At 62.1% G+C, this 46,973-nt stretch carries 38 protein-coding genes and 1 pseudogene (1 of these 39 only partly in view); 13 read left to right on the top strand and 26 right to left on the bottom strand.

Annotated features, from left to right (window positions below; all coding sequences use genetic code 11):
- Positions 1-518: 518 nt before the first annotated feature.
- The 7 genes from FFS45_RS14510 to FFS45_RS14480 all read right to left on the bottom strand — a co-directional run bounded on the left by FFS45_RS14510 (position 519) and on the right by FFS45_RS14480 (position 6,895).
- On the bottom strand, positions 519-887 hold the full coding sequence (locus FFS45_RS14510) for a VOC family protein (protein ID WP_137955334.1): 369 nt from the start codon (positions 885-887) through the stop codon (positions 519-521).
- A gap of 184 nt (positions 888-1,071) precedes the next feature.
- Positions 1,072-1,530 (bottom strand): DUF2846 domain-containing protein, encoded by a 459-nt coding sequence (locus FFS45_RS14505; RefSeq protein ID WP_249362781.1) that lies wholly within the window; start codon positions 1,528-1,530, stop codon positions 1,072-1,074.
- A 205-nt stretch (positions 1,531-1,735) separates the two neighbouring features.
- Complete coding sequence (locus FFS45_RS14500; protein WP_137955333.1) at positions 1,736-2,611, bottom strand: class I SAM-dependent methyltransferase; 876 nt, start codon at positions 2,609-2,611, stop codon at positions 1,736-1,738.
- Positions 2,612-2,671: 60 nt separating this feature from the next.
- Entirely contained in the window at positions 2,672-3,184 is a 513-nt protein-coding gene (locus tag FFS45_RS14495; protein ID WP_171029654.1) for a GNAT family N-acetyltransferase, read from the bottom strand.
- 20 nt (positions 3,185-3,204) lie between these two features.
- Positions 3,205-5,127, bottom strand: coding sequence for an aspartyl protease family protein (locus tag FFS45_RS14490; protein WP_137955331.1), 1,923 nt, complete (start codon positions 5,125-5,127; stop codon positions 3,205-3,207).
- Positions 5,128-5,222: 95 nt separating this feature from the next.
- A complete protein-coding gene (locus FFS45_RS14485; RefSeq protein WP_137955330.1) occupies positions 5,223-5,735 on the bottom strand; it encodes an N-acetyltransferase in 513 nt (170 codons plus the stop codon).
- 146 nt (positions 5,736-5,881) lie between these two features.
- Positions 5,882-6,895, bottom strand: coding sequence for a serine hydrolase domain-containing protein (locus FFS45_RS14480; protein ID WP_137955329.1), 1,014 nt, complete (start codon positions 6,893-6,895; stop codon positions 5,882-5,884).
- Positions 6,896-7,239: 344 nt separating this feature from the next.
- Between FFS45_RS14480 and FFS45_RS14475 the strand changes: the two genes are divergently transcribed.
- Complete coding sequence (locus FFS45_RS14475) at positions 7,240-8,352, top strand: NADH:flavin oxidoreductase (RefSeq protein ID WP_137955328.1); 1,113 nt, start codon at positions 7,240-7,242, stop codon at positions 8,350-8,352.
- Between the two features lie 62 nt (positions 8,353-8,414).
- Here the strand turns inward: FFS45_RS14475 and argG are convergent, their stop codons facing one another.
- From argG to FFS45_RS14440, 7 genes are all read right to left on the bottom strand, one after another.
- Positions 8,415-9,749, bottom strand: a complete 1,335-nt coding sequence (gene argG, locus FFS45_RS14470; RefSeq protein WP_137955327.1) for an argininosuccinate synthase — start codon at positions 9,747-9,749, stop codon at positions 8,415-8,417.
- Positions 9,750-9,890: 141 nt separating this feature from the next.
- Positions 9,891-10,448 (bottom strand): GNAT family N-acetyltransferase, encoded by a 558-nt coding sequence (locus FFS45_RS14465; protein ID WP_137955326.1) that lies wholly within the window; start codon positions 10,446-10,448, stop codon positions 9,891-9,893.
- Positions 10,449-10,486: 38 nt separating this feature from the next.
- On the bottom strand, positions 10,487-11,527 hold the full coding sequence (locus FFS45_RS14460) for an LLM class flavin-dependent oxidoreductase (protein WP_137955325.1): 1,041 nt from the start codon (positions 11,525-11,527) through the stop codon (positions 10,487-10,489).
- Positions 11,528-11,622: 95 nt separating this feature from the next.
- On the bottom strand, positions 11,623-12,600 hold the full coding sequence (locus tag FFS45_RS14455; protein ID WP_137955324.1) for an ABC transporter substrate-binding protein: 978 nt from the start codon (positions 12,598-12,600) through the stop codon (positions 11,623-11,625).
- Between the two features lie 4 nt (positions 12,601-12,604).
- Positions 12,605-14,482, bottom strand: coding sequence for an amino acid ABC transporter permease/ATP-binding protein (locus FFS45_RS42740; protein ID WP_137955323.1), 1,878 nt, complete (start codon positions 14,480-14,482; stop codon positions 12,605-12,607).
- Between the two features lie 31 nt (positions 14,483-14,513).
- Positions 14,514-15,836, bottom strand: a complete 1,323-nt coding sequence (locus FFS45_RS14445) for an LLM class flavin-dependent oxidoreductase (RefSeq protein WP_137955322.1) — start codon at positions 15,834-15,836, stop codon at positions 14,514-14,516.
- Between the two features lie 33 nt (positions 15,837-15,869).
- A complete protein-coding gene (locus tag FFS45_RS14440) occupies positions 15,870-16,871 on the bottom strand; it encodes an LLM class flavin-dependent oxidoreductase (RefSeq protein ID WP_137955347.1) in 1,002 nt (333 codons plus the stop codon).
- Positions 16,872-17,373: 502 nt separating this feature from the next.
- On the opposite strand from FFS45_RS14440, the gene FFS45_RS14435 reads away from it, so the two are divergent.
- From FFS45_RS14435 to FFS45_RS14405, 7 genes and pseudogenes are all read left to right on the top strand, one after another.
- The gene (locus tag FFS45_RS14435; RefSeq protein ID WP_137955321.1) at positions 17,374-17,964 is read left to right on the top strand and encodes a GNAT family N-acetyltransferase; all 591 of its coding nucleotides are present in this window, start codon (positions 17,374-17,376) and stop codon (positions 17,962-17,964) included.
- 60 nt (positions 17,965-18,024) lie between these two features.
- Positions 18,025-18,945, top strand: a complete 921-nt coding sequence (locus FFS45_RS14430) for an ABC transporter substrate-binding protein (protein ID WP_137955346.1) — start codon at positions 18,025-18,027, stop codon at positions 18,943-18,945.
- 141 nt (positions 18,946-19,086) lie between these two features.
- Positions 19,087-21,555, top strand: coding sequence for a TonB-dependent receptor (locus FFS45_RS14425; protein WP_249362780.1), 2,469 nt, complete (start codon positions 19,087-19,089; stop codon positions 21,553-21,555).
- Between the two features lie 54 nt (positions 21,556-21,609).
- Positions 21,610-21,729 (top strand): annotated as a pseudogene (locus tag FFS45_RS14420) (energy transducer TonB); the annotation flags it as partial.
- Between the two features lie 57 nt (positions 21,730-21,786).
- The gene (locus FFS45_RS14415) at positions 21,787-22,140 is read left to right on the top strand and encodes a DOPA 4,5-dioxygenase family protein (RefSeq protein ID WP_137955319.1); all 354 of its coding nucleotides are present in this window, start codon (positions 21,787-21,789) and stop codon (positions 22,138-22,140) included.
- A 101-nt stretch (positions 22,141-22,241) separates the two neighbouring features.
- Positions 22,242-23,567, top strand: coding sequence for an LLM class flavin-dependent oxidoreductase (locus tag FFS45_RS14410; RefSeq protein ID WP_137955318.1), 1,326 nt, complete (start codon positions 22,242-22,244; stop codon positions 23,565-23,567).
- Between the two features lie 12 nt (positions 23,568-23,579).
- Positions 23,580-24,140, top strand: coding sequence for a glutathione peroxidase (locus FFS45_RS14405; protein ID WP_137955317.1), 561 nt, complete (start codon positions 23,580-23,582; stop codon positions 24,138-24,140).
- Positions 24,141-24,229: 89 nt separating this feature from the next.
- Here the strand turns inward: FFS45_RS14405 and FFS45_RS14400 are convergent, their stop codons facing one another.
- From FFS45_RS14400 to FFS45_RS14385, 4 genes are all read right to left on the bottom strand, one after another.
- Positions 24,230-25,903 (bottom strand): FAD-dependent oxidoreductase, encoded by a 1,674-nt coding sequence (locus FFS45_RS14400; protein WP_137955316.1) that lies wholly within the window; start codon positions 25,901-25,903, stop codon positions 24,230-24,232.
- 115 nt (positions 25,904-26,018) lie between these two features.
- Complete coding sequence (locus FFS45_RS14395; protein WP_137955315.1) at positions 26,019-27,272, bottom strand: patatin-like phospholipase family protein; 1,254 nt, start codon at positions 27,270-27,272, stop codon at positions 26,019-26,021.
- A 10-nt stretch (positions 27,273-27,282) separates the two neighbouring features.
- The gene (locus FFS45_RS14390; RefSeq protein WP_137955314.1) at positions 27,283-28,065 is read right to left on the bottom strand and encodes a 3-hydroxybutyrate dehydrogenase; all 783 of its coding nucleotides are present in this window, start codon (positions 28,063-28,065) and stop codon (positions 27,283-27,285) included.
- A 32-nt stretch (positions 28,066-28,097) separates the two neighbouring features.
- Positions 28,098-28,892, bottom strand: a complete 795-nt coding sequence (locus tag FFS45_RS14385; RefSeq protein ID WP_137955313.1) for an acetoacetate decarboxylase — start codon at positions 28,890-28,892, stop codon at positions 28,098-28,100.
- A 368-nt stretch (positions 28,893-29,260) separates the two neighbouring features.
- Between FFS45_RS14385 and FFS45_RS14380 the strand changes: the two genes are divergently transcribed.
- Together FFS45_RS14380 and FFS45_RS14375 are read left to right on the top strand one after the other, a co-directional pair.
- Positions 29,261-30,193, top strand: coding sequence for a LysR family transcriptional regulator (locus FFS45_RS14380; RefSeq protein ID WP_137955312.1), 933 nt, complete (start codon positions 29,261-29,263; stop codon positions 30,191-30,193).
- 14 nt (positions 30,194-30,207) lie between these two features.
- Entirely contained in the window at positions 30,208-31,017 is an 810-nt protein-coding gene (locus tag FFS45_RS14375; protein WP_137955311.1) for a helix-turn-helix transcriptional regulator, read from the top strand.
- A 91-nt stretch (positions 31,018-31,108) separates the two neighbouring features.
- Here FFS45_RS14375 and FFS45_RS14370 read toward each other — a convergent pair whose 3' ends face one another.
- The 6 genes from FFS45_RS14370 to FFS45_RS14345 form a co-directional block, all read right to left on the bottom strand.
- Entirely contained in the window at positions 31,109-32,581 is a 1,473-nt protein-coding gene (locus tag FFS45_RS14370) for an efflux transporter outer membrane subunit (protein WP_137955310.1), read from the bottom strand.
- A gap of 9 nt (positions 32,582-32,590) precedes the next feature.
- Complete coding sequence (locus FFS45_RS14365) at positions 32,591-33,778, bottom strand: efflux RND transporter periplasmic adaptor subunit (RefSeq protein ID WP_137955309.1); 1,188 nt, start codon at positions 33,776-33,778, stop codon at positions 32,591-32,593.
- Between the two features lie 2 nt (positions 33,779-33,780).
- Complete coding sequence (locus tag FFS45_RS14360; protein WP_137955308.1) at positions 33,781-36,948, bottom strand: efflux RND transporter permease subunit; 3,168 nt, start codon at positions 36,946-36,948, stop codon at positions 33,781-33,783.
- A 338-nt stretch (positions 36,949-37,286) separates the two neighbouring features.
- Positions 37,287-38,687, bottom strand: a complete 1,401-nt coding sequence (locus tag FFS45_RS14355; RefSeq protein WP_137955307.1) for a HAMP domain-containing sensor histidine kinase — start codon at positions 38,685-38,687, stop codon at positions 37,287-37,289.
- Between the two features lie 436 nt (positions 38,688-39,123).
- Positions 39,124-40,170 carry a lipase secretion chaperone gene (locus tag FFS45_RS14350; RefSeq protein WP_137955306.1) on the bottom strand — a complete coding sequence of 349 codons (1,047 nt, stop codon included), beginning with the start codon at positions 40,168-40,170 and terminating at the stop codon, positions 39,124-39,126.
- A gap of 3 nt (positions 40,171-40,173) precedes the next feature.
- Complete coding sequence (locus FFS45_RS14345; RefSeq protein ID WP_137955305.1) at positions 40,174-41,265, bottom strand: triacylglycerol lipase; 1,092 nt, start codon at positions 41,263-41,265, stop codon at positions 40,174-40,176.
- Positions 41,266-41,934: 669 nt separating this feature from the next.
- On the opposite strand from FFS45_RS14345, the gene FFS45_RS14340 reads away from it, so the two are divergent.
- The gene (locus FFS45_RS14340; protein ID WP_137955304.1) at positions 41,935-43,137 is read left to right on the top strand and encodes an EAL domain-containing protein; all 1,203 of its coding nucleotides are present in this window, start codon (positions 41,935-41,937) and stop codon (positions 43,135-43,137) included.
- A gap of 23 nt (positions 43,138-43,160) precedes the next feature.
- On the opposite strand, the gene FFS45_RS14335 is transcribed toward FFS45_RS14340, so the two are convergent.
- Positions 43,161-43,634, bottom strand: coding sequence for a nuclear transport factor 2 family protein (locus FFS45_RS14335; protein WP_137955345.1), 474 nt, complete (start codon positions 43,632-43,634; stop codon positions 43,161-43,163).
- 106 nt (positions 43,635-43,740) lie between these two features.
- Entirely contained in the window at positions 43,741-45,762 is a 2,022-nt protein-coding gene (locus FFS45_RS14330; RefSeq protein ID WP_137955303.1) for an NADPH-dependent 2,4-dienoyl-CoA reductase, read from the bottom strand.
- A gap of 154 nt (positions 45,763-45,916) precedes the next feature.
- Here FFS45_RS14330 and FFS45_RS14325 point away from each other — a divergent pair, with 154 nt between their 5' ends.
- The gene (locus tag FFS45_RS14325) at positions 45,917-46,456 is read left to right on the top strand and encodes a PadR family transcriptional regulator (RefSeq protein WP_137955302.1); all 540 of its coding nucleotides are present in this window, start codon (positions 45,917-45,919) and stop codon (positions 46,454-46,456) included.
- Between the two features lie 511 nt (positions 46,457-46,967).
- Positions 46,968-46,973, top strand: partial view of a VOC family protein gene (locus FFS45_RS14320; RefSeq protein ID WP_137955301.1) — the start only. The gene runs 408 nt beyond the window's last position; only the first 6 of its 414 coding nucleotides appear in the window; it begins with the start codon at positions 46,968-46,970; its stop codon lies beyond the right edge, outside the window.

Below are 46,973 nucleotides of genomic sequence, written 5' to 3'. Positions count from 1 at the left end.
CGAAACTCCCAGAATCTTTATCAGATCGATATTCGTTCTGGGAGTTCTATTACCCGCCAACTAACCGCATCGCCAGGCTAGGCAGCGCCTTACGAACTTCTGCAAGGCAGACTCTGTAAGGTCATGGCACGGCGATCTACACATCACCCGCTGCAAGGGCAAGGCACACAATTATCGATGATCTGTCTGCCGGTTCCGAAGATCGGCTTCTGGCCGCACTGCGACCTATGGCTGGATCGCGCGAGTTAGCGATGGGTGAATCTATGCGAAAGGCATAAAACGACCCGAAGCGGCCGGTCGCCTTTCTCACGAGCAGGCGCTAACCTTGCCTGATGACTCACCGGGTATGGATCGTTGCCCTCCCCGTCGGCCGCCCGGCAGGGCGACCGCTATCGACCGTTTGAATCCGCAACCCAAAACGGGCGCTCAAAACGCCCAACCGACCACCAAATGACGGACGCTCAACGTTTGACATGAGAGGAGGCTGCTTGGCCTCGCGGCTCCGCTCGACTGAAGGCTTAGGCCTCGGGTTGATGGCAAACCACTTCGATGTTGTGTCCGTCGGGACCAATGACAAAAGCTGCATAGTAGTTCGCGTGGTAGCGCGGGCGCAGACCCGGCGCACCATTGTCCTGGCCACCCGCCTCCAGAGCCGCGCGATAGAAAGCGTCGACTTGCTGGCGGTTCTCGGCCACGAACGCCAGGTGAAGATGCGCCGGCTTCTCATCGGTCTGGAGCAGGCACAACGAAGTCTTACCATCGGAGCTAAGCTCGATACCACCCTGCCTCTCCATGACAACAGCTAGGCCCAGCGGTTCCAGTGCCTTGAGGAAGAACGCTTTGCTCGCTGCATAGTCGCTGACTCCGAATACGACGTGGTCAAACATGAGTCCTCCTGAAGTGCGCAGGCCTGTGCATGGCCTAATTTGATTTATAGATTACCGGAATCTTGTCATGCGTAGCCACAGATCCCGCGAAGAGGCGGGATGTCCGGCAATGGCCCGACAGGTTGCGCAGACCATGAAAGATCTGCGCTGTGTGACCGGATGACCGCGAAAACTCTAGCAGATCTTACTGTGCAGGCGTCGCCAGCACAGTCAGCTTCGACTCCTTCACGCCAGCTTGCCCGGTTTGGTCGTCGACCAGTTGGAGTTTGTTACGCGCATACATGATGCCCATCTTGACCTCCTGCCAGACGTAATAGCTCTTGCCGGCAACCACGTCGAAGTCCAGTGTGGAGTTGTTCTCAGCCGCGGAGATCAGCTGATGGTGTCCCGGTGCGACCTCTTCATAAAGATAAGTCTTGGCAGCCGTCTCACCGATCGGCTTGCCATCGAGCGAGACGTCCATCTTGACGCCCGCTCCCATGCTCTCATTGCGATACACGTAGACCGCGGCCTTGTCCTGCGGCGCGTTAAACGTCTTCAGCGTGGCATCCCGCTGCGAATCTCCCATCGGTACGGACGCGCAGCCGCCCATAACGAGAAGTGATGCAAACGACATAGCGATGAAAGTACGCTTGAACTGCATGTGTGGCTCCTCTTTTGAATTGGAACGGCGCAACCGTGTAGCTTCGGAGAACGGTTGCGGAATCTGAGCCTTCTACGGCGCGTAGCGGCGTCCTCGATTTAACGGCAGATCTTTCTGAACCTTGAGCTACCTTGAGGCACCCCTAGCCGCCACAGCGTTAGGTGAACGACCTTCATCAAAAGAATCGACAGCGTGAATCGAACGTTCAGGCGAGCTTCGTCGCTGCGAACAACACGTGTCCACCGCCTGAACGTGACGCGCCACCTTCCCCGGTTGATCGTGCGGCCGTCGTTGTCTGTTCAACGTAGCGGGAAAGCAAGCTGCGACCGATAACATCATCGATCTCGATGAAGCCCAGCTTGCGTAGCTTTTCGTGCAACGCCGGAGGATCGAAATAGCTGAGAAATGGTTCGCCGGCGGCAGCCACACGCGCCGCTCTTGCCTGGTGCAACGCCAATAGCTCCGTGGAAAACGAAGCCGGAGGATCGCTGTAGTCGAACACCACTTCGGCGCCGCCAGCGAGACTGGCAATTGCGCCCAGCGTCTGGTCAATCGCTTTCTGCGTCAAATAAGGAACGACGCCGAGCCAGATGAAAAACGTTCGCTGCGTTGGGTCGAAGCCGACCGCATCGAGCCCATTCAAGAGCGTATCCGTTTCGAAATCGACGGGCGCGTAGATCAGTGAATCCGGGCGCTCTATGCCGGCTTGCTCAAGCCGTCTTTGTTTCCATGCTTGTGTGGCCGGATGATCGACTTCGAAAATACGAGCATTGCTGGGGAGTCGGCTACGATACGCAAACGTATCCAGGCCCGCACCGAGTATCACGATCTGCCGCACACCGCGCTGGTCAACGGCGCGCCCGAGGGCCGCTTCGGCGTAGCTTGACCGGGCCGCGATGAACAATCGGATTGCGCGTCTGGACGTTTGCAATTCGTCGTCATGCTGCACGTCCTCGGCCTTCATTCCTACTATCGCGAGGGCGAGCGGGTCGCTGAAAATTTTTCCCTCTTCCACCACCTGATGGACGGCTCGATGGATAGCCGCAGCAAATGCTGTACGGCTCGGTTCCTGTTCTCTCATTTCATTCCCGATGCATATCGTGTATCACAGGTTCGGAAGGTAAAGCCGCTTGCCCGCGGCCTATCGGCCGGCAGCTTCAGGCGAGAAACCGCGGCTTTCGAATAGCCGCTCCGATGCGTCGTTCCCAACGGTAATCATCGCACAGCATTCCAGATAGCCGAGCGCCACGAGCGATAACAGCGCTGCGTCCACCAGGCTTCCACCCTCACCCGCTCGCTTGTGTGAAGGTGTAGTGGCTACCACGGCAATGACTGGGCAACCATACGGTTTGTAGTCGCAAACGAGGCATGCGGATCGAAGACCGCCCGCTTCTTCAATCGCCCACGATGCCGCGGGAATCCATTCGCCGTATCGACCGGCGACGATTGCTGTTGCCTTTGATTCGTATTGGGTCGCAGCCTGACCGGCATCGTCGATCGTTCCAAAGAACGCGTCAAAAAAGAGCGCACCCAGTGCAGTTACGTCCTCCGGCGTCACGTTGCGGAGATTGGCAGGTCTCACGCCCGCGTCAGAATTGGCCAGCAGCGTCCGCTTCCAGAGTCGGGAGTTACGCTCGTGTGTCTCATCTGACATGGTGCGTTTGTCCACGAAGGTCATTGAACATAAGGTCGCGGCCGGATCTCAACATCGAATTGACGTTTGTCACGTACTACCGACAAAGTGACCGGCGTGTCGGCACTCGAAGCAACCTGGCTGTGAAGCCTACCCAGCACGCTATCAGACACCTGCTCGCCATTGATCGCGAAGACCTTGTCGTCAACCGACAGTCCCGCCTCTGCGGCCGGCGAATCCGGACGCACGTATTTGACCACGGCGATGTTTCCAGCCCAGGATGTGAAACCAAATCCAGCGTGATTATAAAAAGGCGAAAACGGTTGATCGCGCCGGGAAGGAGCCGATGCCCAGATCTTTCGTTGCGAATAATCAATCGTCAATTGGCCGCCCGAAAACAGCGGCGTACCGGCATTCGCTCCGGTGTCGCTATTGGTGTCTGGACCAGTCCTTTGATTCGTGAAGATACCGACCACATCGGTCGAGTCGCGAGTACCGATAGACAAACGCCGGACTACCCCAAGCAATGCAGGACTTCCGGCATCGCCTATTCCTCCAACCCGCATTCCCACGTCATAGAGACGGGTTGCCATCGCGCTCGGGTGATTCTTCGTAAAGGCTGCAGCCACGAACAACGGTGCGCCGTTACCCGTATCGATCCAGATGCTGGTTGGAACACCGTTGAGCTGGCCCTGCACGCCAGGAACGGTATTGTCCAACGTAAAGGGGATCGGGTCGGCGGCGTCGCCGGCCGCATCGTGGTCCGACGCGAGCGTGAATCGGCCGCCTTCAAAATCGAACGTGGACCGGAACCGCGACAATACCTCGTATCCGATCGTTCCGCCTATAGCCGATTTACCGATGTCGTCTGGCCCATCGAGGACCTGCGCAAACTGATTCTCGATGTGCGCGGACCCAATCCGAAGATCGTCGACATGGACGAACTGAATCGAAGCTGCCGCGCCGGTCACACCGGTTTGATAGCCGTGCCCGGCACGTTTCAGCTTTGCAAGTGCAGCGACCCTGGCTGTCAGCATTAACGAACCGCCCGTGTCGACGATCATCTTGATCGGGCCATGTCCATTGACGAAAACATCCACCATAGGCTGACCCTCGACGGTCATTGGCACGGTGGTTTGCCGCTGCCCGTTCTCGATCCAATGGTCTTGCACGGACTCGCCTGGCCAGGCTGCGAGCGCGGCGATCCGGGTCGAACTGACGCCACGCTTGATGTGCTCAGTGACAAACACCCATCTGTTTCCGTCGCGATCGATCCGCGTCTGCCGGCACGCAAATTCACGAAGGGTATCGTCCCGACAATACGTCAAGCTCGTCGTAGCAAGGTCGGGCTCGTCTCGACGTGTCCACTTGACGACATGACGTGTCGCTCTCGACACCCAGACATGCATCACTTTCCCGCCGGCTGGCACCACCGCAAGCTCATCCAGTGTGTCGTGTGCGGTGGATAAGGTCTGGACGTAAGCCACGTCTGCCGGCCAGCATCGATTGGCCAATCCTCCGCCTGCCCAGTAGGCGTCGTCGACAAGTCCTTGGCGAAATCCAATGAAGTCGGCTTTTCTTGGCGCACGATCCCGATCCGAGATCCACGCGATTTCGTTTGCCACGCCGACACTGAAATTTTCGGGCCCAACGCCGAAAACGCGAATGGCCGCCGTACGAGAGGCGGGATCCGCAACAACCTGAAAGCGCCCTTTCATATCGTTTGCCAGCACCGTGCCTTCGATCTCAACGGTTTGACACAGGTCGGATTGATGTTTGACGAGCTGCCGCACGATTGAGAGATCGTCAGTGGTTGGTTTCGACTCCTGCAGGGCTTGAGCAGAGGCCGCCCAGGAGTACGTAAGCAGCGTAAGCACAAATGCCGCAGCGAGCGTCTTGAACACTGCGTGGCTTGACGTCCATGTACGCCGCGTCAGCACCAATCCGGTCACCTTTTGCGACATCAGCCACTCCTCAATAGCGTTCTGCAGATCAGAGTACGCGTCGCCGCGACGAAAAGGCGTGCAAACACAAGAGCCTCCCGACTGCAAGATCTGCGTCAGTACCTTGCGACCATCACCTTGTTCTCGTGCCTGATACCGTCGAGTTCAAAGTACGCTATCCCTTCCTGCGTCATCCCACGGGAATGATAGAAAGAGATTGCCTTTTCGTTTCGCGAGTTAACCATGAGCCAGAATGCACGATTTCCGGTTCTTGCCTCTGCAATGCCTTTTGCATGATTCATCAAGGCCGATCCGATTCCACGACCGGAAAAAGAATCCTGGACATAGAGTGTTTCAATCTCGATGGGAACGTCCGCATGGTGCGAGTCAAAGCGTATGACTATATATCCGGCAAGATTTCCTCCTGTCTCTGCAACCAACAGAACGACGCCCGGATCGTTCACTAGAGTCAGGATTCTTTCGGTCGTAAATGTTTTCAGAACATATTGCGCGATGGGCTCAGATACGCCCGCCTCTGCATAGGTCTGTACCCACACATGAGCTCCGAGCACCGCAAGACGCGCAGCGTCTTCCGGCCTGGCTGTTCTTGTCGAATACGTAGTTTTCATTTTTGTTCTTTTTTCGGAGTTCGTTGGCAAAGGTGGGTTTGATGAGCCGACACGCTGATGAATGTAGCGTCTGTCCAACGATTCGGGAGCCCGTTCACTAGAAGTCCGAGCGCCTATCCGTTCGCCCGTTGGTTGTACGTCGGACCTCACTCCCCGACATTATCAGCAAGCCAGCGAATCGCCGCATGCTTGCCGGGCAACACGTCACGGCTAATGTCATCCATCAACCGCAGCCCCCTATTGCTGTTAGTGAGCAACACCACCCCCGCCTGGTGCTCGAGGCTCCCCATTACAAAGGCTCGCACACCTGACATTTTGCCCCACTGAAAAAACGTTCTTCGGCTTGGCTCGACTCCCCAACCCAGCCCCCAGCCTATGTCCGCCTCGGTTGCCGATGGCTCGCCGTCCAGGTGAACGATCGCCCCCTTGGGTACCATGACATTCGCGCTCAAGAACTGCTCCCAGGTGGATGCCTTCAGACGTTCGCCGCGCAGTATCGCCGCCACGAACGCGCCGTAATCGCCAGCGGTCGTATGGAGCGTATAGGATGCGTTGGCCGATGGAGGACGATGCATCTCGATCTGCTTTTCCGCTTCATGCGGGCTGGCCATGTTGCCGAGAAATCGATCACACCACTCGAGACTCGACGAGTCCATCGCCAGCGGCGCGAATACAAGGCGCCGTACGGTTGCTTCCAGTCGTTCGCCGGTCCGGGTTTCAATGGCAGACTGCATCAGCGAAAAACCCAAACTGGAGTAGCTGAACCAGGAACCCGGTCGAAAATACATGCGCACGGGCTCCTTCCCGCGAATGTTTTGCAGACCACAGGTGTGCGTCAGCACGTGGCGGAAGGTGACAAGAGCTGACATCGGATCGTCAGGCACGATTGCCGGGATCGAGCGCGAAAGAGGCTCGTCGAGATCCAGCACGCCGGAATCGGCAAGCTGGAGCACGGCGTATGACACGAGTGGCTTGGTGAGGGATGCCGCGGGAAACACGGTATTCACATCGACGGGAACGGCCGTGTTCTGATCCCTTAGACCCGCGGCGGCTACCTCTATTGATCCGTTTCGCAAGACTGCTACAGACGCGCCCGTCACCGATCTGTCGGCCAGCAAGGGCTGAAGTCGGAGATCGAACGGCGATTTCGATTGATCCATTTGTCCTCTCGTGGTTCGAGATCAAACAGGGCGGTGAGTTTATTGATTGTCACCAGCGGGGCATCGCAGCGGATTGTCGACGATTTTCAGAGGTGTGTCGAACGACCGAGCGGTTGAACAAGTTCATCCAGTGATGCAGCGAGGTCGAGAGACCCATTACCCCCTCATCCCCCTCATCCCCCTCATTTACCCCATTCTCTTGAAGAATAGGCCTTATGAGCAATCGGGTGGTTATCGTTCCTGGCAGCGGCAGCTACGATGAACCTTCTGTTCACGGTCATGCACGAGACCCGCCTGAATCGACGCGCTCCGATCAACTACCTTTCGCACCGCGAAGACATCCGATGCCCAATCTCGACGTCCTCTTCAATTCCTACCGGCTAAACGCCCTCACCTTGCCGAACCGCGTCGTCATGGCGCCGATGACTCGCTCCATGTCGCCGGGCGGCGTGCCGACCACCGAGGTCGCCAGCTACTATCGCCGCCGCGCGGAGAATGGCGTCGGTCTCATCATCACAGAGGCGGCCGGGATCGGCCGTCCGGCGGCGCTCAATGAGCCTGACATGCCCCGCTTTCATGGCGAAGCGGCGCTCGCAGGCTGGCGGAAGGTCGTGGACGAGGTTCACGCGGCGGGTGGGCTCATCGCGCCGCAACTGGTTCATGTGGGACATAAGCGCTCTAACCTGACACCGGACTGGATACCGCCGGCGCCCTATGAAAGCCCCTCAGGGCTTTCAGTGACAGGCGAACGCGTCAGTCAGCCGATGAGCGAAGCTGATGTGGCCAATGCCATCGACGCCTTCGCGCGCGCGGCGTCGGACGCCGAACGGCTCGGGTTCGATGCCGTAGAGCTGATGGGCGCGCATGGCTACCTCATCAATCAGTTCTTCTACGATCATCTCAACTTGCGCAACGACGGATATGGCGGCTCGACGCTCGTCGAACGCTCGCGCTTCGTGGTCGAAATTCTGAAGGCTGTGCGGATGGTGGTCAGCCCCGGTTTCCCGGTGATTCTTCGCCTTTCGCAATGGAAGCCAAAAGACTTCAGCGCACGGCTCGCCGAGACGCCGAAGGCGCTGGAACAGTGGCTTAGCGTGCTCGTCGAAGCCGGCGTGGACGCCTTCCATCTCTCGCAGCCGAAATTCTGGCAGCCCGCCTTCCCTGAGATCGATGCGGAACTGAACCTTGCCGGCTGTGCGAAGAAGCTAACGGGCGTCACCGCAATAACCGTGGGCGCCGTCGGCCTGTCTGGTGACGTCTATGAATCTCTTGGAGGCAAGATCGCCCAACCGACGCCGCTGAACGGACTGCTCGCGCGGCTGGAGCGCGGCGAGTTCGATCTGGTGGCGGTCGGACGCGCTTTGCTGCAGGACCCTGCCTGGCTCGAGAAGGTACGGCAAAAGCGCATCGACCAGCTTGCCGACTTCACGCCGGCCGCATTTGCCACCCTGCGTTAGTCACGGCGGGAACCGCTGACCGGATGAAGAAGGACCTCCATCCGATCCTGAACCGCTTCGATTTACTTGCTATCGTCCTTGATCTGCGGCAGCGCCAACGCCTCACCCGGCGCGAGCAAGCCGACGTCGGAATAGATCACCAGCTTCGCACGCGTATCCGTGATATCCAGATTCCGCATCGTCAACTGGCCGATCCGGTCGCGCGGCGAGAACGTCGATGCGACCTTCTCCATCGAAAGCCGCTCCGGCTGGTACGTCAGGTTCGGCGACTTCGTGCTGAGGATCGAGTAGTCGTTCCCGCGGCGCAGTTCGACCGTGACTTCGCCCGTGATCGCGCGCGCCACCCAGCGCTGTGCCGTTTCGCGCAGCATGATGGCCTGCGGGTCGAACCAGCGGCCCTGATACAGCAGCCGGCCCAGGCGCCGGCCGTTTTCGCGGTACTGCTCGATGGTGTCTTCGTTGTGGATGCCCGTGACAAGACGCTCATAAGCGATGTACAGCAGCGCGAGTCCCGGTGCTTCGTAGATGCCGCGGCTCTTCGCCTCGATGATCCGGTTCTCGATCTGGTCGCTCATGCCGAGACCGTGGCGGCCGCCGATGCGGTTCGCCTCCAGCAGCAGTTCGACGGCATCCGTGTACTGAACGCCGTTAAGCGCAACCGGATGGCCTTCTTCGAAGCGGATCGTGACTTCTTCCTTGGCGATCTGCACGTCATCGCGCCAGAAGGCGACGCCCATGATCGGATTGACGATCCGAATGCCGCTTTCGAGGCTTTCGAGGTCCTTCGCTTCGTGCGTCGCGCCGAGCAGGTTCGAGTCGGTGGAGTACGCTTTTTCCGCCGACATCTTGTATTCGAAGCCCGACTGGCGCATGAACTCGGACATTTCCGCGCGGCCACCCAGTTCGTCGATGAAGGCCTGGTCGAGCCACGGCTTGTAGATCTTCAGTTCCGGATTGACGAGCAGGCCGTAGCGGTAGAAGCGCTCGATGTCGTTACCCTTGTACGTGCTGCCGTCGCCCCAGATGTTGACGCCGTCTTCCTTCATGGCGGCGACCAGCATCGTGCCGGTCACCGCGCGGCCGATCGGCGTCGTGTTGAAGTAGGTCACGCCGGCGGTCGAGATGTGGAACGCGCCCGACTGGAGGGCCGCGATGCCCTCGGCCACCAGTTGGGCACGGCAGTCGATCAGTCGCGCGCCTTCCGCACCGTACTGGATCGCGCGGCGCGGAATCGACTCGTAGTCGTCCTCGTCGGGCTGGCCGAGGTTGGCCGTGTAGGCGTACGGGACGGCGCCCTTGAGTCGCATCCAGTGCAGCGCGGCGCTGGTGTCGAGGCCGCCGGAGAAGGCGATGCCGACTTTCTGGCCGGCCGGGAGACTTTCGAGAATTGTACTCATGTGGAAAACCGCTAGATCGAGGTAGGGAGAATGACGTGCGACCTGAAAGTATCGGCTTTGCCCGGCTTTCAGGCAAGTCCGGCGTAGAGGCGTGGCCCCGCGAACCCTAGATCATAGCTGAATTGCGCCGCGGCGCCGCCGTTAGCCCTCCCGCTGCGGCACCAGGTGCTTCTCGAACAGGACGCCAGGCGGCTCATCCTCGCCGAAATCGTGTGACGACAGCAAGGTGTAGCCGCTTGTCTGGTACAGCCCGACGGCTTCGGGCTGGCGCGGGCCCGTGCCGAGGTACACGCGCGTGTAGCCCTGGCGGAGCGCCTGCGCCTCCAGTTCGGCCAGCACACGGCGGGCAAGGCCCTGCCGGCGGTGGTTGCGGCTTGCCCAGATGCGCTTGAACTCGGTCGTGCCGGGGTCGGCATGGGGCATGAAGGCGCCGCCCGCGATGGCCTGCCCGTCGCGCAGCAGCAGCACGAAGGCGCCCTGCGGCGGCGCGAACGCCTCGGCAGGATAGCGCTGCATTTCTTTCGCGATCTCGTCCTTGTCGACGAGGCCGGCGTAGCGGCTGCTGTACTCATAGGCCAGTTCCTCGAGCAGAGGCTGGGCCAATGGGTCGTGAACCGACACGTAAACAAAGCGGTCGTCCGGCACGGTTGGACTCTGCGGCGAGGCAGCGGCTGTGGAAGTCAAGGTGGCGTCGGTCATAAGGTCAATCACTCGATCCGGCAAGATGCCCAGCACGGCTAGGCGGCAACGGACTGGCCCGCGGCGGCGGGCCGCCAGCCCAGTTCGGGGGCGACGCGCGTGACGAAGTCCTCGAGAATCTGCTGATAGTTTTCGAACGGCAGATCATACGGCAGTTCGAGACGCAATTCGCTGACCTGCGCGACGACCGGATCGTCAAGCAAGCGGTCAACGATTTCGTCGGCCGTACCGACCAGATCCGGCGCAAATAGCGTGCGCCGCTCGCCGTGCGGCGTCAGCGTGCGCGCGTGGCGTCCCTCGGCGAACTCGCGGTAGCGCTGCCGCGTCTGGGCGTCGGCGCCGTCGATCGGCACGATCACGCGCCCCAATGCGATCCGCGGGGCCCGCGCTTCGCTCCAGTGCGAGCGGAACAGGTCGAGCTGGCTTAGCTGCGCCGTGCGGTAGTCGTCGGTGCCCTCGCCCGTCGTGATGTTGCCGATCAGCAGATTGAAGCCGTTGCGGCCGGCCCATTCGATCGAGCGCCGCGAGCCGCCGCCATACCAGAGCCGCTCGGTCAGCCCCGGCGCATACGGGCTCACGCGCGGCCGCACGCGGCCCGCCGCCGATTCGACGAAGCTGTCCTCGCCGCCGAGCCATTCGCCCGCGAGATTGCGGCGCAAGCGCTCGACGCGCGCGTGCGAGAAGTCGATCAGCTCGGGATTCGCATCGAAAAGCCGGTCGCCGAGCAGGATGCCGTGCGCGGGAGCGCCCGCGCTGAGGCCAATGTTCAGGCGCCCGCGCGACAGCACATCCACGGTCGCAAGATCCTCGGCAAGGCGAAACGGGTTCTCATACCCCATCTGGATGACCGCCGCGCCGAGTCCGATGCGCGTCGTGCGCTGGCTGGCCGCCGCGAGAAACGTCGCCGCGGACGACACCGCGCGCTCCAGATGGCGCTGGCGTACCCACGCACTGTCGTAACCGAGCGCCTCGCCGGCGCCGAACAGCTCGAGCGTTCGCTCGAAACCCGCAAGCGGTGCATCGTCCGGGTAATTGCCCGGGGTCAGGAAAGCAAGATGATCAATGCGCACGGCACACATAGGGGCCCTCTGTTGTTCTGGCGATGCGCCGGCATCCGCTTGACGGCGCCTCGCATCGAAGTCGTGATTGCGGTTGGGGAAGGAAACGCCCGTGGTCAGGCATCCGGAAAGCCGGGAGGATTGGTCTCCGAACGATCGACGGCTTCCGTTTGCAGCCCCCAGCGCGCGAGCGCGGCGCGATACTGGCCGCCGTGGATCAAGCCGTTGGTGGCGGCTGTGAGCGCCGGCGCGAGCCCGCTGCCCTTGCGTGTGGCGATCGCGACATCGGCCTTGAACGGCCAGCCGGCGTTGACCGTGCCCACCTGGCGAATCTGTCCCTGGGTCGCGGCCTCGTAGGCGAGCGGCGCATCCGGGTTGAAGATGGCGTCCGCGCGCCCCGACAGCAGCGCAAGCCGGTCCGATGCGCCGTCGTCGTAGTACTGCAGGGTCGCCTCTTTCAGGCCATGCGCCACGTTGCGCCGGTTCCATTCGAGCAGGATGTGCTCCTGGATCGCCCCCGAAGCCGTGATGATGCGCAGCCCCGCAATATCCTGCGGCTCGCGGATCGATTTGATCGTGCTGTCGCTGCGCACGTAGAACCCGTGCAAACCCAGCCTGTAGGTGGTGAAATCGAACTTCTGCTTGCGCTTCTCGGTCACGCCGACGTTCGAGATCACCGCGTCGTATCTGCCCGATGCAAGACCGAGCGGCCAGTCCGGCCACGCGACGGACACCAGCAGCAGGCGCAGGCCGACTGCATCGGCGATGAGCTGCGCGTAGTCGGGATCGGCGCCCACCACCGTGCGGGCGTCGGTCGCATAGGTGGCAATCGGCGTGGCGAATGGCGCGATCGCCACCGTGAACACGCCGGGCGTGACGAAGCGATAGTCTGCGATGAGACGCAGCGCGTCGGGATCTTTCGGCGCACGCACACGCCCTTTCTGTTCCGGGCTGAAATCGAACGACTGCGTTGCGGCCTGGGCGAATCCCACCGGCCATGCAAGCGGTATGGCGGCGAGCGCCGTGATGCCGGCTACAAACGTTCGCCGGCCGCTCGCCGGTTGTTTCGAGTCGTAACGCCTTTTATGTTGCATACGGTCACAACACCTTCGAGAGGAATTCACGGGTGCGCACATGGGTGGGATCGCCCAGCACTTTCGCCGGCGGCCCCGACTCGACGATGCGTCCGCCGTCCATGAACACGATGGTGTCGGCCACTTCGCGGGCGAAGCCAATCTCGTGCGTGACGATGATCAGCGTCGTGCCCGAACGCGCAAGCTGGCGGATCACGTCGAGCACCTCGTTGACAAGCTCCGGATCGAGCGCGGATGTGGGCTCATCGAACAGCAGCACCTTCGGTTTCAGCGCAAGCGCACGGGCAATCGCCACACGCTGCTGCTGGCCGCCCGACAACTGGCGCGGCCAGGCATCGGCCTTGTCGGCGAGACCTACACGCTCGAGCAGCGCGCGCGCTTCGGCCTGGGCCTGTGCGCGCGGCACGCCTGAGGCCAGCGGCGCCTCGACGAGATTGTCGAGCACGCTCAGGTGCGGGAACAGGTTGAAGCTCTGGAACACCATGCCGACGTCGGCTCGGCGCCGCTGCAGGATGTCCTTCTCCTTGAGCTCGTAGAGCGTGCGTCCGTCGCGGCGATAGCCGATCAGTTCGCCATCGATGTCAATGAAGCCGGCGTCGACGCGTTCGAGATGGTTGATCGAGCGCAGCAGGGTCGATTTGCCCGAGCCCGACTGGCCCAGGATGACGGTGACGCTGCCCGACGGAACGGCCAGCGAGATGTTATCGAGCACCTTCAGCGCGCCGAAGCTCTTCGACACGTTATGGATACCCACCGTGCCGCCGATGCGCCGCTGCGCCCAGCCGCTCGTGTCTGCTTCAGTGTTCCCCTCGCTGCCCATTGCCGTGGTGCGGGACGTAGTGCGCGGCGCGGCAGCGCTTGCGGCTCGCGCAACAGCCCCGCTACGGCCACCAGGTCCGCTGCGCCACCGCCCGAACAGCGCGCTCAACGGCGACGCCGCCACCTGCTCGCGGGTCGCACCGCGCGCATAGTACCGTTCGATGTGCACCTGAATCGCCGACAGGGCCATGAGGATGAGCACGTACCAGATCGTTGCGACCATCAACAATGGAATGACTTCCAGATTGCGGTGATAGATGATCTGCACAGTGTAGAACAGGTCGGGCATCGCAAGGATGTAGACGACCGAGGTGCCCTTCGCCAGGCCGATCACGTCATTGAACGCGGTCGGCAGGATGGCGCGCATCGCCTGCGGCAGCACAATGCGGCGCACCTGGCGCGCGCCTGGCAAACCGAGCGCAGCCGAGGCTTCGCGCTGCCCGTGGTCGACCGAGAGAATCCCGCCGCGGATAGCCTCGGCCGAAAACGCCGCATGGTTCAGCGTGAGCCCGAGCACGGCCGCGAAGAACGGACTGATCAGGTCGGTGGTCGACTGGCTCAGCAGCGTGATGTGCGTGAACGGCACGCCGATCCAGATCGTCTCGTACAGATAGCCGAGGTTGTTCAGGAGGAGCAGCAGCACGATCGGCGGGATCGAGCGGAACAGCCAGATGAAAGCCCACGCGCAGCCCGCCAGTAGCGGCGAACGCGATACGCGCGCCAGTGCCAGCGGTACCGCAAGCGCGAAGCCGAATAGCGCACCGAGCCCTGTCAGCACCAGCGTGCGTCCGAGACCCTCGAGCACCGGCCCGGCGAAAAACCACTGCGCGAAGACGTCCCAGCCCCAGTGCGGATTGCCGAGTATCGAATTCAGCACTATCCCGATCAGGAGGATCGCCAGCACGGTTCCCGCCGTGCGCGCATGATGCCTGGCGGGAACGACCCGATAGTGCGCGTATTGTGCGTATTGCGCGTATTCGGAACCCGCTGCGGCCTCTGCTGCGTCGTCGCTTGCACGGCCCGCGTGAGCGGGATTGACAAACTGCTGGGTGGTGTCGCTCATGGTGCGCCCCTCCTGCGATGCAAGCGGTCAGTCATACCGCTTGCGCGGTCGCGTAGCGGCTCTCGCGTCGCGGCAGCCCGAGATGATCGCGCAGGGTTGTCCCCGCCAGCGTGCGGCTGTAGCGGCCGCGCGCCTCCAGCGCGGGAATCACGTAGCGGACAAAATCGTCGAATCCCTCGGCCTGCACCGGGAAACCGAGGATAAAACCATCGGACGCACCCGCGTCGAACCAGCGGATCAACTCGTCCGCGATCTGCTCGCCAGTGCCGATGAACTGCGGCTTCGGTGTGGCCACTTCCAGCGCGACCTCGCGCAGCGTCGAGCCGTTCTTCTGCGCCTCGGCCTTGATGCGGTCGGTGGTTGAACGGAAGCTGTTCTTGCCGAGCTCGCCCAACTCCGGGAACGGCCCGTCAAGCGGGTATTGCGTAAAGTCGTGGTGTTCGAAGAAGCGGCCCAGATAGGCGAGCGCCTCCTCGACGCTGAGCAGGTCACGAATGGCGCGATATTTCGCTTCGGCTTCTTCGCGCGTTGCGCCGACAATCGGGCCGATGCCCGGGAAGATCTTTACGTCGGTCTCAGCGCGCCCGTGCTCGACCGCGCTTTGCCGCACGCTCTGCGTGAACGCCCGGGTTTCTTCGAGCGACGGCGAATGGGTGAACACCGCGTCCGCATACTTGCCGGCCAGCGCGATTCCCGAATCCGATGCGCCGGCCTGGAAAATCACCGGCTGTCCCTGCGGTGAGCGCTGGATATTGATCGGCCCGGAGACTTCAAAGAAGCGGCCCTTGTGATCGAGCGTATGCAGCTTGTCGCGGTCGAAGAAACGCCCGCTCTCGCGGTCGCGCACGAATGCGTCATCGTCCCAGCTGTCCCACAGTCCCTGCACCACTTCGAGATACTCGTCGGCGATTTCGTAGCGCAGCTCGTGATCCGGATGCTTGCCGCCGTAGTTCTTCGCCGATCCTTCAAGCGGCGAAGTCACCACGTTCCACCCTGCCCGCCCGCCGCTAATGAGGTCGAGCGAGGCGAACTGCCGCGCCACCGTAAACGGATGGCTATACGACGTCGAGAGCGTGCCCGCCAGGCCGATTTTGGTGGTGGCGGTGGCCAGCGCAGACAGGATCGAGATCGGCTCGAAGCGGTTCAGGAAGTGGGGAATCGATTTATCGTTGATATACAGGCCGTCCGCCACGAAGGCGAACGCAATGCCATTGGCCTCGGCTTTTTGCGCGATGCCGGTGATGAAGTCGAGGTTGACGCTCGCATCGGCGGGTCCGGCGGGATGCTTCCACGAGTTCATATGGCCGCCCGCGCCATGCAGCATGATGCCGAACGTAAGGTTCTTCTGTGTCATGTCCTGCTCCGTAAAACGGGAAAGTGGTGAAAGTCAGACGCGCGCAAGCTGTTGCGCGCCCGCCAGCGCTTCGAACGAAGCAAGACGCAGCGCATAGTCCGCCACTGGGGTGTCGATCACGAATTCCTCGATGCCGAACCGTTCGTGCAACGCCTCGAGCTCCTCGTGCACATCGTCCGGCGTGCCGGTAGCGACGTGCGGGTGCAGTTCGTCGAGCTGATAGTCGGTCACGCCGGTCTGCCGCGCGAACTCCGCTGCAGCCTCGGGGCTGGGAAGATTGACACTCTGCCCCGTTGCGAGCCGCAGCTTGAAAATGCGCAATGGACCCACATGGCGCTGAGCCTCGGCCCTCGATTCCGCCACAAACGCGTAGAGCGCGAGCAGCGGCGCACGTCCTGTCGCATTGCGATACGCGTCAACCGAGCGCTCGATGTTGTCGTTATCGCCGTTGAAGTGACCGGCGTAGCAGAATTGCCAGCCGTATTGCGCAGCGAGTGCCGCGCTCTCGGGGCTGGCGCCCAGCAGGACGCCCTGCGGCGCTTCCGGCGGCGCGGGCAGCGCAACCGCGCCCGCCAGCGGGTGATCTCCGGCCACGCCCGACTTCAGGAACGCGTCGAGTTCCGCGAACTGGTGAGCGAAATCGGGCTTCTTCGCCTTGTCGTGGAACCATTGCAGCGCGCGCGTCGTCAGCGGCAATCCACCCGGCGCCTTGCCGACGCCGAGGTCGACCCGGCCCGGCGCCAGCGAAGCCAGCACGCGGAACGTCTCGGCAACCTTGAACGGGCTGTAATGCTGCAGCATCACGCCACCTGAGCCAACCCGGATGCGCGAGGTATGCGCAAGCAGATGCGACACGACGATCTCCGGAGCGGAACTGGCAAGCCCCGGCGCACCGTGATGCTCGGCGATCCAGTAACGCCTGTAACCCAATGCTTCTGCGCGCTGCGCAAGCCGGACCGTAAAGCGCAGTGCATCGTGGGCGCTTGTTCCGTCGGCAATCGGACTTTTGTCGAGAATAGAAAGTGAGTAGGACATATCGATACCACCCAGCGCACCGGAATGCACGTGGGAAAAGGGTTGCAGGAGGTTGCTGAAAATCTGCTGGATGACACCCGCCTTTTTCATTATCGCTATCGCGAGCCGGTATTGTTCGAGCAAATTTTGCTATGCATATAACGAATGCTTGAGAAGACGTTCAGTACGTGCAGCACACCTGCAGGTAGCGGCAAATGCCGCTTTCACCGATGCTCGCGAAGGGGCTTGATCCCGCCCCTCCGCCGGAACCGATGCCGTTTCACTTTCGATATCCTTACGAACATTCCGCATTATTTTCTTTGTTGATGCGTTTGCGGCGGAACATGCTCTGCAGATTAAGGATTTGCACCAATCGGGAATAACAATTCTTGAAATTGATCGTTTGACCTCGAATGATGTTCACGCACCATAGCGTTTCAGTTGTATGGAATTTTATTCATATTTCATAACAAGACGCTTAGTTATACATAACAAGGGGCGCCCCTGCGGGCGCAGAATCAAAGTGACTTACGAAGTAATCGAGATCGCTCCGACCGACCCGCTTGCCAAGCCGCTTTTCGATGAACTGCAGCTCGAGTATTCGAGCCGCTATGGCGAATTCGCCCGGCACCGCGAGCCGGGCACCAGCGAGGAGCTTACGCGTTATCCGCCAGAGCTGTTTCTTCCTCCCGATGGCATTTTCCTGTTGCTGCGCCGGGCGAGCGACGGCGCAGTGGTTGGCGGTGGCGCTTTCAAACGCTATGACGCAGCCACGGCCGAGTTCAAGCGGATGTGGGCGCGCTCGGATCTGCGCCGCCAGGGGGTGGCGCGCCGGATCGTTGCCGAACTCGAAGTGCGCGCGCTGCGCCAGGGCTACCGGCGCGCTTATCTGACCACCGGCTTCAGGCAGCCGGAAGCGGTCGGCCTCTATCTGAGCACCGGCTTCGAGCCCTTGTACGACCGCGCGATCGCCGTCGAGATTCATGGCCGGCTGCCGTTCGGCAAGGATCTGCTCGAGCCCGGACGTACCGACACGCTAGCCGATCTGCGCGCGCCGGGACCGTTGGGATTTCCAGGCGCGCCAAAACCGGCTGCAGACGTGACGAATCAATAAGGCAGCGCGAATCAATCACTTCTATCAAGGGAGGGGAATATGGTGGGTCGTCGTAAATGGATGTTGACGTTTTCCGGTCTGCTGGCTGCCGCGGCGTTCGGTGTGGCGGATGGAACGTGGGCCGGCACGACCTTCGATCTGAGCCCGGCGCAGCCGGGGCGCCCGCGCACCGGTCCCGACACCGCTGCAATCAAGGCGATTCCGGCGGACTTCAAGTTCGTCCAGGACGGGGTGCTGACAGTCGGCATTTCGGTTGCCTGGCCGCCGATCAGCACGTATGCCACCGACACGAAAACCGTCGTCGGCTTCGATCCGGATCTGTCGCAACTGATTGCCGACAGTCTCGGCCGCAAGCTCAAGCTGGTGCCGCTCGCCTGGGAGGATTGGCCGCTTGCGGTCGCCTCGGGCAAGGTGGATGCGGTGCTGTCCAATGTCACGGTGACGGAGGAACGCAAGGAGAAGTTCGATTTCTCCTCGTATCGCCGCGACGTGCTCGGGTTTTACGTCCCCACCAAAAGCCCGATTCAGGCGATTCGCGAACCCAAGGATGTGGCCGGTCTGCGCGTGATTACCGATTCCGGCACGAACCAGGAAAAAATCCTGCTCGCCTGGAGCAAGAGCGACGCCGATCACGGCCTGAAAGCCGTGAACGTGCAGTATTACGACGACTACGCAGTGCGCGACGTCGCCCTGCAGTCGGGCCGCGCCGACGCGATCCTCAGCGTCAACTCGGGCCTCGCCTACGCCGCTGCGCAAAAAGGCGACCTGCGGCTGGTCGGCACCATCAGCGGCGGCTGGCCGGTCACGGCCGATCTCGCGGTCACGACCCGCAAGGGCGGCGGTCTCGCCGCACCGGTCACGCAGGCGATCAACGACCTGATTGCCAACGGCAAGTATCGCCAGGTGCTCGATCGCTGGAACCTCGGTTCCGAAGCCATCGACACCGCGCGCACCAATCCTCCGGGCCTGCCGAAGAGCTGATCCCCCAGCGGGTGTCGAATCGACGCCTGCTTATAAAAATTATTTCGGAATACTTACTATTGGCGCCGTCATGCAGAGGCGCCGCTTTTTGTATCGACAAGTGGAGAAACGATGGCGAGCAATCGGGGAAGGAGCATGGGATTGAAAACGCAGCTAACCGGGATCTCGGCCGCCGTGCTGTTCCTGGCCCTGCAAGGATCGGCCTGGGCGCAGGCGGCGCCGGACGCCGCGAGCGGGGCTGCGGCGTCGCCCGGGCCGTCGCTCAAGAGCGATTCCGTGGGCGATCAGAACAACGTGCGGGTGCAGGACCGGGTGGTGGTGACCGGTTCGCGCACCGCCACCAAGGCGAGCCAGAGCCTGACGCCGATCGACGTGATCACCGGCGCCGAGCTGGAGGCGACCGGCAAGGCCAGCCTGCGCGATGCGCTGCAGCAGCTCTCGCCGTCGATCTCGCACGCCTCCTACGCGGGCGACCAGGGCCTGCTGACCAATGCCTTCACGCTGCACGGCTCGACGCCGGATCAGGTGCTGGTGCTGGTCAACGGCAAGCGCCGCCACAGCACCGCCAACATCGCCCAGGACGCCGGTCCGCAGGCCGGCTCGACGGGCGTGGACGTGGACCTGATCCCGGTCGGCCTGATCGATCACATTGAAATCCTGCGCGATGCCGCTGCGGCGCAGTACGGCTCCGACGCGATCTTCGGGGTGATCAACATCATCCTGAAGTCGAGCAATGGAGGCGGCGCCATTTCGGACACCGCCGGCCAGACCTACCAGGGCGACGGCTTTTCCAACAACTTTTCGATCTCGAAGGGCCTGAGCCTGGGCAGCAACGGCTTTCTCGACCTGAGCGCCGAATACGACCACCAGAACCACACCGAGCGCACCAACCCCTACGACAATTACTTCGGCTTCCTGCCGGGCGGCGTGGGCGCTTACAACCCGATCGAAGGCGATCCCGAAGTCACCCGCGAAGTGGTCGGCTTCAACGCCGGCTACTACCTGAACGACGATACCCAGGTGTACGGCTTCGGCACCTACGGGCATCGTTCCGCGGCGGCCTACCAGAATATCCGCTCGCCGATCATCATCAGCGAGATCTACGGTCTGCCGGGTCTGCTGGGCACCTATCCGAACGGTTACGTACCGACCGAGACCATCAACGAGAACGACTACTCGATCACCGCGGGTGTGAAGGGCGAGAACCTGTTCGGCTGGAAGTGGGACCTCAGTTCGACCTACGGCGGCGATCACGACAGCTTTGGCGTCGCCAACGACGCCAACCTGACCTTGTTCGCCGAGAACGGCTCGACGCCGACCAGCTTCAACCTGGGCACGCTGAGCGACACCCAGTGGACCAACACCCTCGACGTGTCGCGCCAGTTCCATTTCCTGCTGCCTGAACCGCTCACCTTCTCCGCCGGCATCGAACAGCGCCGCGAGACCTACTCGATCGGCGCCGGCGATGCGGCCTCGTGGGGCGCCGACGCGATCACCGGCTTCCTGCCGTCGAGCGCGGGCTCGTTTTCGCGGGAAGTGCTGGGCACGTATCTGGATCTGGCCGGCAAGTTCGCGCCGAACTGGCGCTTTGAGGTCTCGGGCCGCTACGACCACTACAGCGACGCCGGCGGCACCACGAACGGCAAGTTCGCGACGCGCTACGACTTCTCCCCCGCGGTGGCGCTACGCGGCAGTGTCAGCACGGGATTTCGCGCGCCGACCCTCGCCGAGGAATACCTGACCAACCTGACCGTGTCGCCGACTTCGGCGAGCGGCCTGCTGGCAGCCAACTCGGCCGCTGCGCAGTCGATTGGCGCGCAGAACCTGAAGCCGGAGCAGTCCACCAACTTCAACATCGGGCTGGTGCTCAATCCGGTGCGCAACCTGAACGTGACGCTGGACGCCTACCAGATCGATATCCGCAACCGCATCGTGCTGGGCGGCACCGCTTCGGGCGCGGCGGCGCTCAACGCGCTCGACATCGCCGGCATCACGGTGCCCGAGCAGTTGCTCGCGGCAGCGCAGTCGAACCCGGGCCTCGTCACCGCCAACTACTTCACCAACGGCGCGAGCACGAGAACCGACGGTATCGACCTGACGGCGACCTATCACTCGAGCCTGGGCGAGTACGGCAGCGTGGACTGGGACCTCGCGGCCAATATCAACAACACGTCGGTGACCAAGGTCGCCACCCGCAACGGCACGGCCGAACTGAACCAGCAGCAGATCGCATGGCTGACCTCGGCGGCGCCGAAGAACAAGATCATCATCGGCGCGAACTGGCATCTGGATAAATGGGGCGTCAGCCTGCACGAAACGCGCTTTGGACCGACCTCGGACTACCAGACTTACATCACCGGGCCGAACGCGTTCTCGACCACAACCTTCCAGTACTTCAGGAATGCGCCGAAGTACACCACGGATCTCGAGGTGCGCTACAACGTGACCAAGAAATTCCAGATTGCGGCGGGCGCCAACAACCTGTTCGACGTGAGGCCGTCCACGCTGCCCCAGGACACCTGGTTCTCGGGTTCGCAGTACGACGGTTACGCCGCGCAGATCAGCCCGAACGGCGGCTTCTACTACGTACGCGCGAAGTATCTGTTCTAAGGCTGGGCTTGCGGCCGGGGGGCGCGTTCCTGAGCGCGACCCCGGTCCGGCCCGCAAGTCGTGCAACACGCCGATCTGATCCTCGAACGTGCAGCGATCAGTACCGTCAAGCGCTTCCATTGCATCGGCCAGGCGGTGCGCGTGCAGGTGCCGTTTTCGTTCAACCTCAACTGATCGGCCGGATTTCGGGCTGCGGATTTTGCGGATTTATTTAGCCGGCAAGGCATACGCATGACTTATCTGGATACCAGCATCATCGAGAACTGGCACGCACATGTCTACTTCGACGAGTCCGGCCGGCATGCGGCCTGGGCCTTCAGGCAGGATATCGGCGAACGCTTCGGCGAAGCGGTCCGTTTCGGACGCTTTAACGAAGGACTGGTCGGCCCGCATCCGGTCTGGTCGTACGAGATTTCTTTTGGCAAGGCTGATTTTGCCGAGGTGGTCGGCTGGCTGATCCTGAACCATGGGTCGATCGATATCTTTCTCCATCCGAATACCGACGACGGGTTGCGCGATCACCGGGATTGCGCCGTATGGATCGGCCGGTCGCATGTGCTGAATCTGGGTGGCCTGGGACCGTGAGCGCGTTCGGCCGGAATATGCATAGCGTGATTTCTCGCTTGTCCGAATCCGCTTCTGGTCATAGATTCACCGATATGTTTGTCAAAAAACAGGGACATTCAATGAGTCTTGCCAAGCAGATAAAACTGGGGGCGATCCTGCATGGTGTGGGTGGAGGCACCTCCGCCTGGCGTCATCCTGATGCGCGTCCCGACGCGAGCGTCAATATCGATTACTACAAGCATCAGGCGCAAAAGGCCGAGGCCGGCAAACTGGACCTCGTGTTCGTCGCCGACGGGCTGTTCATCAACGAGAAATCGCTGCCCCACTTTCTGAACCGTTTCGAGCCGATCACGGTCCTGTCGGCGCTGGCAGCTGTCACCGAACGTATCGGCCTCGTCGGGACGATTTCGACCTCCTATAGCGAACCGTTCACAATTGCGCGCCAACTGGCCTCGCTCGACCATCTCAGCAAGGGTCGCGCGGGCTGGAACATCGTGACTTCACCGCTCGAGGGGTCGGGCCTCAATTTCGGCAAGCCGCATCCGGAGCACGACGAGCGCTACCGGATCGCCAGCGAATATGTCGACGTGGTGCGCGGCCTGTGGGACTCGTGGGAAGACGATGCCTTCGTGGCAAACAAGGCCACCGGCCAGTTCTTTGATCCGGCGAAGCTGCACACCCTCCATCACAAGGGCAAGTATTTCAGCGTTCAAGGGCCGCTCAATATCGCCCGCTCGCGCCAGGGACACCCGGTGATCTTCCAGGCCGGAAACTCGGAGGTCGGCCGCGATTTCGCCGCCAGCCAGTCCGACGCGATCTTCGCCACGCTGCTCGATCTCGAGGCTTCACGGGCGTTCTATCAGGACCTCAAGCAGCGTGCGACGCGCTCCGGGCGCAATGCCGAGACCCTGCATATCCTGCCCGGTATCGGGCCGATCCTCGGCGGCACGCAGGCGGAGGCGCAAGCCAGGCTGCAGGGGCTGCGCGAGCTCGGGGACATTCACGACGCGATCGCACATCTGGGCCGTTTCTTCGATCACTTCGACTTTTCGAGGTTTCCGCTCGACGAGCCGTTCCCGGACATCGGCGACCTTGGCAGCAATTCGTTCCGTGGCGGCACGGACCGGATCAAGGCCATTGCGCGCGAGAAGGGCCTGACCTTGCGGCAGGTCGCGCTCGAGGCTGCCTACCCGGACAATCCGTTTGTCGGTACGCCGGAATATGTGGCCGACAAGATCGTCGAATGGGTCGAGGCCGGTGCCGCCGACGGTTTTATCGTGGGCTCGGCCACGCCGTCGGGTCTCGACGAATTCGTCGACGGCGTGGTGCCGATCCTGCAGGCGCGAGGATTGTTCCGCACGGAATACGAAGACAACACGTTCCGCGGCAACTTTGGTCTGCCGGTGCCGGCCAATCGCTACACGGCCGGGCGCGCGGCGGCTTAGGGAGGATATGCAATGAGCCAGAGTCTTTACGATATTCCCGTGAGGTCGAGCGACGGCCGCGAGCGGACGCTGGGCGAATTCAAGGGGAAGGTTCTGCTGGTGGTCAACGTGGCATCGAAATGCGGATTGACGCCCCAGTACGAAGGTCTTGAGAAACTGTACCGCGAGAAGGCTGCGGAAGGTCTCGAGATCCTGGCGTTTCCCGCGAACGACTTCAAGGCGCAGGAGCCCGGCACGGACGAAGAGATACGCGAGTTCTGTACCAGCAAGTACGACGTGACCTTTCCGCTCTTCGCGAAGATCTCGGTAGTGGGAGCCGGCCAACATCCCTTGTATCGCTCGCTGACACAGGCAAAGCCGACCGCGACTGGCGATCAGCCGTTCCGTGAGCGCCTGAAAGGCTATGGGATCGAGCCGAACGCCGCGCCGGACGTGTTGTGGAATTTCGAGAAATTTCTCGTGAACCGCAGCGGCGAAGTCGTGGCGCGCTTCGCGCCGAGCGTGACGGCGGACGATCCCGACCTGCTTCGTACCATCCAGACGGAACTCACGTCGAGGCAGACTGAAGCTTGAGGCGCGGCGATAAAACAGGGGGCTCCAGGATAACGGCCGTGGATTGATTACTCAATGCTTTCGGGGCGCAGAGCAATACACGGCGGCGATCATCCAAGCCTCGCCAGATATTGGTGAATGGCCTGAATCGCGGCGGCTCCCTCCCCTACGGCTGCCGCCACCCGCTTGACCGAGCCGCTGCGCACGTCGCCTGCCGAAAAGATGCCGGGCCTGCTCGTCTCCAGATCGTGCGGCGGCCGCTCCTGCGTCCACGCACTGCCCGTATCGGCGCCGGTCAGCACAAATCCGTCCTTGTCGAGCGCGACGCAATCGCCAAGCCATTTGGTGCTCGGCTGGGCCCCAAGAAAGAGAAACACATGCCGGATGGGCTTTTCTTCGATCTGCCCTTGCCGGCTCCACCTGATCGCCTCAAGGTTCGTCTCGCCGCATAACTCGACGAGCTTGGTCTTTGTGTGAAGCGTGATGTTGGCCGTTACGTCGATCCGCCGGATCAGATAAGCCGACATGCTCGCACTGAGCCCCTCGCCACGAACGACCACGTGGACATGACGCGCGAATTTCGCGAGAAATACCGCAGCCTGTCCCGCCGAATTGCCGCCCCCCACCACGATCACCTCGTGGCTGTTGCAGAAGGCTCCCTCCATGAAGGTCGCGCTGTAGTAGACGCCGCGGCCTTCGAAATGCTCGAGGCGTGCCAGGTCAGGCTTGCGGTAACGCGCGCCGGTAGCAATGACGACAGCCCGCGCGTAGACGCCTTCGTTATGATCCAGTCCGAGATGAAACGACTGGGAATCCGTGCAGTCGATCTTCAGCGCCTCGATAGGCACGCCGACCTCTGCGCCGAACTTGCGGCATTGGGATAGCCCGCGGCCCGCCAGGGCCTGCCCCGATATGCCGGTCGGAAAACCGAAATAATTTTCGATCTTCGAACTGGTGCCTGCTTGCCCGCCTGGCGCCTTGGCGTCGAGCACGGCCACCTTCAATCCCTCCGAGGCTGCGTACACCGCGGCCGCAAGCCCGGCCGGCCCCGCGCCGACCACCACCAGGTCGAAGCGCTCGCCGTTCAGCCGGTCCGGGCTCAGGCCGATCGCGTCTGCCACGGCGCGGTTGGTGGGCCGTTTGAGCACGGTGCCCTGAAACGTGACCACGATCGGGATATCGGCTTCCGTTGCGTCAAAACGGGCCAGCAGTGCCTGGGTCTCGGCGTGCTCGACGATGTCGAAATAGGCCGAGGGCTGGCCGTTGCGGCTGAGGAAGTGACGCAGGCGCAGCGTCGGCGCGGAACTGGTACTGCCGATCACCATCACGCCGGTCTGCTGGCCCTGGATGAAAGCGACCCGGCGCAGGATATAGGCGCGCATGATGGTCTCGCTCAACTCCGCCTCAGCCGTCACCAGCGCGCGCAGCGACTCCTCGTCGATGGCGATGACCTCGCAATCGGAGACGGCGCGGGTGGTGGCCGCCGCGGCCCGGCCGGCGAGCGTGCCGACCTCGCCGGTGAAACTGCCGGGGCCGTGCGTACCCAGCAATATCGGACCGTCGACGGAGCCGCGGGTCGACTCGATGGTTCCGGAGAGAATCGCGTACATCGCGATGTGCCGCTCGCCTTCCGAATAGAGGATGTCGTTGGCCTTGAGCTTGCGCCGCTCGCCGTATCGATCCAGGATCGCCAGTTGCCGCTCGTCCAGCGTGGGATATATCTGGTGATAGCGGCTGCCACCTGAAACCAGGTCACTGGGCTTGCCCGAAGATTCTTTGTTCATGGCGGATTCCATCAGATCGAGAAACGATTCCTAGTGTGGAACTGCGGCATCCACTATGACTATGATATCTCCGGTTGGGCTATGCGCGATCTCAGGTGGCAACTCGGGTGGCTATTCAGGCAGCGGCTTTTCGCTCCACTTCGAGAGGCAATTCAGGCATCTCGCGGTCGGACTGCGGCACGGAACCGAGCCGGCGATGCACGTCATGCGTCACGAAACCCTGCTCGCGGGTCGGCACGTCGAACCATTCCCGGTGGGCAAACGAATCGCGGATGTCCTCGAGACCGCTTTCCCAGTGCTCCCGCATGGTGTCGACGCTGAACTCGTAGTCCTTGTAGTGCCCTTCATACGGTTTGTTCTTGTAGATCAGATGCACGACATTGATCGCGCTGCCGTCGGCCGCCTCTTCGGCGAGACGGAATAGCGGATCGGTCCGAAGCAGATCGGCCGGAACGTGCGCCAGCAGCTCCTTGATAAAGCGTGCGTGTTTCTGGCGATCCGCGAGCATGCTGGTGATGGCCCGCGTGCGGCTAGAGTACTGGATGTCTTTGGCCCGTTCTGAGACGTCGGCGAAATCACCCGGCGCATTGCCTCTTGCGCTCCACAGGTCCACCTGAAACACCAGCGCGTCCTTGTGGTCGGCGTCGCGCAGCACTTCGGTGAGCGGTGTGTTGGACACGAGACCGCCGTCCCAGTAGTACTCGCCGTCGATCTCGACGGCCGGGAAGCCCGGCGGCAGCGCGCCCGACGCCATGAAATGCTCGGGTTGCAGACGCATTTTCGTGTTGTCGAAATACACCAGGTTGCCGGTGCGCACGTTGACCGCGCCTACTGAAACGCGCGTGTCGCCGTCGTTGATACGGTCGAAGTCGGCAAACTTCAGCAGCGTTTCCTTCAGCTCGGCCGTGTCGTAGTAACTGACCACGTTGGGGTTCTGCTTGCCGAAACCTGCCAGCGGCAACGGCACGCGCGGCGAGAAAAAGCCCGGCTGGCCCTCGGTCAGCGCGCGCCCGGCCGCCCACATACTGCCCCACTTGCGCGCGAGATCCGGCAAGCCGAGTGCGGGCAAGGTCCACGCGCCCAGGCCGCCGAGCCAGTCGAGCGGATGGCAGATCGAATTCCAGAAGCCGCGCAACGCTTCCACGCGTTGCTCCGGCGCGTTGCCGGCAATGATCGCGGTGTTCAGCGCGCCGATCGACACCCCGGCGATCCAGTTCGGTTGCACGCCGGCCTCGGCGAGGCCTTCATAGACGCCGGCCTGATAAGAGCCGAGCGCACCGCCGCCCTGAAGCACCAGGGCAATTTCGTCGTAGCGCGGCAGCACAAACGCATCCGGCTGCCCGTTAGTTCTTGTTGTGCTGCTGCGCATGCGCGCCTCCTTATTGCATAGCCCAGCCGTGGCTGACGATCACCGACTGCCCGGTCAGCGCAGACGATTCGAAGCCGGCGAGAAACGCCACCGTATTGGCGACGTCTTCAACGGTGGTGAATTCACCGTCGACGGTTTCCTTGAGCATCACATTCCTGACAACCTCGTCCTCGGAGATGCCAAGTGCCCTGGCCTGCTCAGGAATCTGCTTGTCGACGAGCGGGGTGCGCACAAAGCCCGGGCACACGACGTTCGCGCGCACGCCACGCGGTCCGCCTTCCTTCGCGACCACACGGGCGAGGCCAAGCAGGCCATGCTTGGCCGTCACATAGGCCGACTTCAGCTTCGATGCCTCATGCGAGTGCACCGAGCCCATATAGACAATCGAGCCGCCCTTGCCGCCTGCGTACATATGTTTGATCGCGGCTTTGGTGGTGAGGAAGGCGCCGTCCAGGTGGATCGCCAGCATCTTCTTCCAGTCGGAGAACGCGTAATCCTCAATGGGAGCGACGATCTGGATGCCCGCATTCGAGACCAGCACATCGAGGCTGCCCAGTTCCTGCACCGCGCGTTCGATGCCGCTATTGACCGCTTCTTCGTTCGTGACATCCATGGCGACCGCGATCGCTTTGCCGCCCGCTGCGACGATGCTGCTGGCTACCTTCTGCGCGTTCTCGAGATTCAGATCGGCGATGACCACAGCGGCGCCGAGGCTCGCGAGCTTGCGTGCACACTGCTCGCCAATACCGCTTGCTGCACCGGTGACGAGCGCGACTTTATGATTCAACGACATGTTGTTTTCCTTGCCTTCGGGTTGAGGGATCGTTACAGATTGACTGCGAGCTTCACGTTTTCGCTTGAGTCCGTCTCTTCAGCGGCGAGATAGTCGAGCGCAACCTCGCCGATATCCAGCGTGAGATTGGCGATCACATGCCGCGCGCCCACTACGCGCTTCACCGGCAGATCGGCGACCGGCGCGAGCGCATGCGGATGCAGTTCGAGCGCGGCCGGACCCGACCATGCGCCGAGCACGCTGACGTCGCGCAGGAAGAAACGCACCAGCTCGCACACGCGGGCCGAGCCGTCCACGTGCGGGATGACTTTCAACAGGTAGTTGGGGGTGTCCGCGAGCTTCCTGCGTTCGGCTTCGATGTCGAGCGGCACATGCTTGAAGCCCATCGTGCCGGTGGCAATGCGCTGGGTGCCGTAGTCGAGCGTGCCGAGCAGCGTGTCGTTGCCGTCGACGCCTAGGGTGGGCTTCGCCAGCTTTTTCGGAAAACCCCAGATCTCGCGGCCGCCGGCGATCGGGCCTTCGTCATCGAGATACATGGAATGCGTGTAGTTGCTGAGGCGCCCTTGCTGGTCGCGCACCGAGATGACCTGGCCGCTTTCGGTGTAGTCGCCGAATCCCGACGAGTCCGGCATGCGGATGAACTCGTAATGCACGAGATTGTTTTCAGGAATCAGCGGCTCCGGCACGATGGCGCGCAGCGCGTCGAAATCGGTCTCATAGGAAATGATGAAATATTCCCGATTGATGAAACGGTACGGCGGGCGGGGATAAGCTGGGTTGTGAACGGGCATCGCAAAGGCGTCTTTGCGGATCGAAGCGAGGTTCATGAAACTCCTTTTAGCTAACAGCGCATGCCGCGCCGGTGCAATGTTAGAGGGAATCATCACGCGGCACGAACTGCGGTTTCTCAAAACACCATTGCCTAAAATGCAACACCGGCGCCGGAACTTTGACCGGAAACGCGCAATTCGTTGCGCGTTCAAACTCACTCCCATGCTATTTCCTGGGAGAAGACAGGCACGACAACTGATTTCGAATTTCGGTCAACGTCTGTCGCCGGTGGCGTCCGCGCGGCCAGCGGTGCAGGCTGTCCGATATTCGAAAGCCATTGACCATTCAACTGGGAAATGATTGGTTAAGGTTCTACCTGACAGTAGCGGTGCATAACCAGTCGCCAAACATCAGGAGAAATGCCGTGGACATCGTGAATTCGATGCGGATGTTTACCAAGGTCGCGGAGCTCAACAGCTTTGTGCGCGCCTCAGAGTCGCTCGATATAGCGGTGCCTCGCATCAGCCGGGCACTCGCCGAACTCGAGGAACACCTGGGAACCCGGTTGCTTCAGCGAACCACACGCAAGATGTCGCTGACCGAAGCAGGCCGGATCTATCTGGACCGGTGCCGGCAAATCCTCGGCGAACTCGACGAAACCTATCTGATGCTGTCCGCCAATTCGGTTTCCACGACCGGGAAACTGCGCCTCGTCGCCCCCGCGCTCTTTGCGATACGCAAGCTGTCGCCCGTGCTCGCGGCCTACCAGCGCGCCTACCCGGACATCGTGATCGATCTTGTGCTTGCCGACCGCTCGGTCGACCTGATCGAGGAAGAGTTCGATCTGGGCATTCTCCCGGCACGGCGTGTCACAGGGCAGAGTCTCGTGTCGCGTCATCTGACCTCGACCGACTTCTACACGTGTGCGGCCCCCGCTTATATCGAGAAGCATGGCGCACCGTCTCATCCGGCCGATCTGGCACAGCACCCCTATATCGCGTTTCGCACCGAACACAGCAGTGAGGAAGTGACGTTTCAGGATGCGGACGGCACCGAGATTGCCGTCCACCCCAAGGCCGCGCTTATCACCAACAACGTTGGGATGGTCCGGGAAGGCGTGCTTGCCGGAATGGGAATCGCCACCCTGTCGGCTTACCTCGTTGACGACGACATTCGGGCGGGCCGGCTGATACGGCTGATGCCGCAATACCGTCTCGCGGATCGCGAATTCCGCATTGTTTATTCAAACCGCAAGTTCCTTTCGCTCAAGGTCAAGGCCTTTATCGAAATCGCCGTTGAACACTTCCGCAAGGCAGACGAGCCTCAAGTCGCTGCCGAACATTTCGCTCCCGCCTGACGAGACGACCGACCATGCCGCAAGCCACGCCCCCCGACCTGCACGACGAACCTGGGCGAGGTCACTCCCTCGCGCAGCACTACCCTCAAGGGCTGCGGATCGACCCGCATGCCCACACCTGGGCACAGGTACTCTATGCGGTCGCCGGTGTCATGTGGGTCGAGGTTGGACGGGAGGCACTGGTTGTCCCGCCGCAGCGCGCGGTATGGTTGCCGCCGGGAACGGTGCACTCGATTCACATGATGAGCGCGGTCAAGATGCGCAACATCTATCTGCACGGAAAAAACGTCAAGCATCTGAGCAAGCAGTCCGAGGTGTTCGAGATTAACGGCCTGCTGAGAGAGCTCATCACCACCATCGCAGAACGCGAACGTGAGCGCGACGAAGAGTACCTGAAAACGGCCTATCATTTCGCCGCCATGGAGCTGGGACACGCGGCGCGCTATTCGCTGCGAATTCCCTTGCCCGATCAGACGGACCGCCGCCTGGATGTACTGTGCCGGGCGGTAATCGAGAACCCGTCGGTCGGCATCAGCTTCGAGCAGCACGCCGCGTCGGTCGGCGCGAGCGTGCGCACTCTTTCGCGTCTGTTCACCCGGGCGCTAGGGGTCGGGTTTGCCGAGTGGCGGCGCCAGGTTCAACTGGCTATTGCGGTTTCGAAGCTCGCCGGCGGGCAGCCCGTCAATTCGGTGGCACGCTCGCTCGGCTACCGGCCAAGCAGCTTCAGCGACATGTTTCGCAGGGAACTCGGGATAGCACCGAGCGACTTCCGTCCCGATGAAACGCTGCGAGACGCAGAAGAAGCGCTCGTGGTACCGGATTGAGCCTGGCAACGTCCGGGGCTCACGCCACCCGCATCGCGCTGGTTTTAGCCAGCACCCAGGATTCTCTCCTGGGTGCTGGCTGCAGGTTGACTTACGACGCAGGGTTGTGGCCGGTGCCTTGCGACGCATCTTGCGTCTTCGCCTCAGGCGCACTCCACCCTCCCCCCAAAGCCTTGATGAGATACACGCTCTGAGCGAGCTGTTCGCCGCGGATGGTGGTGTTCAGGCGTCGCTGGGTCAGCAACGCCTGTTGCGCATCGATCACGTCGAGATAGTTGGCCAGGCCGTCCTTATAGCGCTCCGTGGCGATAGACAGCACATGATCGGCACTGCCGGTCGCCGCGGCCGATTCGTCAGCCGCCTTGCCCAGGTAGCTCATGCTCGACATGCCATCCTGAACCTCCTGAAACGCCTTCAGGACGGTGGCCGAATAGTCGTCCACCGATGCGCGATATCCCGCTTCTGCAAAGCGGTTCATGGCGACGATCTTGCCGCCTTCAAACACGTTCTCGAAGGCCGAGCCTCCGAGCGACCACAGCAGGCTCGACGCGGTGAACAGCGAGCCGCCGGCAACGGACTCAAATGCGATGGACGGGCTCAGCACGATGTTCGGGTAGTAGGCGCTGCGTGCAACGCCGATCCTGGCATTGGCCGCCGCCACTGCGCGCTCCGCCGCGGCGATGTCGGGACGCCGCTGCAGCAGTTCGGAAGGAATGCCGGCGGGAATGGCTGGAATGCTCGTTGGCATCGAGCCCACTGCCAGCTGGAACTCCGGCGCGGGCGTGCCCGTCAACGTTGCAAGCGCATGCTCCGCGCGTGCCCTCTGTTCGGCGAGCAGTTCCCGCTGGGTCGTCGTCGCGTCGAGCTCCGCCTGTTGCTGCGACAGGTCAAGACCCGACGCGTCTCCATCGTGATACCGGCTGGTGACGAATTTGAGCGCTTCCTGCTCGTACTTCACCGTCGACTCGACCACCGCCGTTTCTTCGTCCAGTTCGCGGACCTCGAAATAGGTGGTGGCGACCTCTGCCGCTATCACCAGCTCCATGTTCTGATAGTCCGCCCTGGACTGCTCGCTGTCGGCTTTGGATGCCTCCACTTCGCGCCGTACCCGGCCAAACAGATCGAGCTCATAGCTCGCCTGAACGCCAACCTGGATATCGTTCTGAACGGTCGAGGTATTGGGCGTGGCATAGTCCTGCAGCGGGCGGTTTGCCGAAATCCGGCTGCGCGATGCCGCGGCCCCCAGGCCGACAGACGGCATCTCGGCGGATTTGACCTCGCCAAGCTCGGCCTCGCTCTGCGTGTAGTGTTCGAGAGCGGCCTTCAGCGTCGGATTGGCGGCAGCCGCCTTCTGCTCCAGGCCGTTTAGCGCGGGATCGCCGTAGAGGGTCCACCAGTCGCCCCGGAGCGTGCCGTCCTGAGGCTGGGCGGCCTGCCACGGCGCCTCCGGATGCCACGCTGCCGGGGTAGCCACGACAGGTTTGACATAGTCGGGGCCGACGGCGCAGCCCATGCAGGCACTGACCAATGCCAGTGACACCGCGTGTTTGACAGACTGTTTCATAAGGCCTCCTTAGCGGACCGAGACATGCTGGCCATCCTCGAGCGAATCAGGAGGATTGAGCACCAGACGGTCGGTGGCATTCACGCCCTGGGTAATCTGCAGCGTGGTGCCGTAGTCTTCTCCCACCGTCACCGCTTTCAGATGAACCGTGCCGTCGGCGCCGATCACTGCCACACGCAGTCCCTCTGCGCGGAACAGCAAGGTATTGGCGGGGATCACGACGGCGCCGGACGATGGCAGATTCAGTTGCACGTCAGCGTAGGCGCCGGGCTTCAGCACGCCGTCCGGGTTGGGCAGGTCGACTTCGATCTGCATGGAGCGCGTGACCGTATCGATCGCATCGGCGGTGCGCGCGACGGTCCCGTAGAAGGTCTTGCCCGGCAGTTCGGCAAGCGTGACGCGCACGCGATCGCCCGTTTTGATTCGCTGCGAGTAAGCCTCGGGCACGTACACATAAGTTTTCAGAACGTCGGTCTTGGCAAGCATGAACAGTTCCTTGCCCGGCCCTTGCGCGTCTGAATCGACCAACGCCCCCACGTCGATGTTGCGCCGCGTAATCACGCCGGCAAACGGCGCAACAATGCTTTTGAAGTGTTCGAGCTCCTGGAGCCGCCCGACATTCGCGTTTGCCGCATCGAGATCGGCCTGCGCCTGGGTCAGCGCGCTCTGCCGTTCGTCGAGTTCCTGCTGGGATACCGCGTCGTGCGAACGCAAGGTTTCCCAGCGTTTGGCCGAAATGCTCGCGAGATCGAGCCGTGCCTTGACCTGCTCACGCGCCGCTTGCGCCGCGCTCAGCTCGCGGTCCACTTCAGGCGTATCGACGCTCGCCAGCAGATCCCCTTGCTTGACCGTATCGCCAATGTCCTTGTACCAATGCGCGATATAACCCGTGCTTTGGGCATAGATCGGCGACTCCGTTTCGCCCATCAGCGTGCCGGGCAGCGTGACCGCCTGGTCATCCGGTCCGGCTTTCGGCATGACCGCAGTCACGTATTGTTTCGAGCTCTCGACAGCCGTTTTCTCCAACGCGTTGGCGTGTGCCGAACGATCCCAGATCGTTCTCGCGCCTAACAGCGCGAATGCAACGGCCACCATCACTGCGATTTTCGAAGCGCGTTTTACAGCAGTCGAATCAGGTTTATCCGACGCGGCATCGCGACTGGACGCCGGTACAACGGGATCACGGGTACTGGACATGGTCATTCTCCAAGTGCCGGAGCTTCGGCAGTGTGTTGGGGACGCTTCCTGTGCAGGAGCGCGAAAACGGAAGGAACGAAAAGCAAGGTCGAGAACGTGGCGAACATCAGACCGCCGATCACCGCCCGCCCTAACGGAGCGTTCTGCTCGCCGCCGTCACCCATACCGAGGGCCATCGGAATCATCCCGATGATCATGGCAAGCGCGGTCATCAGGACCGGACGAATCCGCGTGGCGCCCGCTTCGTATGCCGCGGTCAGTGCATCGCACCCTGCCGCCATGCGCTCACGGGCAAACGAGACGAGCAGAATGCTGTTGGCTGTCGCCACCCCCATGGTCATGATGGCGCCCATCAACGCGGGAACGCTCAAGGTGGTCTCCGTGAAGAACAGCATCCAGGCGATGCCGGCCAATGCGGCGGGAAGCGCGGTGATGATGATGAAGGCGTCCACCCAGGTCTGGAAGTTGACGACAATCAGCAGATAGACGAGCAGGATCGCCATCACCAGGCCCACGCCGAGCGCGAGGAACGACGAGTTCATGGTCTGGACCTGGCCGCGCAGCGTCACGCGTGCGCCGCGTGGCAAGGTGGGCTGAACCTGCTTGATCAGTTTCTGGATCTGGCCGCTCACCGAGCCGAGATCCCGCCCGTCGACGTCCGCATAAATATCGATAGTCGGCGTGATGTTGTAATGCGTCACCACAGCAGGCTGGATCTCGGGCTTGACCTGCACCAGATTGGCGAGCAACTGGGTCGGATACCCCGACCCGGCGTGCGCCACCGGCGTGCGCAGCAGATCGTCGAGCGTGTTGATGCGATATTGCGGCGATTGGACGGCAACGTTGTAGACCACCCCGTTCTTGCTCAGCCAGAATGAGGGCGAAGTCTGGAAGCTCCCGCTCAGTGAATCGAGCATGTTCTCTGCGACGTCGGTCGCGCTCAGGCCGACCTGCTGGATCTGGGTGCGGTCCATATGCAGTCCGAGACCGGGGTTGTTATCGAGCTGGTAGACGTGTACGTCCACTGCACCCGGGATCTTGTGCATCTGATACGACAGGTCGTTCGCGATACTGCGCAACTTCACCGGGTCGTTGCCGGAAAACTGCACGTCGATGGCCGCGGGCGAGCCGAAGTTGAGAATCTGCGTCACCATGTCAGCCGGCTGGAAGAAGAACTCGGCGCCGGGATACTTCTTCGCCAGCTCGGCCCGCAAGGTACGAACGTAGTCGCGCGTGTTGCCGTGCTTGCCTTCCTTCAGCGCGATCAGGATCTCCGCATCCGAGTTGCCGATCGTGCCGCCGTTGCTGTAGGCCAGATTGATACCGCTAACCGGCAGGCCGATGTTGTCCAGTATCGTGTCGAGATCGCTGGGGGGAATCACCTGGCGGATCGTCCCCTCAACTTCGTCAGCAAGCTTGGCCGTCTCCTCGATCCGCATGCCCGTGGGTCCACGCATGTGCAGGCGGATCTGCCCCGAGTCGACGCTCGGAAAGAAATCGCGTCCCAAGGTCAGGAACAGTCCGCAAGAGGCGATGCACAGGCCAAGGAAGATCGTCACAAACATGGAACGGCGCGCCAGCACGGCCTGAAGCACAGCGACGTAGCCGGTGCGCAGGCGCTCGAAACCGGCTTCGAAGCGGCCCTGCAAGCGGTGAAACAGGTTCGGCGTGGGATTGGCGGCATGGTGCGACGCGTTGGCCATCAGATACTTGACCAGCGTCGGCACCAGCGTCCGCGACAGGATGTAAGACGCAATCATCGCGAACACCACGGCCTCGGCGAGCGGCACGAAGAGGAACTTCGCCACGCCGCTGAGGAAAAACATCGGCACGAAAACGATACAGATACACAGTGTCGAAACCAGCGCCGGTACCGCGATCTCGCCGGCCCCCGTCAGGATGGCCTCTTCGAGCGGTGTGCCGAGATGCAGGTGACGTTCGATATTTTCGATCGTCACGGTGGCATCGTCGACGAGAATGCCCACCGCCAGCGCGAGGCCACCTAGCGTCATCAGGTTGATGGTCTGCCCACAGATGCTGAGCATGATGATCGACGACAGGATCGACAGCGGAATCGACACCGCGATAATCACCGTGCTGCGCCAGCTTCCGAGGAACATCAGGATCATGGCCGCCGTCAGCGCCGCTGCGATCACGGCTTCGCGGATCACGCCGGTAATCGCGCTCTTCACGAACACCGACTGGTCGAAGAGCGGCGTAATGCGCAGTTCCTTCGGCAAGGAGGCTTCTGCCAACGGCAGCATTTTCTTCAGGTCGCTTACGATCTGCAGCGTCGATGCGCCGCCGTTCTTCAGCACGGGCTGCAGCACGCCGCGCCGGCCGTCCTGCCGTACCACATTGGTTTGCGGCGAGAATCCATCACGCACGTGGGCGACTTCGCTGAGGTACGTGGTCGAGCCGTTTTTCGTGCTGACCGGAATGGAATTGAGCTCGGAGATAGCCTCGGGCGCGCCGTTCACGTCCACCTGGTACTCCGTGGAGCCGAGCTTGGCCGTTCCCGAGGGCAAGATCAGGTTCTGCGCGGTGACAGCGTTCACGACGTCAGCCGGCGTCATGTTCTTTGCCAGCAATGCCGGCGTATCGAGGTCGACTGCAATGACGCGCGCTTTCCCCCCGTATGGATACGGGATGGCCGTGCCGGGAATCGTCACGAGCTGGGGACGCAGAAAGTTCATCCCGAGGTCGTTCAACTGCTGCTCGGACAGCGTGTCGCTGGACAAACCGAGCTGGATGATCGGCACGCTCGATGCCGAGTACTTGATGACGAGCGGCGCAGTGATGCCGGGCGGCAGAACGCGCAGCGTCTGCTGCACGTTCGCCACCGCCTGGGCTACGGCCATCGGCACGCTGGCATCGGGACGCAGGTAGAGCTTGATGACCCCCACGCCCGCAAGAGATGACGATTCGATATGGTCGATATCGTTCACTGTCGTCGTGAGACTACGCTCGCTGACTGTGACGATCCGCTGCGCCATATCGGTCGCATCGAGTCCGTTGTAACTCCAGATAATGCTGACAACCGGTATGTCGATTTCCGGAAAGATATCCGTAGGCATACGCAGTAGCACGAATGGTGTTGCCACCAGAATAAGGATGGCAGCGACAATAAATGTCAGCGGCCTCCGTAATGCGATATTGACTATCCACATGGCATTCGGTCACCTGAAAAGTCAGTTCCCGGCCTGCATGCTTGCGTCCGTCTTGCGAAGGATCGGCGGTCGCGCCCAGGCGGCTGAACTGCGGGGTCATAGAGAACATGAAAAACTGTGACCGGAGTCTATTTGTCCTGCCTGGCGGCGTCCGGACAAACACTTCTGTATCTCTGCCACGCCGGCGCGCTGGACCGGCACGCTGGCGCGTGCGTCCGTGGCGAACCCGATGGAAACCCCGCTGGAAACCCCGCTGGAAACCCTTCAGGCACAGCGAATCCTCAGACTTGAGCGCTGATAGCTATCGAAAAGGACAAGAGTGAATTTTCGTATTCGACTTAACCCAGCCTGCGCGACCAGCAATCGATAATGACGCGCACACCCGGTTCGGCACTCGCCATCCTCAAGGTGAAGTCGTGTACGCGCAGCACGGCCGAGACGATGCTCAAGCCAATGCCGGAGCCGGCGATATGACGGGTCCTCTCGCCGCGGTAGAGGCGCTGCAGTACCGCCTCGCGCTCGGCGGGCGGAATCCCCGGGCCGGTATCGGCAATGCTGACCTGAGGGCCCGCCGGCAACATCCTGAGCGCTATCCTGACGGTGCCGCCCTCCGGCGTGAACTTGATCGCGTTGTCGAGCAGATTGCTGAGTGCTTCGAATAGCAGACTGCGGTCCCCCTCTATGTTCGGCACCGGCTCCACGTCCGCGACGAACTGAATCGAACGGCTTTCGGCCAGCGGTTCGTATAGCTCGCCGACTTCCTGCACCAGTGCCGCCAGTTGCACCTCGCCAAAGCCCTCGCGCCGCTTCAGCGCGCCTATCTCAGCGATACGCAGGATTGCGCGGAACCGTTCGAGTAGCCGGTGCGTCTCGGATTGCGCGTGCGCAACCAGCTCGGACATTGAACCGTCGTTGAGGGTGTCCGCCCGCTGCGCCATGCTGCCGAGCAACGCCACGACATGCGCGAGCGGCGTGCGAAGATCGTGCGCGATGCCGTCGCACGCTCCCTTCACTTCGGAGATCAGGCGCTCGACCTCATCGAGCATGTGATTGACGAGATGCGACAACATGTCGATTTCGTCGTGTCCCCCTGTCGGCAGGCGCTGATTCAGGTCGCCTTGCGCGATTTGCAGCGTGACGCGGCGGATCGCGCTCAGACGTCCCATCTGCCGCGCGCTCATGGCGAGCCCCAGGGCGATGCCGGCAACGAGGCAAAATAGGCCGCCCATCACGAATGCGTTGATGATTGCCCGGCGAATATGGGAAATGTTGGTGACGTCGCGGCTGACCAGCAATATGTCGCCGTTCCTGCGCCGCTCGGCCATCGCGCGCATCGCCGGCGGCGGATGGCTTGCCGAGAGCAGCAGCTTCGGCGGCAGCGTCAGTCCGCGCTTGTCGGCAGTCAACTGTGAGGGGAGCGACGTCACATCGCCCGCAACGTGCCGGCCATCGGGCGTAAACAAACCGAAGTAGCTAACGTGCAGGTGCGCGGTTTCGAGGCGGCTCTCGATGGTGTCGCCAAGCACATCGTCCGGCGTCGAGTCGAAATACATCAGTTGCCATTCCATGACAATGTCGACTTCGTGCTCCATCTGCCGGGTCACCGCGGACTCGACAAAGACCAGCAACAGCAGCATCGAAAACAGGAAGGTGACCGTGTAGATAAACAATGACCGGGTGGTCATCGTGGTCCAGCGATATTGCCGCTCTTTCGGTCGGGTCAAAAAGGGGGAGTTCATCGAAACCATGGTTCGCGCGGGAATGGGTTCTGGAGCGCAAGGCGCAGAACATCATGCACGATCTCGTGCACCTTGCTGCCCGGCCCGCCTGCCCGTCTCACTCGTGCTGGATTCGCACAGGCGGTCCAAGACCGGTAGGAAAACACACTTTTTGAAATCGCGCTCTGCCGCGAATACCTGGAAGAATAAGAAGCGGGTCCAAACGCCCGCGTGGCCGCTTGATTAAAAAAAATTTAACTAGTGATTTTAAGCGGAGATTATTGCGGGAGACGATGGAAATCACGCGCGGATAAATGAATTAATAATCGCGCTGTCAGCTTGCGGCCATGTTGGCGCCACCCGGATCTCGCATTGCATCGGGACGGCGAGCGCGAGATCACTGACTCAGTTAAGTGACTCAGTTAAGTGACTCAGTTAAGTGACCCGGTTCGGTCACTCAGTTGCCTGCGCCCTGATCGAGCGACGCGGCCCGCATCGCATCGCTGGGGTTGCTGAAAAACTGCCGGCGCAATTGTGCAACCTGCGCATCATGCTCCTGCGGGGACAAGCCAAGCTTGTCGATCTGCGCACGCTGCGACGCATAGTCGGCGTATTTTGCCTGCCACGCGTCGTCGCTTTTTTGCATCTGCACAACCCGTTCGGCCGCTTCGGGGCCGAGCGTCTGCGCAATCTGCGCCCGCATTGCGTCAAGCGACGCGCCCTGCTTCTGCAACTGGGCAATCGCCTCGACCGACGCCTGCTGTTGCCGGGCCCGTTCGCGCGCCGCGCGCTCCTGCGCCGGCAACGCGGCATCCAGGCTTGCAAGGCGGGCGGCTTTTTCCGCATCGGTGAGCGTGGGGTCCGACGTGATGCGCAAGCGCGCCAGATCGCTTCGTTGGCGCTGCAACTGGTCGCCGAAAAACGGCTTGCTCCAGTCGCCCATGATGCGTGTGCCCAACGCGTCGCGCTGGTCGAGCGCCAGTTGCAGCGCGTCGAAATCCGGCCTGGTACCCGGTATGCTGCCCGGTATGCCGGCCGGCTGCGGCAACTGGCCCAGCGCGCTGAGGTATGCGGTGTAACGTTGCCATACGCCCAGCGCTTCCTCGTTGGCCGCCGTGCCATCGAGCTGCGCCGCGATCTGCCGGCGCACCAGCGCATCCAGTGCGCTCGCCGACATCTCGCTCTGCGCGCTCAGGAAGTAATCGAAGAAGTCGCGCACCGCCCGCGTGTGCGCGAGACGTCCGCCTGCTTCGAGCGGCAGGCGCGGCGCAGACGATCCATCCAGCGACGCGGGGAGCGCGTTTGCTCCGGGCGCGCCAGCGAATTGAGCATTGGCGCCGTGTAACGATGTAGCCGCAGCATCGGTGTGTTGCAGCGCGGCAGCCCGGCCGGCTCGCGACGGTGCGGCATTGAGCCAGATCGTGGCGCCGATCGACACCGCGCCGATCAGGGCAACAGCAAGCCATGTCCGGCGCGCGCCGCCGCGCCCTTCGCTGCGTGACATCGCCTAGACGCCCTGGGTCTTCAACCGGTTTGCCTGAGTGCGAATGACTGCCACCGGGTCGGCCGCATTCTCGCCGAGAATGCCGAGCAACTGGTTGATTTCGTCAAGGTGGTTCCATTTATATGTTGTACTGAGCACCTTGCCATAGAGTGCGCTGCAGACCGATACCAGACCGTCGTTCGGCCCGGACTGGCGGTTCACCATGATGGTCCCGCTGCCGTACAGCAGCAGCGTTGACGGGTCGAGAACGTCCGCCGGGTCGAGCGGGCCGACGCTCGTATCGACGGCGCCCTGGATGCCGAGCACGGAGGTCGGCTGGATTGCGCTGCCGGCCCATGAGTACAGCAGATGAGTATTGCCGTTGACGGTTTCGGTTGCAGCGCCGGTCTGGCAGGAACCGGGCGCGCCGAGGCCGGCACTCGGATAACTCGCGTTGAAGGACGCGGCGCCCGCCGTAGTCAGCGCGCCTAGCGCCGCAAGGGCGTTCTGGTTGGTGTTGTGGGTATCGCTGGTCACAATACCGAACAGATTGGCGAACGACGCGAGGATGGGCGTCGACAAACCGGTCGGGTCTTTTTGCAAGGACTCTTGAACGAAATCGGCAAACTGGGTGCCGAGATGCGGCGTGCCGATCGTTGTCACGGAAGCCACGAGTTGCGGCGCAACCGCGGCGACATAACGCGAGGTCAGGCCGCCCTGGCTATGGCCGATCAGGTTGACTTTCGTTGCGCCGGTCGCGGCCAGAACCTGCTTCACGTAGGCGAGCAACTGTTCGCCACGGCCATTGGGCCCGGTGTCGCTCTGAAAACCGGAGAGGTCCGCGACATAGACGGTCGCGCCGTGCTGCTCGAGGTCCGACTGGATGCCGTACCAGTAGTCGAGCACGCCAAGATATTTCGCAGTGCCGGTCAGGCCGTGCACGAGGATGATGGGATAGCGGGTGCTCGCGTAGTCATCGGTACTGGCCGGTGAGGCGGCGGCGACGGCCGGCGCCACCGACGCCGGAGCAAGCGTCAGTAAAGCAGCGAGTGGCGCATTGCTTAGCACCGCAGCCACGGCCCATGCGACGATGCGAGAACCTTTTGATTTCGACATATGACAGTCTCCGGTGCAAAGTTGGCGTATTTAGCACTGGAAAGCGGCAGCGGGGCAATAGAGCGAGGACTCCAAATTATTCAAGAGATGGCGCTTTGCAGCGTTCATAGGGATGGTGCAATGCGGCGTGAATTCACCGTCTCAAGATCGACCATGCACCCCGCATCTTTGCGGCTTGTCGATTTTGCGAAGTGTTAGCCGGAACAACCGGCTTATCCAACTCACTCTGTTCAAATGCGGATAGAAATTTGACTATTGGTTGATATGATAAGGATAACTGAATTATAAGATGAAAACCTGGCTATACGTTCGGCTGATCGATAATCGCCCCGCCCCGCTCCCGAGCCGCGAAAGACAAAGCGACCGCCGCCCTCCCCAGTCGTCCTGTAAGCATTGAAATATATGCATTACGCATTCTGAAAATCCTTTTTGCAGGCGGATCCCGCCCGGCGCAGCCGTGACGGCCCGTGCGGCCGCGCCCGGCGCGCGAACTGCGAAGCCGTAACGCAGGCATAGCCTCTTTTCGCATAGAATCGCTGTCATCCACATGGGACCGGTGCCAAAAGGACAGAAGAACAGTGGGCCATTGGGCCAGCGCGTCTGGCCGCCCCCTGAATCTGGGTTGCCTGAGATTGCCGGTCGGCATAAGCGTCGCTATGAAACCGCCATATGAAAGCTGAAGTGTTCGTTGCCCGTCAGCCGATACTCGATCGGCACGGCATCACCGTCGCGCAGGAACTGCTGTTCCGGGAAACCGGCAAGGATACAGCCCATGTTCAGGACGATTACGCAGCCACCGCGGCGGTCGTCGAACGAACCGTGGGCGTGTTCGGCATCGAGCACGTGCTTGGCCATAGCGACGGCTTCATTAACTGCACCGGCGACTTCCTGCATTTCGGCAGCGTCGATGTTCTGCCTCCGGCGCGTTTCGTCCTTGAGATTCTTGAAGGCACAGCGCTTACCGCCGAACTGGGCGAGCGCTGCGACGAATTGCGCCTTGCCGGTTTTCGCATCGCGCTCGACCACGTCCGTTCCATTACATCGCATATCGAGCGCTTCCTGCCGCATGTCGACATCGTCAAGCTCGACTGGCCGGGCATTGCCGCAGATGAGCGCGGCCTGCTGGTCGAGGATTTCCGGCAGCACGGCAAGCGGGTGCTCGCGCAAAAGGTCGAAGATCGCACCGACCATGCTGCGGCGATGCTCGCGGGATGCGACCTGTTCCAGGGCTTCTACTTCGCCAGGCCGCAACTGCTCACAACCAGCCGAACGCCGTCCCGCTTCGCGGCAGTCTTCCGGGTACTGGAACTGCTGCGCGAAGACGCGGGCAACGGGCCGCTCGAGGAGGCGCTCAAGCACGCGCCGGCCCTCGTCATTCAACTGCTGCGGCTCGCCAACAACGCCAGCCAGCGGCACTTGCGCCACACCCCCATCACGTCGATCGGACAGGCGGTCGCCGCCGTCGGCAGCAAAACCCTGATGTTGTGGTGCTGCCTGCTGCTGTATGGCAATCCGGCAGATCTGCAGTTCGGTCGCAACCCGCTCGCGCAGCTCGTCGAGCAACGGGCCAACTTCATGGAGCGGGCTGCCGCTGAACTCGCGCCGGAAGACGGCGGCTTCCAGGAGACCGCGTGGCTCTGCGGCCTGCTTTCGCTGGCTTACGTTCCTTGCGGGGTCACGGCGGAAGTGTTTTTTGCCGACATGTCGATTGATGCCGTCATCCAGCAGGCCATCCTCGAACATGAAGGCGTGCTCGGCACCCTGCTTGCCATTGCGGAGCATCTTGAACAGGGGCGGTTCGACGCCTCGCTCAAGCAAGCGGGTGCGCTGGGCGCGGAGTTCGCCGCAAAGCTGCCGGGTCTCGTGCTATGAGCGGGGCAAACCGTCCCGGGGCCTTAAGCGTGGGCCTTGTAGGCCGACAACGGCTGGCCGATTCGCGCCCCCATCTCCGCGCCTAAAGCCTGCAGGCCGCTCAGCGGCCGTACCATCACCTCGAAGTCGACGATCTTGCCGTTCTCGTCGAAACGGATGAAATCGATCCCCTTCAGATTCTTGTCGCCAACCCGCGCGCTGAACTCCAGAACGACATTCAGGCCGTCATCCGAGGCAAGCTGACGGTGGTAGGTGAAGTCCTCGAACACCTGGAGGACGGTCGACAGCGCCATTTCCAGTGCAGGCGCCGAGTGGTACGGCGTGAACGCCATCGGCGAGCGGAATACGACGTCCGGGTGCGTGATGGCGCCAAGGCCATCGAGATCGCGGCGCTCGACCATTGCATGCCACTTCGCGAGTGAGAGCGCGACGGCGGGATGCAGGCCGTCAGGTGTGGATGGGGGGCTGTGCGCAGTGCTCCGCTCAGTGCTGTGCATGGTGCTCTGCGCAGTGCTTTGGGTAGTGGTCAAGATGCTCTCCTGGTGAAGTCCCGCTGCAACAGCCGGACGAATGTGCGGAGCGTGGAATCAAGCCGCGATCTCTTCAAAGGGTGGCTGCGAGCGTTGTACCTTGCAGGATCGCCCGCTTTGCATCGAGCTCCGCGGCGACGTCCGCCCCGCCGATCAGATGCACCGCACAGCCCGCCGCACGCAAACCGTCGTACAGCTCGCGCAGCGGCTCCTGTCCCGCGCAGATCACGATATGGTCGGCCGCGAGAGTCTGCCGCTCGCCGTCGATGCACACGTGCAGGCCCGCATCGTCAATGCGCTCGTACGTCACATTGGAAGACATCGCCACGCGGCGCGCTTTCAGCGATGTGCGGTGAATCCAGCCCGTCGTCTTGCCGAGCTGCTCGCCGACCTTGGTGGCCTTGCGTTGCAGCAGATGAACGCGGCGCGCCGGCGCTTCTACATGGGGCGAGCGCACGCCGCCGCGCGCTTCATAGGTGGCATCGATGCCCCACTCTGCATAAAACTTCGCCGGCTTGACACTTGCGCTCGCGCCTTCGTGCGTCAGGTATTCGGCCACGTCGAAGCCGATCCCGCCGGCGCCGATCACTGCGACATTGGCGCCGACCGGCTTGCCGTCGCGCAGCACATCGAGGTAGCCGAGCACGTTCGCGCCTTCCACGCCTTCGATCTCGGGCACGCGCGGCGTTACGCCGGTTGCGAGCACGATCTCGTCATAGTGCCCGTCGACGAGCCGCGTCACGTCGACACGCGTATTGAGCCGCACCTCGATGCGATGCAGTTCGAGTTGCCGCCGGAAGTAACGCAACGTCTCGTGGAATTCTTCCTTGCCGGGCACTTTCTTGGCGATGTTGAACTGGCCGCCAATCTCCGCGCCGGCCTCGAACAGGGTCACGTCGTGCCCGCGTTCGGCGGCCGTGATCGAGAAGCTGAGGCCGGCCGGACCCGCGCCCACCACCGCGATCCGCTTGCGCCGCGCGGCAGGCTCGATCACGAGTTCGGTTTCGTGGCACGCACGCGGGTTCACGAGGCACGAAGTGATCTTGCCGCCGAACGTGTGATCGAGACAGGCCTGATTGCAGCCGATGCAGGTGTTGATTTCATCGGCCCGCCCTTCCCGCGCCTTGCGCACGAAGGCGGGGTCCGCAAGGAACGGCCGCGCCATCGACACCATGTCGCACGCGCCTTCGGCCAGTAACTGCTCGGCGACGTCGGGCGTGTTGATGCGATTGGTCGCAATGAGGGGAATGCCCACCTTGCCCATCAGCCGCTGGGTGACCCAGGCATAGGCGGCACGCGGCACCTTGGTCGCGATAGTCGGGATGCGCGCCTCGTGCCAGCCGATGCCCGTGTTGAGAATCGTCGCGCCGGCCGCTTCGATGGCCTGCGCGAGCTGGATCACTTCGTCGAGCGTCGAGCCGCCTTCGACGAGATCGAGCATCGAGAGCCGGTAGATCACAATGAAGTTTGCGCCGACCCGCTCGCGCACCCGCCGCACGATCTCAACCGCAAAACGGATGCGGTTCTCATACGCGCCGCCCCAAGCATCCTCACGATGGTTGCTGCGCAGCGCGATGAATTCGTTGATCAGATAACCTTCCGAACCCATGATCTCGACGCCGTCGTAGCCCGCATGCTGCGCGAGCGCGGCACAGCGAACGAAATCGGCAATCGTCTGCTCAATCTCCTCGCCGCTGAGCGCGTGTGGCGTGAACGGGTTGATCGGCGCCTTCAGCGCGCTCGGCGCGACAAGCGCCGGGTGATACGCGTAACGGCCGAAATGCAGGATCTGCATGGCGATCTTGCCGCCTTCGGCGTGCACCGCGCGCGTCACGACGCGATGGCGCTCCGCCTCCGCTTCAGTAGTCAGCATTGCGCCGCCAGTGGCGGGCCTGCCCCGCTCGTTCGGCGCGATGCCGCCCGTGACGATCAGGCCCACCTCACCGCGTGCCCGCTCCGCATAGAACGCCGCCATCCGCTCGAAGCCGTTCGGCGCTTCCTCCAGGCCGACGTGCATCGAGCCCATCAACACACGGTTCCTGAGCGACGTGAAGCCGAGTTCAAGCGGCATCGTCAGATGCGGATAGGGGTTCATCGGCAGCGTCTCCGTTTATGCAACCAGTTGCACAGATACTAGCCCGCGATTCCCGTTAATGCAACTGGTTGCATTAAATTTCCCAGCGAGGGATCCTGTGTCCCCAATATGGCAAGATGCGCGTATTCCGTGACCCTCGCTGATCCGATCCGACATGTCCCTGCCTCACGCACTCCTCACCTCGCTTGCCGAACGCCCCGGTTCCGGTTCGGAACTGGCGAGCCGCTTCGACCGTTCGATCGGCTATTTCTGGCATGCCACGCATCAGCAGATCTATCGGGAGCTGGGCCGTCTGGAGGAAGCCGGCTGGATCGAGTCATTGCCTGCCGAGTCGGGGCGCGGCCGTAAGCGGGCCTACCGGATTCTTCCGGCCGGCAAGAAGGAGCTACGGCGCTGGATCGCGGAAAGCGAGGACCCGACGCCATTGCGCGACGAGTTGATGGTGCGGCTGCGCGCGGAGGCGGTGCTCGGCCCCGCCGGGCTGGAGGCGGAAATCGGGCGGCGCCTTGGATTGCACCAGGAGAAACTGGACCTGTACCGCGAAATCGAGGCGCGCGATTTTCCGGGGAGTCCCGCATCGCGAACGGCACGGCTCCAGCATCTGGTGCTTAGAGCGGGGATCGCCCAGGAACAGTTCTGGGTCGACTTCGCCCGCGAGGCGCTTGAGATCCTGGGCCAACCGAAACGGCAATGAGACGCCAGCGAGGCGGCAATGAAGGCTTGACAGCACCTACCCGAGCCACTAATCTCTACTCGCTGCTCAGCTTTGCAGCCGTAAGCGTTTAACGTCAATCAACGCGCAACATCGATCCTCGGTGAATCCGTTCACCGCCGGTTCGTCTGCGCGCGAGGTTGACGAAAATGTCTTGCCGGATTGACACACTCTCCCATCGGCTTCCAGCAAGCCACCTCCCAGGTATTCCGCTCTCGGTTGGCGCGTCATTCGCCAGGCGGATACGCTTGTCTGCTTCATTCCCGCGACGCCTGACCCAAAACGCCTGCAAATGGCGCGGTGTTTCGCGCCTGCCGCCTTGCCCTCCCGCAGCGATCCCAGCAACGTGCGAGCCTGTCCTGCACAGCGACGCGGATCCTGCCTGCACGCAGGGCAAGACTGGCGTTTCGGGCGAAAGCGGTAATTAAATAAGCAGTCCTAGTCAGTTAAAACTTGAAAATTCATTCGAAAACTCCTTTAAACAGGTGAAATCTTGAAA

Source organism: Burkholderia sp. 4M9327F10 (assembly GCF_005503145.1).
GTDB lineage: Bacteria > Pseudomonadota > Gammaproteobacteria > Burkholderiales > Burkholderiaceae > Paraburkholderia.
Note: the sequence above shows the minus strand (reverse complement) of the source record. Positions and strands in the feature narration are given on the sequence as shown.

Bases quoted from the DNA above. Each gene is read 5' to 3' on its own strand.
- FFS45_RS14395 (WP_137955315.1), bottom strand. From the start codon at position 27,272: ATGCGCAGCAGCACAACAAGAACTAACGGGCAGCCGGATGCGTTTGTG.
- FFS45_RS14505 (WP_249362781.1), bottom strand. From the start codon at position 1,530: ATGCAGTTCAAGCGTACTTTCATCGCTATGTCGTTTGCATCACTTCTC.
- FFS45_RS14405 (WP_137955317.1), top strand. From the start codon at position 23,580: ATGAGCCAGAGTCTTTACGATATTCCCGTGAGGTCGAGCGACGGCCGC.
- FFS45_RS14480 (WP_137955329.1), bottom strand. From the start codon at position 6,895: ATGGATCAATCGAAATCGCCGTTCGATCTCCGACTTCAGCCCTTGCTG.
- FFS45_RS14455 (WP_137955324.1), bottom strand. From the start codon at position 12,600: ATGCAACATAAAAGGCGTTACGACTCGAAACAACCGGCGAGCGGCCGG.
- FFS45_RS14430 (WP_137955346.1), top strand. From the start codon at position 18,025: ATGTTGACGTTTTCCGGTCTGCTGGCTGCCGCGGCGTTCGGTGTGGCG.
- FFS45_RS14445 (WP_137955322.1), bottom strand. From the start codon at position 15,836: ATGACACAGAAGAACCTTACGTTCGGCATCATGCTGCATGGCGCGGGC.
- FFS45_RS14465 (WP_137955326.1), bottom strand. From the start codon at position 10,448: ATGACCGACGCCACCTTGACTTCCACAGCCGCTGCCTCGCCGCAGAGT.
- FFS45_RS14500 (WP_137955333.1), bottom strand. From the start codon at position 2,611: ATGAGAGAACAGGAACCGAGCCGTACAGCATTTGCTGCGGCTATCCAT.
- FFS45_RS14400 (WP_137955316.1), bottom strand. From the start codon at position 25,903: ATGAACAAAGAATCTTCGGGCAAGCCCAGTGACCTGGTTTCAGGTGGC.
- FFS45_RS14360 (WP_137955308.1), bottom strand. From the start codon at position 36,948: ATGTGGATAGTCAATATCGCATTACGGAGGCCGCTGACATTTATTGTC.
- FFS45_RS14485 (WP_137955330.1), bottom strand. From the start codon at position 5,735: ATGAAAACTACGTATTCGACAAGAACAGCCAGGCCGGAAGACGCTGCG.
- FFS45_RS14385 (WP_137955313.1), bottom strand. From the start codon at position 28,892: ATGAACCTCGCTTCGATCCGCAAAGACGCCTTTGCGATGCCCGTTCAC.
- FFS45_RS14460 (WP_137955325.1), bottom strand. From the start codon at position 11,527: ATGTGTGCCGTGCGCATTGATCATCTTGCTTTCCTGACCCCGGGCAAT.
- FFS45_RS14475 (WP_137955328.1), top strand. From the start codon at position 7,240: ATGCCCAATCTCGACGTCCTCTTCAATTCCTACCGGCTAAACGCCCTC.
- FFS45_RS14390 (WP_137955314.1), bottom strand. From the start codon at position 28,065: ATGTCGTTGAATCATAAAGTCGCGCTCGTCACCGGTGCAGCAAGCGGT.
- FFS45_RS14365 (WP_137955309.1), bottom strand. From the start codon at position 33,778: ATGTCCAGTACCCGTGATCCCGTTGTACCGGCGTCCAGTCGCGATGCC.
- FFS45_RS14375 (WP_137955311.1), top strand. From the start codon at position 30,208: ATGCCGCAAGCCACGCCCCCCGACCTGCACGACGAACCTGGGCGAGGT.
- FFS45_RS14440 (WP_137955347.1), bottom strand. From the start codon at position 16,871: ATGTCCTACTCACTTTCTATTCTCGACAAAAGTCCGATTGCCGACGGA.
- FFS45_RS14340 (WP_137955304.1), top strand. From the start codon at position 41,935: ATGAAAGCTGAAGTGTTCGTTGCCCGTCAGCCGATACTCGATCGGCAC.
- FFS45_RS14490 (WP_137955331.1), bottom strand. From the start codon at position 5,127: ATGTCGCAAAAGGTGACCGGATTGGTGCTGACGCGGCGTACATGGACG.
- FFS45_RS14325 (WP_137955302.1), top strand. From the start codon at position 45,917: ATGTCCCTGCCTCACGCACTCCTCACCTCGCTTGCCGAACGCCCCGGT.
- FFS45_RS14415 (WP_137955319.1), top strand. From the start codon at position 21,787: ATGACTTATCTGGATACCAGCATCATCGAGAACTGGCACGCACATGTC.
- FFS45_RS14495 (WP_171029654.1), bottom strand. From the start codon at position 3,184: ATGTCAGATGAGACACACGAGCGTAACTCCCGACTCTGGAAGCGGACG.
- argG (WP_137955327.1), bottom strand. From the start codon at position 9,749: ATGAGTACAATTCTCGAAAGTCTCCCGGCCGGCCAGAAAGTCGGCATC.
- FFS45_RS14335 (WP_137955345.1), bottom strand. From the start codon at position 43,634: ATGCACAGCACTGAGCGGAGCACTGCGCACAGCCCCCCATCCACACCT.
- FFS45_RS42740 (WP_137955323.1), bottom strand. From the start codon at position 14,482: ATGAGCGACACCACCCAGCAGTTTGTCAATCCCGCTCACGCGGGCCGT.
- FFS45_RS14410 (WP_137955318.1), top strand. From the start codon at position 22,242: ATGAGTCTTGCCAAGCAGATAAAACTGGGGGCGATCCTGCATGGTGTG.
- FFS45_RS14370 (WP_137955310.1), bottom strand. From the start codon at position 32,581: ATGAAACAGTCTGTCAAACACGCGGTGTCACTGGCATTGGTCAGTGCC.
- FFS45_RS14510 (WP_137955334.1), bottom strand. From the start codon at position 887: ATGTTTGACCACGTCGTATTCGGAGTCAGCGACTATGCAGCGAGCAAA.
- FFS45_RS14345 (WP_137955305.1), bottom strand. From the start codon at position 41,265: ATGTCGAAATCAAAAGGTTCTCGCATCGTCGCATGGGCCGTGGCTGCG.
- FFS45_RS14330 (WP_137955303.1), bottom strand. From the start codon at position 45,762: ATGAACCCCTATCCGCATCTGACGATGCCGCTTGAACTCGGCTTCACG.
- FFS45_RS14355 (WP_137955307.1), bottom strand. From the start codon at position 38,687: ATGAACTCCCCCTTTTTGACCCGACCGAAAGAGCGGCAATATCGCTGG.
- FFS45_RS14350 (WP_137955306.1), bottom strand. From the start codon at position 40,170: ATGTCACGCAGCGAAGGGCGCGGCGGCGCGCGCCGGACATGGCTTGCT.